The 57,671-nt window shown below is 39.4% G+C and carries 64 protein-coding genes and 2 pseudogenes (1 of these 66 running past the window's edge); 6 read left to right on the forward strand and 60 right to left on the reverse strand.

The genetic code is table 11. The features are described from left to right. The 9 genes and pseudogenes from NFR51_RS04475 to infA all read right to left on the reverse strand — a co-directional run. Positions 1-2,672: Rib/alpha-like domain-containing protein (locus tag NFR51_RS04475; protein ID WP_251712540.1), on the reverse strand; the 2,672-nt coding region annotated here is incomplete at its 3' end. 585 nt (positions 2,673-3,257) lie between these two features. Next, positions 3,258-4,556, reverse strand: a complete 1,299-nt coding sequence (locus tag NFR51_RS04480) for a hemolysin family protein (protein WP_251712597.1) — start codon at positions 4,554-4,556, stop codon at positions 3,258-3,260. Positions 4,557-4,998: 442 nt separating this feature from the next. Then, positions 4,999-5,205 (reverse strand): annotated as a pseudogene (locus NFR51_RS10835) (ATP-binding cassette domain-containing protein); the annotation flags it as partial. A gap of 889 nt (positions 5,206-6,094) precedes the next feature. After that, complete coding sequence (gene rplQ / locus NFR51_RS04485) at positions 6,095-6,475, reverse strand: 50S ribosomal protein L17 (RefSeq protein WP_003133776.1); 381 nt, start codon at positions 6,473-6,475, stop codon at positions 6,095-6,097. A 15-nt stretch (positions 6,476-6,490) separates the two neighbouring features. Further along, a complete protein-coding gene (locus tag NFR51_RS04490; protein ID WP_202231320.1) occupies positions 6,491-7,429 on the reverse strand; it encodes a DNA-directed RNA polymerase subunit alpha in 939 nt (312 codons plus the stop codon). 51 nt (positions 7,430-7,480) lie between these two features. Continuing rightward, complete coding sequence (gene rpsK / locus NFR51_RS04495; RefSeq protein ID WP_003133774.1) at positions 7,481-7,864, reverse strand: 30S ribosomal protein S11; 384 nt, start codon at positions 7,862-7,864, stop codon at positions 7,481-7,483. A 17-nt stretch (positions 7,865-7,881) separates the two neighbouring features. Continuing rightward, positions 7,882-8,247: a 30S ribosomal protein S13 gene (gene rpsM / locus NFR51_RS04500; RefSeq protein WP_251712541.1), complete on the reverse strand. Its 366-nt coding sequence runs from the start codon at positions 8,245-8,247 to the stop codon at positions 7,882-7,884. 17 nt (positions 8,248-8,264) lie between these two features. Next, entirely contained in the window at positions 8,265-8,381 is a 117-nt protein-coding gene (gene rpmJ, locus NFR51_RS04505) for a 50S ribosomal protein L36 (RefSeq protein ID WP_014024193.1), read from the reverse strand. 53 nt (positions 8,382-8,434) lie between these two features. Then, positions 8,435-8,653 (reverse strand): translation initiation factor IF-1, encoded by a 219-nt coding sequence (gene infA, locus NFR51_RS04510; RefSeq protein WP_003133772.1) that lies wholly within the window; start codon positions 8,651-8,653, stop codon positions 8,435-8,437. A gap of 204 nt (positions 8,654-8,857) precedes the next feature. On the opposite strand from infA, the gene NFR51_RS04515 reads away from it, so the two are divergent. Genes NFR51_RS04515 through NFR51_RS04525 form a run of 3 tightly spaced genes read left to right on the forward strand, consistent with a single transcriptional unit; the run spans position 8,858 to position 10,847 of the window. Further along, entirely contained in the window at positions 8,858-9,301 is a 444-nt protein-coding gene (locus tag NFR51_RS04515) for a zinc-dependent MarR family transcriptional regulator (protein ID WP_251712542.1), read from the forward strand. A gap of 20 nt (positions 9,302-9,321) precedes the next feature. Further along, the gene (locus NFR51_RS04520; RefSeq protein ID WP_251712543.1) at positions 9,322-10,038 is read left to right on the forward strand and encodes a metal ABC transporter ATP-binding protein; all 717 of its coding nucleotides are present in this window, start codon (positions 9,322-9,324) and stop codon (positions 10,036-10,038) included. Further along, positions 10,038-10,847: a metal ABC transporter permease gene (locus NFR51_RS04525; protein ID WP_251712544.1), complete on the forward strand. Its 810-nt coding sequence runs from the start codon at positions 10,038-10,040 to the stop codon at positions 10,845-10,847. Before NFR51_RS04520 ends, NFR51_RS04525 begins: the two co-directional genes overlap by 1 nt. 100 nt (positions 10,848-10,947) lie before the next feature. Here NFR51_RS04525 and NFR51_RS04530 read toward each other — a convergent pair whose 3' ends face one another. The 28 genes and pseudogenes from NFR51_RS04530 to rpsJ all read right to left on the reverse strand — a co-directional run bounded on the left by NFR51_RS04530 (position 10,948) and on the right by rpsJ (position 33,039). Beyond that, positions 10,948-12,603, reverse strand: a complete 1,656-nt coding sequence (locus NFR51_RS04530) for a hypothetical protein (RefSeq protein ID WP_251712545.1) — start codon at positions 12,601-12,603, stop codon at positions 10,948-10,950. A 256-nt stretch (positions 12,604-12,859) separates the two neighbouring features. Then, positions 12,860-13,507: an adenylate kinase gene (locus NFR51_RS04535; protein ID WP_251712546.1), complete on the reverse strand. Its 648-nt coding sequence runs from the start codon at positions 13,505-13,507 to the stop codon at positions 12,860-12,862. Positions 13,508-13,651: 144 nt separating this feature from the next. After that, positions 13,652-16,984 (reverse strand): internalin N-terminal domain-containing protein, encoded by a 3,333-nt coding sequence (locus NFR51_RS04540; RefSeq protein WP_251712547.1) that lies wholly within the window; start codon positions 16,982-16,984, stop codon positions 13,652-13,654. 151 nt (positions 16,985-17,135) lie between these two features. Next, the gene (gene secY / locus NFR51_RS04545) at positions 17,136-18,452 is read right to left on the reverse strand and encodes a preprotein translocase subunit SecY (RefSeq protein ID WP_251712548.1); all 1,317 of its coding nucleotides are present in this window, start codon (positions 18,450-18,452) and stop codon (positions 17,136-17,138) included. Positions 18,453-18,522: 70 nt separating this feature from the next. Then, a complete protein-coding gene (gene rplO, locus NFR51_RS04550) occupies positions 18,523-18,975 on the reverse strand; it encodes a 50S ribosomal protein L15 (RefSeq protein WP_202231541.1) in 453 nt (150 codons plus the stop codon). A 198-nt stretch (positions 18,976-19,173) separates the two neighbouring features. Next, a complete protein-coding gene (locus NFR51_RS04555; protein WP_251712549.1) occupies positions 19,174-20,223 on the reverse strand; it encodes a BMP family lipoprotein in 1,050 nt (349 codons plus the stop codon). 259 nt (positions 20,224-20,482) lie between these two features. Continuing rightward, a complete protein-coding gene (gene rpmD, locus NFR51_RS04560; RefSeq protein ID WP_003134512.1) occupies positions 20,483-20,665 on the reverse strand; it encodes a 50S ribosomal protein L30 in 183 nt (60 codons plus the stop codon). Positions 20,666-20,675: 10 nt separating this feature from the next. After that, entirely contained in the window at positions 20,676-21,170 is a 495-nt protein-coding gene (rpsE, locus tag NFR51_RS04565) for a 30S ribosomal protein S5 (protein ID WP_202231543.1), read from the reverse strand. Between the two features lie 20 nt (positions 21,171-21,190). Next, positions 21,191-21,538: a 50S ribosomal protein L18 gene (gene rplR / locus NFR51_RS04570; RefSeq protein ID WP_251712550.1), complete on the reverse strand. Its 348-nt coding sequence runs from the start codon at positions 21,536-21,538 to the stop codon at positions 21,191-21,193. A 142-nt stretch (positions 21,539-21,680) separates the two neighbouring features. Beyond that, positions 21,681-22,217, reverse strand: a complete 537-nt coding sequence (rplF, locus tag NFR51_RS04575; RefSeq protein WP_251712551.1) for a 50S ribosomal protein L6 — start codon at positions 22,215-22,217, stop codon at positions 21,681-21,683. Between the two features lie 88 nt (positions 22,218-22,305). Then, on the reverse strand, positions 22,306-22,704 hold the full coding sequence (gene rpsH, locus NFR51_RS04580; protein WP_202231546.1) for a 30S ribosomal protein S8: 399 nt from the start codon (positions 22,702-22,704) through the stop codon (positions 22,306-22,308). A gap of 534 nt (positions 22,705-23,238) precedes the next feature. Continuing rightward, positions 23,239-24,192: an L-lactate dehydrogenase gene (locus tag NFR51_RS04585; RefSeq protein WP_251712552.1), complete on the reverse strand. Its 954-nt coding sequence runs from the start codon at positions 24,190-24,192 to the stop codon at positions 23,239-23,241. Positions 24,193-24,428: 236 nt separating this feature from the next. Further along, positions 24,429-26,046 (reverse strand): annotated as a pseudogene (locus tag NFR51_RS04590) (Na/Pi cotransporter family protein). Positions 26,047-26,272: 226 nt separating this feature from the next. Then, a complete protein-coding gene (locus NFR51_RS04595) occupies positions 26,273-26,458 on the reverse strand; it encodes a type Z 30S ribosomal protein S14 (RefSeq protein ID WP_003129946.1) in 186 nt (61 codons plus the stop codon). A gap of 19 nt (positions 26,459-26,477) precedes the next feature. Beyond that, positions 26,478-27,020, reverse strand: a complete 543-nt coding sequence (rplE, locus tag NFR51_RS04600; protein WP_202229750.1) for a 50S ribosomal protein L5 — start codon at positions 27,018-27,020, stop codon at positions 26,478-26,480. Between the two features lie 19 nt (positions 27,021-27,039). Then, the gene (rplX, locus tag NFR51_RS04605) at positions 27,040-27,345 is read right to left on the reverse strand and encodes a 50S ribosomal protein L24 (RefSeq protein WP_251712553.1); all 306 of its coding nucleotides are present in this window, start codon (positions 27,343-27,345) and stop codon (positions 27,040-27,042) included. A 166-nt stretch (positions 27,346-27,511) separates the two neighbouring features. Then, complete coding sequence (gene rplN, locus NFR51_RS04610) at positions 27,512-27,880, reverse strand: 50S ribosomal protein L14 (protein WP_202229746.1); 369 nt, start codon at positions 27,878-27,880, stop codon at positions 27,512-27,514. 22 nt (positions 27,881-27,902) lie between these two features. Beyond that, complete coding sequence (gene rpsQ, locus NFR51_RS04615; protein WP_003133748.1) at positions 27,903-28,163, reverse strand: 30S ribosomal protein S17; 261 nt, start codon at positions 28,161-28,163, stop codon at positions 27,903-27,905. An 18-nt stretch (positions 28,164-28,181) separates the two neighbouring features. Further along, a complete protein-coding gene (rpmC, locus tag NFR51_RS04620; RefSeq protein ID WP_251712554.1) occupies positions 28,182-28,391 on the reverse strand; it encodes a 50S ribosomal protein L29 in 210 nt (69 codons plus the stop codon). Beyond that, positions 28,388-28,804, reverse strand: a complete 417-nt coding sequence (gene rplP, locus NFR51_RS04625; RefSeq protein WP_202229744.1) for a 50S ribosomal protein L16 — start codon at positions 28,802-28,804, stop codon at positions 28,388-28,390. Before rplP ends, rpmC begins: the two co-directional genes overlap by 4 nt. Positions 28,805-28,807: 3 nt before the next feature. After that, positions 28,808-29,461 carry a 30S ribosomal protein S3 gene (gene rpsC / locus NFR51_RS04630; RefSeq protein WP_202229742.1) on the reverse strand — a complete coding sequence of 218 codons (654 nt, stop codon included), beginning with the start codon at positions 29,459-29,461 and terminating at the stop codon, positions 28,808-28,810. Between the two features lie 12 nt (positions 29,462-29,473). Further along, positions 29,474-29,821, reverse strand: coding sequence for a 50S ribosomal protein L22 (rplV, locus tag NFR51_RS04635; protein ID WP_202229740.1), 348 nt, complete (start codon positions 29,819-29,821; stop codon positions 29,474-29,476). 15 nt (positions 29,822-29,836) lie between these two features. Next, the gene (gene rpsS, locus NFR51_RS04640) at positions 29,837-30,115 is read right to left on the reverse strand and encodes a 30S ribosomal protein S19 (RefSeq protein WP_003133742.1); all 279 of its coding nucleotides are present in this window, start codon (positions 30,113-30,115) and stop codon (positions 29,837-29,839) included. 183 nt (positions 30,116-30,298) lie between these two features. Further along, positions 30,299-31,132 (reverse strand): 50S ribosomal protein L2, encoded by an 834-nt coding sequence (gene rplB, locus NFR51_RS04645; RefSeq protein WP_202229738.1) that lies wholly within the window; start codon positions 31,130-31,132, stop codon positions 30,299-30,301. Between the two features lie 15 nt (positions 31,133-31,147). Then, entirely contained in the window at positions 31,148-31,444 is a 297-nt protein-coding gene (locus NFR51_RS04650) for a 50S ribosomal protein L23 (RefSeq protein WP_251712555.1), read from the reverse strand. Next, on the reverse strand, positions 31,444-32,070 hold the full coding sequence (rplD, locus tag NFR51_RS04655) for a 50S ribosomal protein L4 (protein WP_202229734.1): 627 nt from the start codon (positions 32,068-32,070) through the stop codon (positions 31,444-31,446). The genes NFR51_RS04650 and rplD overlap by 1 nt, the downstream gene beginning before the upstream one ends. 22 nt (positions 32,071-32,092) lie before the next feature. Further along, positions 32,093-32,716 (reverse strand): 50S ribosomal protein L3, encoded by a 624-nt coding sequence (gene rplC / locus NFR51_RS04660; protein ID WP_202229732.1) that lies wholly within the window; start codon positions 32,714-32,716, stop codon positions 32,093-32,095. A 14-nt stretch (positions 32,717-32,730) separates the two neighbouring features. After that, entirely contained in the window at positions 32,731-33,039 is a 309-nt protein-coding gene (gene rpsJ / locus NFR51_RS04665) for a 30S ribosomal protein S10 (RefSeq protein ID WP_003129973.1), read from the reverse strand. Positions 33,040-33,349: 310 nt separating this feature from the next. On the opposite strand from rpsJ, the gene mscL reads away from it, so the two are divergent. After that, positions 33,350-33,730 carry a large-conductance mechanosensitive channel protein MscL gene (mscL, locus tag NFR51_RS04670; RefSeq protein WP_251712556.1) on the forward strand — a complete coding sequence of 127 codons (381 nt, stop codon included), beginning with the start codon at positions 33,350-33,352 and terminating at the stop codon, positions 33,728-33,730. A gap of 46 nt (positions 33,731-33,776) precedes the next feature. Here the strand turns inward: mscL and NFR51_RS04675 are convergent, their stop codons facing one another. The 6 genes from NFR51_RS04675 to NFR51_RS04700 form a co-directional block, all read right to left on the reverse strand. Then, positions 33,777-35,087, reverse strand: a complete 1,311-nt coding sequence (locus NFR51_RS04675) for an MATE family efflux transporter (protein WP_277613151.1) — start codon at positions 35,085-35,087, stop codon at positions 33,777-33,779. Between the two features lie 14 nt (positions 35,088-35,101). Further along, entirely contained in the window at positions 35,102-35,647 is a 546-nt protein-coding gene (gene nusG / locus NFR51_RS04680) for a transcription termination/antitermination protein NusG (protein ID WP_277612219.1), read from the reverse strand. A 112-nt stretch (positions 35,648-35,759) separates the two neighbouring features. Further along, positions 35,760-35,957 (reverse strand): preprotein translocase subunit SecE, encoded by a 198-nt coding sequence (gene secE / locus NFR51_RS04685; RefSeq protein WP_202229724.1) that lies wholly within the window; start codon positions 35,955-35,957, stop codon positions 35,760-35,762. 5 nt (positions 35,958-35,962) lie between these two features. Continuing rightward, positions 35,963-36,112 (reverse strand): 50S ribosomal protein L33, encoded by a 150-nt coding sequence (rpmG, locus tag NFR51_RS04690; RefSeq protein WP_251712558.1) that lies wholly within the window; start codon positions 36,110-36,112, stop codon positions 35,963-35,965. A gap of 41 nt (positions 36,113-36,153) precedes the next feature. Further along, positions 36,154-37,989 carry an acyltransferase family protein gene (locus NFR51_RS04695; protein WP_338147369.1) on the reverse strand — a complete coding sequence of 612 codons (1,836 nt, stop codon included), beginning with the start codon at positions 37,987-37,989 and terminating at the stop codon, positions 36,154-36,156. Between the two features lie 165 nt (positions 37,990-38,154). Continuing rightward, entirely contained in the window at positions 38,155-40,449 is a 2,295-nt protein-coding gene (locus tag NFR51_RS04700; protein ID WP_251712560.1) for a PBP1A family penicillin-binding protein, read from the reverse strand. Between the two features lie 71 nt (positions 40,450-40,520). Between NFR51_RS04700 and NFR51_RS04705 the strand changes: the two genes are divergently transcribed. Beyond that, a complete protein-coding gene (locus NFR51_RS04705) occupies positions 40,521-41,402 on the forward strand; it encodes an RluA family pseudouridine synthase (protein ID WP_251712561.1) in 882 nt (293 codons plus the stop codon). Positions 41,403-41,472: 70 nt separating this feature from the next. Here NFR51_RS04705 and NFR51_RS04710 read toward each other — a convergent pair whose 3' ends face one another. From NFR51_RS04710 to guaB, 11 genes are all read right to left on the reverse strand, one after another. Then, positions 41,473-42,318 (reverse strand): metal ABC transporter solute-binding protein, Zn/Mn family, encoded by an 846-nt coding sequence (locus NFR51_RS04710; protein WP_251712562.1) that lies wholly within the window; start codon positions 42,316-42,318, stop codon positions 41,473-41,475. Positions 42,319-42,373: 55 nt separating this feature from the next. Next, positions 42,374-42,547, reverse strand: a complete 174-nt coding sequence (locus NFR51_RS04715; protein ID WP_251712563.1) for a hypothetical protein — start codon at positions 42,545-42,547, stop codon at positions 42,374-42,376. Positions 42,548-42,549: 2 nt separating this feature from the next. Continuing rightward, positions 42,550-42,978 carry a competence type IV pilus minor pilin ComGF gene (gene comGF, locus NFR51_RS04720; RefSeq protein WP_251712564.1) on the reverse strand — a complete coding sequence of 143 codons (429 nt, stop codon included), beginning with the start codon at positions 42,976-42,978 and terminating at the stop codon, positions 42,550-42,552. Continuing rightward, the gene (comGE, locus tag NFR51_RS04725; RefSeq protein ID WP_251712565.1) at positions 42,956-43,258 is read right to left on the reverse strand and encodes a competence type IV pilus minor pilin ComGE; all 303 of its coding nucleotides are present in this window, start codon (positions 43,256-43,258) and stop codon (positions 42,956-42,958) included. Before comGE ends, comGF begins: the two co-directional genes overlap by 23 nt. Then, on the reverse strand, positions 43,230-43,634 hold the full coding sequence (comGD, locus tag NFR51_RS04730; protein WP_251712566.1) for a competence type IV pilus minor pilin ComGD: 405 nt from the start codon (positions 43,632-43,634) through the stop codon (positions 43,230-43,232). The genes comGE and comGD overlap by 29 nt, the downstream gene beginning before the upstream one ends. Further along, complete coding sequence (gene comGC / locus NFR51_RS04735) at positions 43,621-43,938, reverse strand: competence type IV pilus major pilin ComGC (protein WP_251712567.1); 318 nt, start codon at positions 43,936-43,938, stop codon at positions 43,621-43,623. Before comGC ends, comGD begins: the two co-directional genes overlap by 14 nt. Before the next feature lie 7 nt (positions 43,939-43,945). Continuing rightward, positions 43,946-44,965: a competence type IV pilus assembly protein ComGB gene (comGB, locus tag NFR51_RS04740; protein WP_277613152.1), complete on the reverse strand. Its 1,020-nt coding sequence runs from the start codon at positions 44,963-44,965 to the stop codon at positions 43,946-43,948. Next, the gene (gene comGA, locus NFR51_RS04745) at positions 44,913-45,848 is read right to left on the reverse strand and encodes a competence type IV pilus ATPase ComGA (RefSeq protein WP_251712568.1); all 936 of its coding nucleotides are present in this window, start codon (positions 45,846-45,848) and stop codon (positions 44,913-44,915) included. The genes comGB and comGA overlap by 53 nt, the downstream gene beginning before the upstream one ends. Before the next feature lie 180 nt (positions 45,849-46,028). Then, positions 46,029-46,205 carry a 30S ribosomal protein S21 gene (gene rpsU / locus NFR51_RS04750; protein ID WP_003134539.1) on the reverse strand — a complete coding sequence of 59 codons (177 nt, stop codon included), beginning with the start codon at positions 46,203-46,205 and terminating at the stop codon, positions 46,029-46,031. A 220-nt stretch (positions 46,206-46,425) separates the two neighbouring features. Further along, the gene (locus NFR51_RS04755) at positions 46,426-48,102 is read right to left on the reverse strand and encodes an S-layer homology domain-containing protein (RefSeq protein ID WP_251712569.1); all 1,677 of its coding nucleotides are present in this window, start codon (positions 48,100-48,102) and stop codon (positions 46,426-46,428) included. A 295-nt stretch (positions 48,103-48,397) separates the two neighbouring features. After that, on the reverse strand, positions 48,398-49,879 hold the full coding sequence (gene guaB / locus NFR51_RS04760; protein ID WP_251712570.1) for an IMP dehydrogenase: 1,482 nt from the start codon (positions 49,877-49,879) through the stop codon (positions 48,398-48,400). 174 nt (positions 49,880-50,053) lie between these two features. Between guaB and NFR51_RS04765 the strand changes: the two genes are divergently transcribed. After that, the gene (locus NFR51_RS04765) at positions 50,054-51,652 is read left to right on the forward strand and encodes a GH25 family lysozyme (protein WP_251712571.1); all 1,599 of its coding nucleotides are present in this window, start codon (positions 50,054-50,056) and stop codon (positions 51,650-51,652) included. A 96-nt stretch (positions 51,653-51,748) separates the two neighbouring features. Here the strand turns inward: NFR51_RS04765 and NFR51_RS04770 are convergent, their stop codons facing one another. The 6 genes from NFR51_RS04770 to NFR51_RS04795 all read right to left on the reverse strand — a co-directional run. Beyond that, positions 51,749-53,116, reverse strand: a complete 1,368-nt coding sequence (locus tag NFR51_RS04770) for a DUF2142 domain-containing protein (RefSeq protein WP_251712572.1) — start codon at positions 53,114-53,116, stop codon at positions 51,749-51,751. A gap of 9 nt (positions 53,117-53,125) precedes the next feature. Beyond that, complete coding sequence (locus tag NFR51_RS04775; RefSeq protein ID WP_251712573.1) at positions 53,126-54,766, reverse strand: surface protein; 1,641 nt, start codon at positions 54,764-54,766, stop codon at positions 53,126-53,128. A gap of 108 nt (positions 54,767-54,874) precedes the next feature. Then, complete coding sequence (tagD, locus tag NFR51_RS04780) at positions 54,875-55,291, reverse strand: glycerol-3-phosphate cytidylyltransferase (protein WP_202229696.1); 417 nt, start codon at positions 55,289-55,291, stop codon at positions 54,875-54,877. A gap of 24 nt (positions 55,292-55,315) precedes the next feature. After that, positions 55,316-56,203, reverse strand: coding sequence for a glycosyltransferase family 2 protein (locus tag NFR51_RS04785; protein WP_251712574.1), 888 nt, complete (start codon positions 56,201-56,203; stop codon positions 55,316-55,318). A gap of 1 nt (position 56,204) precedes the next feature. Next, positions 56,205-57,206, reverse strand: a complete 1,002-nt coding sequence (locus tag NFR51_RS04790; protein WP_251712575.1) for a glycosyltransferase family 2 protein — start codon at positions 57,204-57,206, stop codon at positions 56,205-56,207. Then, on the reverse strand, positions 57,203-57,671 hold the 3' portion of the coding sequence (locus tag NFR51_RS04795; RefSeq protein ID WP_251712576.1) for a LicD family protein. It continues 362 nt past the right edge of the window; the window shows 469 of its 831 coding nt (coding positions 363-831); its start codon lies off the right edge, out of view; it ends in the stop codon at positions 57,203-57,205. Before NFR51_RS04795 ends, NFR51_RS04790 begins: the two co-directional genes overlap by 4 nt.

The following is a 57,671-nucleotide window of genomic DNA, read 5'->3' on the forward strand; positions in this document are numbered from 1 at the left end:
GGTGTTTCGTTCAAGCCTGTGTTAACGTCTTGACCTTTTGGTTCGTTCTTATCTGCATCTGTACGACCGTCTGTTACTACTACTTTAACAACCACATCGTCAGTTGAACCATCTGGATAGGTTACAACAGATGGAACTTCAAATGTACCTGCTGTTGTACCGTCTGGCAAAGTAACACCATCCTTAGGTTTAACTGTTGTTCCCTCTGGTGCTGTAGCTTCTTGACCATCCTTGGTATAAGTTACAGCGCCTTTAAGATCATCCTCAGTTGTTGGTTGACCTAATTCTTTATTGACTGTGCCGCCTGTTGCATCGTAAGTTTCTGCATAGTCTTTAGCTACATTAACAGTCGCATAAGTGTAATCTTTTGAACCATCTGGATAGGTTACAACTACTGGAGTAACATAAGTGCCTTTAGCTGGCAAAGCATCACCTTTAACTGTAACCGCACCAGTTGCTTCATCAACTGTAACTTTTGATGGGTCAAGCACGACTGCATCAGCTGGAAGTTTAGCTTTTTCTTTTTCCTCATCTGTTGTTGCAGTAGCGAATTTAGTACCTTCTGGTGCTGTAACTTCTGTACCATTAGGCTCTTTATCCATAAATTTAGGTGCTGCAACTTGAGCATCTTCACCAATAGCTCCTTCTACTGGTGTGTAAACTGGCACATAAGAATCTGCCACAGGAGTTGTTGCAAGCAATAAATCAAGTGCCAATGCATTATCCAAACTCTTTGTATTTGTACCTTGTTCGAAGACAGCTACTGTGAAGTTTGTTGGACCTGTAAGATCATTTGGAATTGTATAAGATGTTGAATCTGCTGGCGCAAATGTACCGTCAACTGTTGATACAATCGTTACTGGGTCACCAACAGCTACACCATCTCTGAACCACTGAACTTGATACTCACGTGATGGCAATAGTCCACCGATAGTCGCTTCAACCTTATCCCCTGCAAAGGCATTGTGATCACCACTTGCATCATAGTTCAAAGCATCAATCATTGGTTGTGGTGCCATGATAGCAAAGTTGATTGACTTAATGTTATAAGCTGGGTCAACCATTGTGAGGAATTTGTCAGCTGGATTTTGGAAAATGTTTGATGGGAAAGCATTGCTCCAAACATTGTAATTATCAATCAATGGTGTTACATACATATAATCTTGGTTGATATGACGATGTTTTTGACCAATTGTTCCGTTCCAAGCCATCAAGTTAGTGTGATTTACATCTGCATCACTTACCAACTTGCCATATTCTTCATCAGTGATTGTATGTGAGATGCTTGCACCACTGTTTTGTTTTGTGGCGCTGATACCGTAAAGCCCTCTAAATGGAATGTAGTACCAACCGTTTGCATCAACTGTTCCGACTACTGTCTCAGCGATATGTGAGCCAACACCGTTTGCTTCTTGGTAAGCTTTAATAATCTCAGCTTGAGCTTGACGCATGTCTTCTACTTGGTAGCCTTTATGCTCTTTCTTCCATGCATCCAACTGGCGTGTAACTTCGTCGTTCAAGTATGAAGCTACAATTTTTGTACCTGTTGCTTTGACATCATTACCGTCATTAATCCATTGGTTAGCTAAAGAACCAGCATAATCACCGTTTTCAAACCAAGCATAACCGCGAAGTGCACCATAAGCGCCTTGGTCAGCCCATTCACCGCTTGCATTAGGTGATTTTTCCCATTGGTCTTCTGGTTTCATCAACCATGTATCTTCTCCAACCTTATCTTGCAAGATAACTTGACCGTTAACGATACGGTTGACTCCAGCAGTGAAGTCCCATGATTCATTGTTACGGTTTGTACGTGTGTGGAAACCATAGATTCCATCACCTTGTTTAACAACATTGTACTTTGCAGGGTCAGGATTGTTGATCCAAGTTCTAATTGCGAACTTACCATCACCAGCCAACTGGAAGTTGTTGCCATTTTCTAATTCTGGATGATCCAAGTTGATGACAAATGTACCGTCAGCTTCAGTTGTTGTGTAGTAAATTTTAGAAACGTGTCCTTTACCGTTTACCCATTGTAAATACACTTTGACACCAGCCATTGGAACATCGCCGCTGCCAAAACCATTCATTGCTGTACCTGTTGTTTGTAGCCAAGCTTTACCAGCATAGCTCTTCTTAGCCCTTTGAACGCCTGGGCTATAGACAGCATTCTTTTCTAACTCCTCTTGTAAGCCTGCTGAAACTGGTGTGTTTGGATCACCTGGAGTGGCTTCAGTTGCAGCGCGAGCAACTCTTGCAGCTCTAAAAGCTGCTTTTGGAGTTGCAACAGGTGCTACGTCTTCCTTGTTGACTTCAGAAGTCTTATCTGCTTCTACTTCTGAAACATCTGCACTTCCAGTCACAGCAGCTTCATCATTTTCTTTTTCTACTGCCGCGTTAGTATCAGCAACTTCTTCATTAACAGGCTCAGCTTCTACTGCTGTAGTAGCTTCGTTGCTATTGCTTGCAGCAACTTCTGTCTCTGCAGAGCTTGCATTTTCTGACACTGCTCCTGCTTGAACTTGATTAGTTGTTGCAACAGTTGAATTTTCATCCGCACTAGCTTCTGGAGCTGAAACGCCTAATATAAACGTCCCTAAAAGTACCGACGCTACTCCAAAAGAATATTTACGAATTGAAAATCGCTGCTTATGCTTCGCTTTATAAAACATAAACTTTTCCTCCCTAAAATTGTAATTCTTTTTTCATAGACTAACAAAGTAGTCACATTATCATTTTCTCATTTTTTTCGTCATATGTAAAGTATATTTCCTCAATTATTTTAGTATTTAGGTAAATTTTTAGAATAAATACATAAAAAATAGAAAACTGTAACAACTTTTCTAAGGGAACGGAACTTCAGAGTGTTCTTCTGAAATACATGACTTAGTTCTCGCCCTTTCCAAAAAAGGATTCAAAATAAAAAAACGCGAACCACAACATTCTCATGCATCTGGTTAAGCGTTTTTTGCTTGTACACTTTGCTACATCACTCTTTCCAACTTTTAGTACTTATCTGATATAAGTTTTTCAAGCCACAGCCCAATAGCACAAAGGAGAGAAAGTAGGAGTAAGTCACTTAGTCAATGCAGTTTTAACACGCGCTCTGCACTTGCTCTTCTCTTACACAATTTGTTTACAAATTTATTAGGAATTATATCCTCTCTCCTATTTTTTATTGAATCACAGAAGGCATCAAGCAGCATCACATATAAAAAGCTCATTCTTATAAAATTCACTTCCACACCAACAAATGTTTAGTTTGATAGCACCCTAATCTGTAACTCACTTGGCGTAACCCTATCCATTTCAAGGATAGTAATTTCTAAATTCTTTATTCTCCGAACGCTTCCTACCTCTACTTCCTCTCTCTCTTCTAAGTAACTGTTACTTACATAGCCGCTAATCGTATTTACTGAAGGTAAGTCAGACAATTGAACATGAAAACGCTCTTCAATTTCAGATAAGGGGGTCTTCCCTTTCACATGGTACACATTTTCTTTCACCTCTACGATATTGTCTTCCTCATGATCCTGCTCATCCTGAATATCTCCTACAAGTTCTTCAAGGATATCTTCAATAGTCACTAAACCACTTGTCCCACCATATTCATCGGATAAAATAGCAAAGTGCTTGTGCTGAATTTGCATCTCTGAAAGCAGAACCTTGACCGGTATTGTATCGATAAAGACAATGGGTTCCTGTACAATCGTGTTGACACTCTGAGTAGGAGAAGATAAGTATTCTTTAATCAATGACTGAAGCGTAACATAGCCCAAGATATTATCTTTGGACTTCCGGATAACCGGAAAACGCGTGTGCCCTTTTTCAATCGCAAATTCCAAGGCTTCCTTTATCGATGTATCAGAAGATATAACTTCCATATCTAGACGTGAAACCATGATTTCTTTGGCTAATAAATCATCAAATTCAAAAACCTTGTTAAGGTATTCATATTCTTTTTCATTTATTTCACCCTTAACATAACTTTGGTTTGCAATCAAAAGCAATTCTTCTTCCGAATGCGTTTCTTCTCCCTCTGTTGCCAAACTAAGATTGAAAAGTTTTCCAACCGAACTTGCTGAAACATTCAGAAGCCAGACAAAAGGATAGGTCACCTTATAGAAATAATGCAGCGGTTTTACTACCGCTAAAACGACGGCCTCTGTTTTAGAAATACTGAGTGATTTTGGAATAAGCTCTCCAATAACAACATGGACAAAAGTAATTAGAAGAAAAGCTAAAACAATAGAGAAGCTCTCTGATATCGTTTTAGGAAAGGGCAGATATGCCATTACAGGAGAAAGCAAGGCATGCATCGTACTTTCCCCGACCCAACCGATAGCTAAAGAAGTCAAGGTAATTCCAAGTTGGCAAGCACTCAGATAAGAGTCCAAATGCTCAACAACAACTATAGCTAACTTAGCTTTCTTATTGCCTTCTGCTTCTAAGGTTTCTAGACGACTTTTTCGTATTTTGACCAAAGAAAACTCCGAAGCAACAAAAAAGGCTGTGAAGGCAATCATTAATATGATGATGATAATATTTATAGTCAATGTATCTCTCATTTCCTTTTTATATTTATGATAAATTATTTATCTTTCATTATAACAAATATTCGGTCGAATAAGAAACTACAGTTATATCTTCTATTCTATTGATATGTGGGAAAAGCAAAAAATCTGCTGGAAATAAAGCAGTTTATTCAAGTCTAAGGTGCTTGTAATTTCAAGGAGACACTAAATATTCTCCAAAAAAGTGATACATCACCGTGAATATTTCTTTGTAGAGTATATTGATTTATGTGTTCAAATGACTCATCAAATAATAAAACTTCTCCATCAATGATGAGTGTCGATACAAAAGCTAATTTTTGTTTGTTTCCTTAAGATAAATCTTTTATTAGATTATGCTCATATTGTAATAGTTCTACTTCTGATAATAGAGCCGTAATCTCCTCATATGTAACTTTAGTTTTAAATAACAATGATATATAAATCAAATATTCTTTAAGTTAAAAAAATTCATAGCCAATAAAATTTTCATTTCATTTATATAAACTATTTTATTGTTTCCCTTTACAATAAGCTTATTATTTATACTAATTCTATACACTTCTCCTAACATACTTCTAAATAATGTCGATTTTCCCACTCCATTTCTACCTGTTACAAAGAAAATACCAGACTTATTAATTTCAACTTCAGCTGATTTTAATTTCTATTTTTAAATTACTCATATCTCTCCTTATTTTATAAGTTTATTAGTTGTAAGATTCTACCTAAAATAATAAAAATAGAAATAATAATAAATCCGTAAGATAGCCATTTATATTTCAGATCTTTTGTTTTTTCATATGTCATTCTAAATTTTAATACTAAATGTATTGAATAAGTCAAAAGAAAAATTTCTAGTAAATAATTAAACATTTTCTAAGTCTCTCATTTTTTAAATCAATAGGTAATATTATAAGCATGGACTCAAAATTCATACACTACTTTACTCCACCTACTGTTGTACTATATCCAAAGGTACGGTTACTAACTTTTTATCCAATATTGGAAATATAAACCCTAATTTTCCTTCAATAACTCTTAGTAAAATAAATAACTGTAAGAAACAATCTTCGTAAAGTAAAAGTAATTGATATAGATTCCATAAACCATCCTTTTTTCATGAAAAACATATAGCTATTTTAACAATTTGATGCCTATTTGACTCCATCCACTGTGATTCTATCTGCAGAACAACCCGTTTGTTTACTTCTTCGCATTCTAACACAAATTCAATTCCTTTAATATTTTAATTTCGTGTATTTAAAGTGATTTTTTGCAAGATTGATAGCTAAGATTAAACCTCCTTTAAATTTTCTTATTTTTTACAAACAAAAGCGCCTCTTTATATGTGAAAGAGACGCCAAAGATTATCTAAAAAAGCAAAAAAAAAACATATTGAGTGAACTACCGAAACAAATGTCTCGGTAGACAGAGCTAGACTAAGCAATGCTACTCAACGTTTAAACGTTAACTCAAACACAGCGCCATCATCATAACACTCAATAAGTAATCTTATATATTATTTAATCCGAACCTTCTTAAACAAGTTCAATGATTGCCATAGGGGCAGCATCACCACGACGTGGTTCAACTTTCAAGATACGAGTGTAACCACCGTTACGGCCTTCGTAGCGTTTAGCAATATCGTCAAACAATTTTTGAAGTGCAGTTGGGAAAGTTTCAGTTTCTTCGTTGAAATCTTTAATAGCGATTTCGTTACGAACGTAAGCTGCTGCTTGACGACGCGCGTGCAAGTCACCACGTTTACCAAGAGTAATCATCTTTTCAACTGTTTTACGGATTTCTTTAGCACGAGCTTCAGTCGTAACGATTGTTTCGTTAATGATAAGATCAGTTGTCAAATCACGAAGCATAGCTTTACGTTGTGAAGATGTGCGTCCAAGTTTACGGTAACCCATTTTTTTCCTCCTGTATTATTTTCGTTTTTTGAGCTCCAAGCCCAAGTCAGTCAATTTAACTTTGACTTCTTCTACTGATTTGTGACCGAGGTTTTTGACTTTAATCATGTCAGCTTCACTCATTTCCACAATATCAGCTACGGTATTGATTCCAGCACGTTTCAAACCATTATAGGCACGAACTGAGAAGTCCATTTCTTCGATAATTTTATCGAGAACACGTTCTGTCTTAACTTCTTCTTTAGCTACGAGAGTTTCAGATTCTGAAGCTGCTTCTGACAAGTCAACAAACAGATTCAAGTGATCTGTCAAAATCTTCGCAGAGAGAGACAAAGCATCATCAGCAACGATTGTGCCGTTTGTAGTGATTTCCAAAGTCAACTTATCGTAAGATGCATCACCACCTACACGAGCTGGTTCTACTTGATAGTTAACTTTGCTAACTGGTGTGTAAATTGAGTCCACAGCAATTGTACCAATAGGTGCGCCTTCGACTTTGTTTTCGTCAGCAGGTACATATCCGTAACCCTTGTTTACTGTCATCACAGCACGCATAGAATGACCTTCTGCGATAGAGAAAAGATAATGGTCTTTATTGACAATTTCGATATCACTATCTGTCAAAATGTCACCTGCAGTTACTGTCATAGGTCCAGTAACGTCAAGCTCAATTTGTTTTTCATTTTCTACGTAAGATTTAATCGCAAGTCCTTTGATAGCAAGGATAATTTGCACCACATCTTCGCGGACACCAGGGATAGTTGCAAATTCGTGTTGAACACCTTCAATTTGAATTGAAGTCACAGCAGATCCAGGCAATGAAGACAAAAGAACGCGACGTAAAGAATTACCTAAAGTTGTACCATAACCACGTTCAAGCGGTTCTACTACAAACTTGCCGTAAAATTCTGTTTCGTCAAATTTAATAATTTTTGGTTTTTCAAACTCAATCATGTATAGTCTCCTCTAAAAGAAAAGTAAAGTGATTTTGCAACTCACTAGCGATTATACACGACGACGTTTTGGAGGACGTGCACCATTGTGAGGTACAGGAGTCACATCACTAATAGAAGTTACGTTAAGACCAGCAGCAGCGAGTGCACGGATTGCAGATTCACGACCTGAACCTGGACCTTTAACTGTAACAGATACTGTTTTCAACCCTTGTTCTTGAGCAGCTTTAGCAGCAGCTTCAGATGCCATTTGTGCAGCGAATGGTGTAGATTTTTTAGAACCTTTGAAACCAAGTGAACCTGCAGATGACCAAGCAAGAGCGTTACCATGAACGTCAGTAATCATAATGATAGTGTTGTTAAAAGTTGATTGAATGTGGGCGATACCAGTTTCAATATTCTTTTTCACACGACGTTTACGAGTAATTTTTGCCATTTTAACTCCTTTCTAGATTATTTTTTCTTACCAGCGATAGCTTTAGCAGGTCCCTTACGAGTACGTGCGTTGTTTTTTGTGTTTTGTCCACGTGTAGGGAGTCCACGACGGTGACGCATACCACGGTAGCTACCAATTTCCATCAAGCGTTTGATGTTGAGGTTTACTTCACGACGAAGATCTCCTTCGAGTTTCAAGCCGTCAAGTTCACGACGAATCGCATCTTCTTGATCAGATGTAAGATCTTTAGTACGTACATCTTCTGAGACACCTGCAGCAGCAAGCACTTTTTTAGCAGTTTGAACTCCAACACCGTAAACGTATGTCAATGAGATAACGATACGTTTTTCGTTTGGAATATCAACTCCAGCAAAACGAGCCATAATTTAATAGTTCCTTTCTATCCCTGACGTTGTTTATGTTTTGGATTTACAGGGCAAATTACCATAACACGACCGTTACGACGAATTACTTTACAGTATTCGCAGATTGGTTTAACTGATGGTCTTACTTTCATTGTGTCTTCCTTTCTATAGGTTACTGTGCTTTCGCACCCAATGAATGTCCAGGTTATTTAAAACGGTAGGTAATGCGTCCACGTGTCAAATCATATGGTGACATCTCCACTTGCACGCGGTCGCCAGGCAAGATACGGATATAATTCTTACGAATTTTTCCAGAAATCGTCGCCAAAACTTTATGACCATTTTCAAGTTCAACAGTGAACATCGCATTCGGCATAGTATCTACTACTTTACCTTCAATTTCGATAACATCATCTTTTGCCAAGCAAAAGTACCTCCTTAAAAATCCCCGAAAGATACAAGAGTATCTCAAAAGTCGGACTGATATATTATAGCATACCACATTACAAATGACAAGCCCCTTATTCGTTTTTTTCCTTTGTTTTTATAGCTCCTCTCATAACATTAACCGGTTGACATTCAATAAAATGCGTGTTATTATTGACCAGTAAATGAAGGGAGGAATAGTATGTCTATCAACTTAGAAAATCAAATCGATCATTTCTTGTCTCAGGTTATGCAGTTTGCCGAAAACAAGCACGAAATTCTTCTTGGAAAATGTCAGAGTGATGTCAAATTAACGTCAACTCAGGAGCATCTCCTCATGCTTCTCAGTGAGGCGCCAACCACCAATGCACGAATGGCTGAAACACTTTCAGTTTCTCCTGCTGCTATCACAAAAGCTCTCAAAAAGTTACAAGACATGGCACTCATTTTTCCCACGAAGAGCAAAACCGACGAACGGGTTGTTTTATGGAACTTGACGGAAAAGGCATTGCCTATTGCGCAAGAACATGCAGCTCATCATGCTGCAACCCTTGACAGTTATCATCAACTCACTCAAAAATATACAACTGATGAGCAAGAAGTCATTAAAGATTTCCTCAAGCAGCTGGCTGAAAAATTTAAGTAGTTTAGGAAGTAAGTAAAATTATGCCTTATATCGATGTTCAGAATGTAAGCTTTTATTATGACAACAATCCTGTATTAGAGGATGTGAGTTACTCGGTTAAAGCTGGAGAATTTGTCACCTTAACAGGAGAAAACGGTGCTGCTAAGTCAACGTTAATCAAGATTACTTTAGGAATTTTGAAGCCAAAGTCTGGTAAAGTGATTATTGCACGGCATGACAAGCAAAACAGGCGCCTAAGAATTGCCTATGTTCCTCAGCAGATTTCGAGTTTTAATGCTGGTTTCCCCTCAACAGTTCATGAGTTTGTTCGCTCTGGACGTTACCCACGCAAGGGTTGGTTTCGCAAGCTTAATGCCCACGACGAAGAACATGTGGAGGCTGCCCTTAAGGCTGTTGGGATGTGGAAATTCCGTCATAAAAAAATCGGCGAACTCTCTGGTGGGCAAAAACAGCGCATTATCATTGCACGTACCTTTGCTTCAGACCCCGATGTTTTTGTCCTCGATGAACCAACTGTTGGGATGGATGATGTAACTACAGATGCCTTTTATGAACTGATGGCCCACGCTGCGCACGAGCATGGAAAAAGTGTGCTTATGGTTACCCACGATCCTGACGCCGTCAAAAAATACATGGATCGCAACATTCATTTGGCCAGAGATAAGAACGGCAAGTTTGAATGTTTTGAAGTCCATGGCAATCCTAGCGCAAAAAGTGTAAAAGGAGGTGCATCTTAATGCTTGAAATCCTCTCTTATGACTTTATGCGTAATGCTTTTCTAGCCACAACAGCCATTGCCCTTTTCGCTCCCCTCCTTGGTGTGTTTTTGGTGCTTCGCCGTCAGTCCTTACTTTCTGACACACTTTCTCATGTTTCTCTCGCAGGTGTTGCTTTTGGTATATTATTGAGTTTAAATCCAACATGGACAACTTTAGTTGTGGTTATCATTGCTGCTATTTTTATGGAATTTCTTCGTACTGTTTATAAAAACTACCTTGAGTTAGCGACTGCTATTCTGATGTCTGCAGGTCTTGCTCTGGCTATGTTTATCATCAATGTTGCCGGAAGTAAGACCAGCATCAGTATTGACCAGTATCTTTTTGGGTCAATTGTCACCATCGCTACACCACAAGTGATTATGCTCTATATCATCGCGTTTATCGTATTGGCTGGCTTTATCTTTTTCTTGCGGCCACTTTATGTGATGACTTTCGATGAGGATACAGCCATGGTGGATGGACTTCCTGTGCGTGCCATGTCCGTAATCTTCAATGTCGTTACTGGTCTCGCTATTGCATTGATGATTCCTGCTTCTGGCGCACTGTTAGTATCTGCCATTATGGTCCTGCCAGCAAGTATCTCTATGCTTATTGGAAAATCCTTTAAAACTGTACTGCTTTGGTCCGTTATTATTGGTTTTATTGGGATGAACAGCGGTTTAGTCATTTCTTATTATTTTAATGCCCCTGCGAGTTCAGCCATTACCTTAATCTTTGTTTTCCTCTTCTTAGTCGTTTCTCTACTGAAACGTGTCTTAAAAAAATAAAGTTAAAATAAAAAATCACTCAACATAGCATTTGCCTAGATTGAGTGATTTTTTATTTTACAACTTTACTTAAACTTGTACGCCAAATGTATTTGGAGTTTTATTGACGAACGATGAGAGCAGGGCGAAGTGCACGTCCACTTGAAAAAGCCACATTATGGTATCCCCCAACTGAACCACGGGGATTAGGCGAACCTAGACCAGTTATTCCCCACTGACGTACTGTAGTATCTCCCCCAATACCACCACGCGTACGAAGCCACCAATTAAGGGTAATACCCTCTCCACGACTCTCTAGATTAGTAAAAGCACGCCCTGGACCTGATAAACGGACTATATCTGCTAAAGAAAGTGAAAAGGCACGGGGGTTACCACTTGTATCGACTCGACTCACGTCATTCGCAACTTCTGGGAAATCTTCTATATTGGTAGGTAACCAGCGTGTACCGTGTCCAGTCATCCATATAGCATCGCTATCTAGCATAACAGGCTCCGTTTCGGGGATAACTACAGGCTGAACCATAGCTCTAACTGTTGTATCAAGGGCATCATACCATTGATTGGTACGTGCTTCCTGATCAATCCAGGAAACGTGTGCAATACCTTCATTCCGAATAATCAAATGGTTCCCCCCACCTTGATTCTCCAAATAACGATACTGCTCCCCAGCCATAGTAAAGATAGTCCCCGGTACCATGATGCTAAAGTTGATTTGGTCGGGTTGGACATTATCATCTGGTCCCGGGTTCCCCCAGTTGTTATCGATAGAACCGTTCTGTACGGCTGTCAGGAAGTCTGACAAGTCATCATGATGTGTATAGTCTGGATCTGCAGCCAAGAAATCATTGATACGGTCAGGACTGATCAGTTGCCCGTCCACATGGATACCGTAATAATACTCACCCGGGATGTTGTCCGCCGCTGCGGTCATCTGAGCGGCATCCAAGAGGTAAGAAGTGGTCTCTCCTGCTTGGAGTTGATTCGCCCAGTAAGCCCAGCCTGTTTGGTGGTCGATCACCCAGAAGTTCCCGACTTTCAGGTTATTAGGCAGGGCTGCCCACTGGCTGATTGTCATTGGGGCACGTTCTTGTTGCAGGTTTTGAGCGGCATCATGAGTGACTTCTTCGCCCGGCCAAACTGGACCGCTGTTGTCAAAGCTGTCGCCAGAGGAGCAGTAGGCATCTGTACCGTCTCCGGGATGCGTGGCACCATCTGTGACACCGTCTGTGGCTGTACTTGTGACCCAGTCACGGGCATGTCCTGCAGAGGCGGTCATCAGGTCTGAATTGTCCCGGTTGAAGGTAGGCATGAACCACGGGGCATCTTGACCTGAGCGACTCCAACCAAAGGTCAGGTTGGCGTAGGTGTTGAAGGCAGCTGAGTCACCTACACGGGTGTTGAGGTTGGTCTCTGAGGGACGCATGACCGTCCAAGTGTTCACTTGGTCACGGATGGTACCGTTCACTATAGGGGTGAAGTCTGTATCTCCTGTGGCGCGTTTCTCCATGAACTCGGAGAGGCGGATACGGGCCATGAGGGGCACATTACCGTAGTTCTCCACGAAGACATCCTTGTTTTCGGTGTCTCGGTTGTAGTAGTCGTGGACACGGCCGCCGGGGATGTTTTCCCGGAGCCGGTCATTGATGGCCCGCTGGTTGAAGGCTTGGAAGGCGAAGGTGCCGCCTACCAAGAGCAATAAGAGGGACAGGAGCGCGAGGTTGCGCAGCCGCCGCTGGTTTTTCTTTTCTGGTGTCATAAACTCCTCCTTTGACGTAACCTGTACTTTTATATTTTCATTACATATACATTTCTAATGTTACGTTTACTTTCTGAGTCTATAGTATAAAAAAAAAAAAAGGTCAAATGAAATGAGTGTTTGATGAGAAAAGGGGGCTTGGTTTGGCTGGGGGCTTGCTTGGTTTTTTCTTCTGAATCAAGGAAAGCATGAGAAAAGAAGCCCCGACTGGAGCTTCTTTTCTTTATAGGATTAGCGGATTCACGGGTTTTATATCTCATCCAAGAACTGCTTGAATATCTTCTGTAACTTTTTCCATTGCCTGACCACCATCAATAGTTCTGACTAGGCCAAGTTCTGTATAATGCTTCAAGATAGGCGCGGATTCCTTGATATTTACCTCCAAACGGTTTTTAACCGTTTCTGGATTATCATCGGCACGCTGGTAAAGATCATGTCCACCACAAACGTCACAAGTTCCTTCAACCTTTGTCGGTTTAAACAGTTTGTGGTAAGTTGCACCACAGGTACGACAGATATAACGTCCGCTTAAGCGTTCGACCAAAATATCTGGATTGACTTCGATATTGATGACCGCATCAAGTTTAATGCCAAGCTCAACTAACATCTTGTCCAAAGCTTCCGCTTGGTCAAATGTACGTGGGTAACCATCAAGCAAGAAACCTGAGGCTTTGATGTCCTCTTGTGCTAAACGTTCTTTAACGATTCCGTTTGTTACTTCATCTGGAACTAGAGCTCCTTTGTCGATGTAAGATTTGGCAAGTTTGCCCATCTCTGTTTCGTTTTTCATCGCTGCACGGAACATGTCTCCAGTAGAGATGTGATTTACCCCGTAGTTTTTTACGATAAATTCTGCCTGTGTTCCTTTACCTGCACCTGGCAAGCCCATGATTAACAAGTTCATTTTCTTCTCCTGTTTTCTTATTACAAGTTTGCTAGAGGCACTAAAATCGCTTTTTCAGTCCTGAAAGCATCCTTTACACCTTAATATTTTATCGTATTTCTGGAGATAAATAAAGAAAAACCTTGCCTAAAGCAAGACTTTTCTTTATTTCATTTGTGATTTGCGCGTTTTTAGCCAAAGTACTACTGCAGCCAGAAGGCTGGTTCCCCCAAGAGCTAAGACAGGAAAGGCTATCTCCCCTAAGTCTGGAAGATTTTGTTCTTCCTTTGTCTCTACAGGACTTTCTTCCTGTGGTCCAGTTTTCTCTGTCTCAGAATCTTCTGGAATTTTTGTTTGAACAGCCTCAGAAATTTTTCCATCTGCATTTTTACTGACAGCCGAAATCATCTGTCCCGGCCTTACTTTTCCAGAAGGAATATCTGCCCTCCAAGTCCCATCAGCTTGGACGGTCGTTGTGGCAATGATATTCCCCTCAGGATCACGGATGAGAATAACTTCACCAGCAGCCCCTGTTCCTGTGACTACGTAGCCTTGGGAGGAATTTCCCGTCAGGTTATCAATAGTTGGTCGAGTCGGATCAACTTGTGGCAAGGAAGCCTGAGTGACAGTGCCAGAGAAGGAAAGCTCAACGCGTGAATTTCTGGTAAAATTTTCACTTTCCTCCCAGCGGAGCTTGTTATCTGCCAAAACTTGACTATAGCTGACAAAGGTTTGACTTGGACTCGCTTGGGTTCGTAAAGTCCCCTGCCCCTGAATCATGGACCATTTGCTCGCATCTACTGCTTTTTCATCAATGTTGAAGACATTCATCGGACTGTCCGTAAAAGTCAGAACAGCAGGATGGATAAGACTTTGATCCTCTGCCACAATACTTGTCAAGCCAGAGGCCAAACCAAGAAGGGGAGACAGAGCCCCTAGATTCGCAATCTGGTTATGGTTGAGCGTCAAAGTGTTCAGTCCTGAGAGATGTCCCAGATGCGAAACATCCGTAATATCATTCTGATTCAGAGTCAAGTGTTTGACCGAGTTGAAGTTAGGATGGTCGAAAATCTCCATAGCCTTGGCAATGCCAGCTGTTGCATTAATCGTCAAGTCTGTCATATTGGGCAAATGCATCAGAGTGGAAAAGTCTGTCACTGTCGCGTTAGTCAGTGTTAATTCTTGGAGGTTAGGGAGAGTGGCAAGACCTACATAATGTGCACCACCCCCAAGAACATTCGGTCCGTCCAGAAGCGCCACGCCGTCCAACGTCAAGTGCCTAGGATATTTATTGCCTGCTGCCTCAAGCCCTAACAAGGCCAGCTCCGCAGCAGAGGTATAATCGGTCACTGCAACCGGCGCTATTGGTGCAGGGCGATTCCGCCCTTCTGTTAATGCAGCTGCAATAGCTTCCTGAACCTTTAGGTCAGAAAAAATTTGGTTGATAGGAATATCAAACTCATTTGGAGTAACTGTTTGGATAACTTGACCCGAAAATTGACCGGATGCGACATTCTCAATATTTTGTGCCGTCCAGTTGGCAATCTGGTTTTCACCGATATAATCCCACAGGAGCTGATCAGCAATATGACTCCCTTCTGCTATCTGGTCCAAGACTAAGCTCGTCCGGTCATGAATCTCCTGTAGGTTATAAATACTAAAAGGGGTCGTTTCACGATGTCTGACATCCGCAAGATAAATGCGCTGATCTAAGGCTGAAAGAGTAAGTCCACTGATATTCCCCCCTCGAAAATGATAGAAGGCTCTTAAGTCATTGAGACGATTTTGATCAAGAAGAATCGTTCCCAAGTCTTGCAAACTGCCTGTAGGAACATTGGCAAAGAAAGTAAGGCTTCCTGTGTCCAAGTCGTTATCAGTTAAATCAAGTGTGACAAGATGACGCAGGAGTTTCAAGCCGTTAAGCCTGCTGATGTTTCGGCTTGAGGCATCCAAAGTTTCGATACTGTCTGCCTCACTTTGCGTCAATACATGTGCAACATCAAGGCCAAGCGTATCAGCTACTGCCTGAGCTAAACCAGCATCAGGAAAAAGCATATTGATAGGTCCTAGTTCGGGGTTGGGCTCACCTACTTCTCCCAAAGTTGGATAAACGGCTAAACCTGAGAAGACCCCTGAGCCTAAACCGGAGGGCATCGTCCACTCCAAGGTGTTGTCTCCGAGCGTTTGCCAAAGTACACGCAAGGGTGGCGTATCAAATACGATGCTACCGGCTCCCTGAACGATGTTTAATTGTTCAGATCCACTTGGTGCCACGTTGTTTTTGTTATAAATTCCGACTGTTTCATTGGGGGCTTGTCCGCGATTCGTTTCTACCTTACGCCAAGTCTGCCCAGTTGCTGAAAGGTCTACTAGACCGCTTAAAGTTTGGAGAGGTGCTAGACTGCGCAACATGTTGTTATTGATTTCAAGTGTCTTCAAGTTTGCAAGGGAGGTTAAGGGCGCAAGAGCATAGGGTGCAGTTGCCCCAATCTGGGGATCGGAAATAAGATTATTTGACAGATAAAGTGAGGCTAAGCTGCTTAAACCTGAAAGTTCTGCGAGTCCTGATTCCGTAATCATGTTGTTTCTCAAATAGAGTGTTGTAAGGTTTGACTTGGCAGACAGATTTCCTGCTTGTAACCCTGCATCATCAATTTTATTACGCCCCACAGAAAGGTAGGTCAGACTATTCATATCAGCAATGGGAGCCAAGCTTGAGATACCTGCATTCGCCAGTGTTAAACGCGTGAGTGCTGTAAAATGAGAGAGCGCAGCATTGACTGTCCCCCCTGCACCAAGTCCCGTATTTTCACTCAAGGTCAAGTCTGTTAAAACATCGCTAGGGAGATTTTGCAAGGGCGATAAGTCTACGATGCGGTTACTTGTCAGATTAAGGCTTCTCAACTCTTTGAGGGCCCCAATCGCTTCGATATTGACAATACGGTTGGTTACCAATGAAAGATTGCGTAACTGTGTCAACTTGGCTAGTGAAGTAATATCCGTAATTCGAGCACTTCCTAGATTTAAGCTCGTCAAACTAGAAGTTGCCAAGGCCTCAAGCGGGGCCAAACTGTTAGTGTCAGAAAGATTACCATTTGTAATCCCGAGGGTCGTCATCCGCGTGAGAAACTGTATCCCTTCCAGACTGTTAATTCCCTCAATCGGTGCACCAGCTGCAGGTTGCAAAGTAGTTATATTGTTCAAGTCAGCTTGAGTAACAAAGTCTGTAGGAGCTTTTTGCAAACGATTGGCAACAGCTGCTGCCAATCTAGCATCAGGGAAAATCGCATTAATCTGCTGACTCCCAAGTAATATATCTTTAGGGGCAATAGACTTTTGTTCTGCTTTTTGACTCAAAGCCTCATGAGAAAGAGGGAGTGTTTGCGCGAAAACTGGAGCCATATGTCCTGCAAATTGAGAGGTTAAAAGACTGACAATACCTAGGGAAATTGCCATCCGTTTGTTCTTTTTTTGTTTTTCTCTTTCTTTATCACTCATATTTCTCTCCTTTTTCTCATCAAAAACTCATTGTAGTTTTATTATATCATAAGGAAGTCAAAATAAAAAAATATACCAAGGCAAAATGAAAACCTTAGTATATTTTTGAGCTGTATGCATAGACAGCTTTGGTCACAATGTTAGACATTCACTAGCCCTCAATCGGATTATCCATAAATCCTTTATAGTTTTTCTTATAAAGGTAGCCCTCGAGCTGTTTAACTGCTTGAATCGCAACCTGAATCAAGATTAAGAGAGAGGTTCCTCCCAAGGCAACAATCTTTGGTAAGCCCCATATGTTTTGAGCTACGATCGGCAAAATCGAGATAAAGCCAAGGAAAAGGGCACCAACTGTGGCTAAGCGCATCAGCAAACTTGAAACATATTTTTCAGTTCCCTTACCTGGTCGAACAGATGGAATATATGACCCTTGTTTTTGCAGGTTTTCTGCCATCTTCTCCGGATTAACTTGTACAAATGAATAGAAGAAGGTAAAGAGAACAATCAGTAAACCATAAAACAGCATCCCTGTCCATGTGTTATAAGAAAGAGCAGATTGTAAGCTATTAAGCCAACCCACATTGTTCCCCTGAGCACGCTGCAAGAACTGCAAAATTGTTGCAGGAGCTGTTGTAATTGATCCTGCAAAGATAACTGGGATAACACCAGCTGGGTTGACACGAAGTGGCAAGTAAGAACTTGTTGGCGCACCCTGTGTCAACTTTGTATATTGAATAGGTACTTTACGTTCAGCTTGTTGTACAAAGGTTGTAAAGTAAATAATCAATGCAGACACAATGACCAGAATAGCCACCATAATCCATGATGTTGGAATTTGGCCTGGACGTACGTTTACAAACCATTCTGTGTAAACTTCATGCACGGCGCTTGGAATACCTGAAACAATCCCTGCAAAGATAATAACTGAGATACCTGAGCCAAATCCTTTTTCATTGATTTGTTCACCCATCCAAGTAACAACCATTGACCCCGTTGTCAAGATAACGCCGATCATCAGATAAGTTTGCCAGTTTGGATTTTGTACGATATTTGCTGAACTCATAGCTTGGAAACCTGCAGTGATACCGATGGACTGCGCCATAGCTAAAACTAGAGTAATATAGCGTGTCGCTTGATTAAGCTTACGGCGCCCAATTTCACCCTGTTTTGACCACTCTACAAACTTCGGCAAAATATCCATTTGCAAGAGCTGGACAATGATTGAAGCTGTGATATATGGTGATACCCCCATGGCAAACAACGAGTAGTTTTGCATGGCATTACCTGAAACCAAGTTCATCATGTTCAAGAACGGTAAGTCACTTAGGGCATTCAAGTTTTCAACGTTGATTCCCGGCACTGTAATATGTGCACCTAGTCGAAAGACAAAAAGAATAAAGATGGTAAAGATGATTCGCGCTCTCACATCTTTGATCTTGAAGGCTTCCTTTAGAGTTTTGAAAAACATAATTTCCCTCTAAACTTTCTTAAATATTAATCCTATAAAATAAGCGGTTGATTCTCAACCGCCAATTGAATTATTTTGCTTCAAGAGTTTCTACAGAACCACCAGCAGCTTCAATAGCAGCTTTTGCAGCAGCAGAAGCTTTCGCAACGTTAACCTTAAGGTTTTTAACTGTCAATTCGCCGTTAGCAAGAACTTTGATACCAGATTTAACATCTTTGATGATTTTAGCAGCTACAAGTGTTTCAGCTGTAACTTCTGCTCCGTCGCCAAGACGGTTCAAAGTATCGAGGTTTACGATTGCGTACTCTTTACGGTTTACGTTAGTGAAACCGCGTTTTGGAAGACGACGGAACAGTTCTGTTTGTCCACCTTCAAAACCAGGACGTACGCCACCACCTGAACGTGATTTTTGACCTTTTTGTCCACGACCAGATGTTTTACCGTTACCAGATGAAGTACCACGACCTACACGGTTGCGTACTTTACGGCTGCCTTCTGCAGCTTTCATTTCATGAAGTTTCATGTTTTCTCCTTATTTTGTACAATGCTGACGCCTTGCTCCACTCTAAGGAAGGATGAAGTTTGACTCGCCTGTACTTTTCTAATTTTTGGCTTCTAAACCTTTTCTATTTTACTAAATTTGCTCTGAAAATGCAAATTTTTCAAAAAAGAGGGCATTATTGGCCTAAAAAGCGTGAAAGCACGCATGTTATTTCTATAATTATTTCGCAGGAACAACAATTTTACCTGAAACAATGTCTGCTTTTGCTGATTCAACCGCCTTCCATACTTCATCAGAAGCGTTGTCTCGGGCAAGTGTTACACCACCATTGGATAAGTCATATTTGAGTTTTTCCCCACCCGGAAACTCACCTTTTGCTGTTCTGCTCGCGATATCCTTCACTGCATTTCCGACTTCTTTCACTGTAGAAACAAGGACAAAGTTTGAGGCTTTCCCGTCTTTAGAGGTGTAGTCCCCCAAGTATTCTTGGTCTTGGTCAACACCAATAACCCACACTTTCTCTGCTTCATTTTTTGTTTCATTCAGATTTTTGGCCTCAGTAAACAGTCCAGCACCTACACTACCGGCTGCTTGATAAATAACATCCGCCCCACTCGCATACATTGCTGAAGCTATTGTTTTTCCTTTACCTGCATCTGTAAAAGATTGTGCATACTGTACATCCACTTTGATATCTGGATTTACAGACTTAGCCCCTGCTGTAAATCCACTTTCAAAGGCTGCAAGAACGTCTGATTTAATACCGCCGATAAAACCTACATGATTTGTTTTGCTTGTCTTAGCTGCCGCAACACCTGCCAGATAAGCAGATTGCTGATCCGCAAAAGTGGCAGAAACAACATTGTCTTTACCTTCGATTACCGAATCAATAACAGCAAATTTTGTATCCGGATTGTTTTGTGCAGCTTGAGACGTTGCCTCTTGCAAAACAAAACCAATACTGAAAATTAAATCATAACCGCCTGAAACAGCCGAATTAAAGTTTGATGTAAATTCAGCTGGGGAATTGGACTGGAAATAGTTAATTCCCTTTCCTTTTGAAAGCCCATTATCTTTCCCCCAAGCTTGTAACCCTTCCCAAGCCGACTGGTTAAACGAACGGTCATCTACACCATCATTTCCTAAAACTAAAGCTGCTTTAAGACCAGCTTCTCCTTGCATTTTTTCTGCACGTCGTCCTCCACATCCTGCAAGTACGATTACTGCTGCAAAGACTACTGCTGCAAGTGTAAAAATACGTTTGTTCATTTTTTCTTCCTTTCATATTCCATGATACGCCAAATGATTAACTCGACCATTACTCAACAAAAAAGAGAGCTTTACAGAACAGGGAACTTAGCCCTGAAAGGCCTAATCTATTTGGCTGTTCATACCTCGGTACCCTACGACCATTGAGAATAATTATAACCTAAAATCCACTGTATATTTTTACTTTTTTATTTTTCCAGCTTGAAAATATTTACAATTTTTCACAAAAAAAGTCCAGATAATCTGAACTTTTTACTTATTATTTAACTTCTTCAATTGTTACCAAGTGTGAAATTGAATTTGCCATGCCGCGGAGTGCTGCATTGTCTTCTTTCACAACTGATGAACCAAGTTTACCAAGGCCAAGTGCAACAACAGTTTTACGTTGTGCAGGGATACGGCCGATTGGTGATTTTACCAATGTAATTTTGATTTGAGCCATGATATCCTCCTTATGCCAAATCGCTTACTGATTTGCCGCGGAGTTCCGCAACTTCTTCAGCGCGTTTCAATTGTTGCAAACCTTCAACTGTTGCACGAACAACGTTGATTGCTGTGTTTGAACCTAATGATTTAGATGTTACGTCAGCAACACCTGCGAGTTCGAGGACGGCACGAACGGCACCACCTGCAGCAACTCCAGAACCTTCTACAGCTGGTTTGATAAGGATCTTACCGCCGCCAAATACACCAAGTACTTCGTGAGGTACAGTAGTTCCTACCATAGGTACTGTAATGATGTTTTTCTTAGCTGCTTCGATAGCTTTACGGATTGCTTCTGGAACTTCTTGAGCTTTACCTGTACCGAAACCTACGCGACCATTGCGGTCACCAACTACAACAAGTGCAGCAAAGCGGAGACGGCGTCCACCTTTAACAACTTTAGTAACACGGTTGATTCCAACAACGCGTTCTTCGAATTCTTTAACTTCTTCGTTTCTAGCCATTTTAATGATTACCCCTTTCCTTAGAATTTCAATCCAGCTTCACGTGCAGCTTCTGCAAGTGCTTGGACACGTCCGTGATAGAGATAACCACCGCGGTCAAATACAACTGCTTCTATGCCTTTAGCTTTAGCAGCTTCAGCAACAAGTTTACCAACTTCAGCTGCTTGTTCTGTTTTAGTACCAGTCAACTTAAGTGATGATGCAGATGCAAGTGTTACCGCTGCTTCATCATCAATAACTTGCGCATAGATGTTTGTGTTTGAACGGAAAACGTTCAAACGTGGAGTTTCAGCAGTACCTGAGATTTTTCCGCGAACGCGAATATGGCGTTTTTGACGGAGTTTGTTTTTATCTGGTTTAGAAATCACAATTCTACCTCTTTTAATATTTTATATTTCGATAGTTTTTGCCATCGATTTTCTTGCAAAAAATGCAAGCGGGAAGTTTCTGCCTGAGCAGAATTTTGGCAAATGTATATTCACCAAATGACGGATTATAATCTCCAAGAGATTATTTACCAGTTTTACCTTCTTTGCGACGTACAAATTCGCCAACGTAACGAATACCTTTACCTTTATAAGGTTCTGGTGCACGACGGCTACGGATATAAGCTGCTGTCTGACCAACAACTTCTTTATCTGAGCCCAAAACGTTAATGTGTGTAGCGTCTGGAACTTCAAAAGTGATCCCCTCTGGAGCTTCAACTTCATCTGGATGAGATTTACCAACAGCCAATACAAGTTTTGAACCTTGAAGTTGTGCACGGTAACCTACCCCGATCATTTCGAGTTCTTTACGGAAACCTTCGCTTACACCAACAACCATGTTGTTGAAGTTTGCACGAGTAGTGCCGTGAATAGTTTTCATCTCTTTAGAGTCATCAGGACGTTTGAATGTTACTTCAGAGCCATTGATTTCCATCGTGATTGCTGTTGAAAACTCACGAGTCAATTCGCCTTTAGGACCTTTAACTGTTACTGTTGCGCCGTTTTGTTCAACTGTTACACCAGCTGGTAAAACAACGACTTTATTACCAATACGTGACATGTTTTTTTACCTTTTCTGTTAAATTATCAAGAGTATTTCTACTACCTGTTTTCACAATTATAATGTTTTTCTGCTTACCAGTAAAAGATTACCAGATGTAAGCAAGAACTTCACCACCAATGTTCTTAGAACGTGCAACCTTATCCGTCACAACGCCTTCAGAAGTTGAAATGATTGCTGTGCCAAGTCCGTTAAGAACACGTGGTACTTCATCAGATTTCACGTAAACACGAAGACCTGGTTTAGAGATACGTTTCAAGTTAGTGATAACTTTTTCGTTGTTTTTTCCGTATTTTAAGAACACACGGATAATACCTTGCTTGTTATCTTCAACATACTCAACGTCTTTCACATAACCTTCAGCTTTAAGGATTTCTGCGATTTCACGCTTGATTTTTGAAGCAGGTGCCTCAACAACTTCAAAACGACGCATGTTTCCGTTACGGATACGTGTAAGGAAGTCTGCAATTGGGTCTGTCATTACCATAATGTAATTTCTCCTTATTTGTAGTTTGGGTTTGTTCAATCCCACTTTCAAATTAATGAGGTCTTTTTTTAAAAGACCGAACCTATATACTTTATCAAAATATTTGTATCATGTCAATAGGTTCGGGTGTTTCTCCACGACAAACGCAGTAAATTTTTAAAAAAGGCTCCTGTTCTTTTGAACTGAGATGACGATTATGGACCATTTAGAGAATGGAGTTAACAGAAAAAAGACAGCAAGTGTAAGTAGCCAAACACGAGATAAGCCTTGTATTAACGCTTATATGCTTTGCAATGGTCAACAATGCCGAATTAGATATTTTCCGCCATTCCTCTTTTATAAGAGTTTTAAAATCATAAAACGCACAAGAAAAAACACTTAACCACATGCATAGGAATGCTGCTGGTGAGTGTTTTTCATTTTTCATCCAAGCTTCTTTGTTCTTTCTCTTGAAGATGGGAAGTTTGAATAAATCCTATAATATCTCAGCTTTTAAGTCAGAGAAACAAAGAATTACGAAAATCAAAACAAAATTCAATCCTTATTCTCTAGACTTTCAATAACATCGCGTAACTGTTTTACAGATTTTTTAAATGCTTGGCGTTCCTGAGGGTCAATATTTAACTCAATAATTTCTCTAACTCCTGTCTGATTTACAACTGAAGGTACACCGGTAAACACTCCTTCTTCTCCGTACTGGCCTTCAAGATAAGCAGATACGGGTAAAACAGCCTGCTCATTATTCAAAATAGCTTTTACAATTCTTGCTGCACTCATACCTATGCCATAGTAAGTTGCTTTTTTACGATCAATGATCTCATAAGCTGCATTTTTCACTTTATCTGATAAAATTTGTAAATCCGCAACTTCTAAACGATTATTTTGAACAATAAATTCTAATATTGGTTTACCACCAACAGTTGTGTGTGACCAAACTGCAACCTCTGAGTCGCCATGCTCTCCGATAATATAACCATGGATACTTCGAGGATCAATTTCAAGTTTTGTCGCAAGTTCCTTACGGAAACGCGTAGTGTCCAATGTTGTACCTGTACCTACTACTCTTGATGCTGGTAATCCTGAAGCTTTCCAAGCACAATAGGTTAACACATCTACAGGATTAGAGGCAATGACAAACACACCATCAAAGCCCGAATTCATCACCTCATGAACAATAGATTCCATAATTTTTGCATTTGTATCCACGAGTTCCAATCGCGTTTGACCAGGCTGTTGGTTGATCCCTGCAGTGATAACTACAACATTAGCATCCTTACATTCTTCATAACCTCCAGCTTTTACATTAATATTTTCTTGTCCCCATGAAATACCATCTAGAAGATCCAGTGCTTCTCCCTCTGCTTTTTCTTGGTTCACGTCTATAAGTACCAAATCATTGACAATCCCTTGATTAATCATCGAATAGGCAATACTTGTCCCAACAAATCCTGTGCCTATAACTACTACTTTTCTATTTGTGACTTTCATTCTTGTACTTCCTTTCACATTATCTTTATACTTATATATTAGCGCATAATTATCGATTTGTAAAATGAATTAATTTAATCAATAACATTAATTTTTTAAATTAAGCATTTTGTTCATCGGTGTATAAAAAGTGCCACTCATCTTCTACGATGAGGCGGTAAAAACTGTCTAAAATTTCTCAAATGACACCCCGTGGGCATTGTAGATGATAAAAAAAGAGCCTCCTTATGCTCTTTTCACTCTTTATATTCTAAAGTTACTGCTATATTTACTGCATCTGCACTGATACGACGGAGACTGTTAAAAATACGAATATCTTCAAAATCCGCCCTAAGTAAATCCCTATTAATTTGTGTAAGATTTAAGATTTCTTGATCCAGTCTCTCAATGTCTTGCACTAATTTTTTATCTTCTTGGTACAGTTTTTCCTTTAAAAACTCATAAATCTGTAAAAGCATCCTATCCACTAGCGGAACTATCGCTTCCATAACAAGATGAATAGCTAACTCTACCTCTTCCCTCTCACTATCATTTATAATCTCAGGTTGCTCATAGCGTTGCAGGGTAAGCGCAATATCTTTAGATTGTTCTTCTATTTGGCGCAAATAATTAATAACTTTATAACAGATTCCGACAGTTATAGCGAATTCCTCTTTCAACTTAACCGTATTTATATTGGTAAGTGTTCGGTTAATCTCCTTGACCAAATAATCGATTAAAGCTTCGTTAGACAGTAAATGGACTTCCTGTCTTTTTTTCCCTATTGTCTTATAATTTGTAGCTTCTTTAAAATCATCATGCACAAGTTCAAAGGCCCTTTGAATCTCCTTAATAATGTGCTCAACTTCAATCTCTGGGGAATAAATCAAGCGTCGATCGATAAATTTTAACTTAAGTTGAGGAGCCTCCTCCGAATCTGCCTTAATCATTTTTTCAGAGAGTTGAATTATATATTTAGACACCGGAAGCAATATGAACAGCGTGGCAACATTAAATACAATATGTGCATAAACCAACTGAAGCGCAATATTTTCTGAAGTACTCTGAATAAAAGAAACAAAGCCTAGAGGTAAAACCGTAAAAATTGTGAAAATCAAAGCGCCCACAACATTGAACAACACATGAACCATAGCTGCTTGTTGAGCTGTTTTATTGCCACGTATAGATGCCACTAAGGTCGTCACAACTGTCCCCACATTAAAGCCGTATAAAATAAAGATTGCTTGCTGGAGATCAACAACAACTCCTGCTGCTACCATGGTCAATAGAATACCAACTGAAGCAGTTGAACTTTGGATTAACGCCGTTACAATAAAGCCGACAACTAGGCCAATCAGTGGCATTTGAGTATGGACAAATAAATCTGCCATAAAGGCCGACTCTCGCAAGGGAACCATCGAAGAACTCATAAGGTTCAGACCTAGAAATAAAAGACCAAAGCCAAGCAAAATTAACCCCATATGATTAAAGGTTTTACGTTTAACAAAAAGAGTCGTTATTGTCCCGATAAAAATAACAAAAGGAACAATATCTTGGATATTGAATGTAAACAGTATACCCGTCAAAGTCGTTCCAGCATTAGCTCCCATAATCACGCCTGCGGCTTGACTAAGAGACATTAATGAGGAGTCGATAAATCCCAATACCATAACAGTTGTTGCTGTCGAACTCTGAATTATCGCCGTAATAATGAATCCAAAGAAAGCACCAAACCATTTATTACGTGTGAGTCGGCGTAAGATGTTTTTTTAGTTTTGAGCCTGCAACTAAGCTCAAACCCTCGCTCATCAAACTCATCCCATATAAAAAGAGCCCCAAGCCTCCTAATAAAAAAAAGATATCATAGATGGTCATATCCTATCCCTCATTTTCACTTTATCTTTTCAGATTCATTTTTTCTCATCTTAAGTATATCTTATTTTAATTTTATTCAGAAGTGATATTATAGCAGCCTATTTGTAAAAGAAAAAAACTTCCCACAAAGGGAAGAAATTTTTACACGTTAAAACTACAATTCCTCCTAGGAATTGTCTGGGCATAAGCAGAATTTCTAAGAAATGCCCCTTATATAAAATTCAAATTACCAAGATGCTTTCTTAACGCCTGGAAGTTGACCTTTATAAGCCAACTCACGAAGACAGATACGGCAAAGCTTAAATTTGCGGTAAACTGAATGCGGGCGTCCGCAGCGTTCGCAACGAGTGTAGGCTTGCGTTGAGAATTTTGCAGGGCGTTGGTTTTTAACAACCATAGATTTTTTAGCCATTAGTTATTCTCCTATCCTATTATTTAGCAAACGGCATGCCAAGTTTAGCAAGCAATTCACGCGATTCTTCGTCAGTATTCGCAGTTGTTACGATAACAACATCTAAACCACGTACTTTATCAACATCATCGTATGAGATTTCTGGGAAGATCAATTGTTCTTTCACACCAAGTGTGTAGTTTCCACGTCCATCAAATGCTTTATTTGATACACCATGGAAGTCACGTACACGTGGAAGAGAAACAGTTACGAGTTTGTCCAAAAATTCGTACATACGTTCGCCACGAAGCGTTACTTTCGCACCGATAGCTTGCCCTTCACGAAGACGGAAAGCCGCGATTGATTTTTTAGCTTTAGTAATCAATGGTTTTTGACCAGAGATTAAAGCCAATTCAGCAACGGCTTTGTCAAGGTTTTTTGAGTTGCTCACTGCATCCCCAACACCCATGTTAAGCACGATTTTTTCAACTTTTGGCACTGCCATGATTGAAGTATAACCGAATTTTTCAGTCAATGCTGGTACTACTTCGTTAGAGTATTTTTCTTTTAAACGATTAGCCATATTCTTTCTCCTTCCCGTCTTAGTCTAGGACTTCGCCTGATTTTTTGTTGAAACGAACTTTTTTGCCGTCAACTTCTTTATAACCAACACGACCAGCTACACCGTTTTTATCGAGCACTTGTACGTTAGAAACGTGGATAGGTGCTTCAATTTCAAGGATAGCGCCGTTTGGATTAACAGCGTCTGGTTTTTTGTGTTTCTTCACGATAGCAACACCTTCAACGATGACTTTGTTCACTTTTGGTAAAGCTTTGATCACTTTACCTGTTGTACCGCGGTCTTTACCTGCGATAACTTTTACAGTATCTCCAGTTTTTACAAACATTTGATATTCCTTTCTTACGCCCTATGGGCACCCTACAGCGTAGGGGACTATTTCTATCCAAGATAGAAGTGAATTTATAAATGCGAAATTAGATTTTTCTTGTTTTATTCGTTTTGACGTAAACATAGGGGACATTGTCCCCTTTATTTACGAACTCCTCTAGGTCTTAGAGAACTTCAGGTGCCAAAGAAACAATCTTCATATAACCAGCTTCACGAAGTTCGCGGGCAACTGGACCAAAGATACGTGTTCCTCTAGGTGTTTTATCGTCACGGATAATAACTGCTGCGTTTTCATCAAACTTGATGTAAGATCCGTCAGGACGTTTAGCACCAGATTTAGTACGAACGATAACAGCTTTAACAACTTCACCTTTTTTAACAGCTCCACCAGGGGCAGCTGATTTTACTGTAGCTACGATAACATCACCAATACCAGCGAATTTACGGCTTGAACCACCGAGTACACGGATAGTTAAGATTTCTTTGGCACCAGAGTTATCTGCAACTTTCAAACGGCTTTCTGTTTGAATCATGCTTTTTTCCTCCTAGTATAGCTTAGATAATTACAGCTTCTTCAACGATTTCGATCAAGCGGAAACGTTTGTCTTTTGAAAGTGGACGAGTTTCCATGATACGTACGATATCACCAGTTTTGGCAGTATTGTTTTCGTCATGAGCTTTGTATTTTTTAGAGTAGTTAATGCGTTTACCATAGACTGGGTGGTTACGTTTAGTTTCTACGACAACTGTGATAGTCTTATCCATTTTGTCTGAAACCACGCGGCCTTGATAAACTTTACGTTGATTACGTTCCATTTATGTATTTCTCCCGATCTATTTAGTCAATTCGCGTTGCACAGTTTTAACACGTGCAATTGTTTTCTTCACTTCGTCAAGTTTCGCTGTGTTTTCGAGACGACCAGCTGCAGCTTGGAAACGAAGTTCAAACAATTCTTTTTTCAATTCAGCTTCGCGTGCAGCCAATTCATCGACTGACAAAGCGCGGAGATCCTTGAGAAGTGATTTTGTTTCGTTCAATTTCATTCTGCGTCACCTCGTTTTACAAATTTAGTCTTGACTGGAAGTTTGTGAGAGGCAAGACGCAAAGCTTCGCGTGCTACTTCTTCACTTACACCAGCAATTTCAAACATGATTTTGCCACGTTTAACTGGTGATACCCAACCTTCAGGAGCACCTTTCCCTGAACCCATACGTACACCAATAGCTTTAGCTGTGTATGATTTGTGAGGGAAGATTTTAATCCAAACTTGACCGTTACGTTTCATGTAACGCGTCATAGCAATACGGGCTGCTTCAATCTGACGGTTAGTGATCCAGTGAGATGTAGTCGCTTGAAGACCATATTCACCGAATGCGATTTCTTTACCGCCTTTAGCTTCGCCACGCATTTTACCGCGGAATTCACGACGGTGTTTTACACGTTTTGGTACTAACATGGATTACTTTTCTCCTTTCGCAGATTTTTTAGTTGGGAGAACTTCACCACGGTAAATCCAAACTTTAACGCCAAGTTTACCATAAGTAGTGTCTGCTTCTTCCCAAGCGTAATCAATATCCGCACGCAATGTGTGGAGTGGAACTGTACCTTCAGAATATCCTTCTGCACGGGCGATGTCTGCACCGTTCAAACGACCAGATACTTGAGTTTTGATACCTTTAGCTCCTGCACGCATAGCGCGTTGGATAGCTTGTTTTTGAGCACGACGGAAAGCGATACGTGCTTCAAGTTGTTTAGCAATTCCTTCACCAACTAAGTGAGCATCCAAGTCAGGACGTTTAATCTCAACGATATTGATGTGAACTTGTTTACCAGTAAGCTTATTGAGTTCTGCACGAAGTGCATCAACATTGGCTCCAGATTTACCAATAACCATACCTGGTTTTGCAGTATGCAAAGTAACAATGACCTTGTTCACTGCACGTTCAGTTTCAATAAGTGAAACTGAAGCATCAGCAAGTTTTGTTTGGATAAGCTGGCGAATAGCCAAATCTTCGTGAAGGTAATCCGCATATTCTTTCTCAGCATACCATTTGGCATCCCAGTCGCGAATAACGCCAACACGCATACCAATTGGATGAATTTTTTGACCCACGATTTTACCTCCTTATTCTTTCTCAGCCACTACTACTGTAATGTGGCTAGTACGTTTGTTGATTGGTGAAGCTGAACCTTTCGCACGTGGACGGAAACGTTTCATTGTTGGTCCTTCGTTGACGAAAGTTTCGCTAACTACCAAGTTAGCTTTTTCAAGACCAAAGTTATTTTCTGCATTAGCAATAGCTGAGTTCATTACTTTAAGAACTTCTGCAGCACCTTTAGTCGGTGTAAATTTCAAGATTGCGATTGCATCCGCAACACGTTTACCACGAATCAAGTCTGTAGCCAGACGAGTTTTACGAGGTGAAACGCGAACTGTTCTTGCAGTTGCTTTAGCTGAAGTAATTTCTGCCATTTTGTTCTCCTCCTATTAACGTCTAGTTTTCTTGTCGTCAGCAGCGTGACCACGGTATGTACGCGTTGGTGCAAATTCACCTAATTTGTGTCCAACCATATCTTCTTGAACATAAACAGGAACGTGCTTGCGTCCATCGTAAACAGCAATTGTAAGTCCTACAAAATTAGGATAGATTGTAGAACGACGTGACCAAGTTTTAATCACAGATTTCTTTTCGGCGTTTTCTTGAGCTTCGACTTTTTTCATCAAATGCTCATCAGCGAAAGGCCCCTTCTTAAGACTACGACTCATATTTTTGAGTTCTCCTTTAAATTTGATACCACGCTGGCTGCCAGGGCCAGGTTGGCGGATAAAATATAGACATCTTCTCGACATCTTACTAAAGTTGACAAAATTTATCAATTTTAGCAAGACGCCGAGAAAGCGTCTCAGGACTATCTTCCCAACGCTTACAACTGTAAGCATATTGAAAAATTATTTATCGTTGATACGTTTAACAATAAGTTTGTTAGAACGTGCATTTTTGTTACGTGTTTTGAGACCAAGAGCTGGTTTGCCCCATGGTGTCATTGGTGACTTACGACCAACAGGTTGTTTACCTTCACCACCACCGTGTGGGTGATCATTCGGATTCATTACAGAACCACGAACTGTTGGACGAATACCACGCCAGCGTGTACGACCAGCCTTACCATAGTTGATCAAGTTGTGTTGTTCGTTACCAACTGTACCAACTGTAGCGCGACAAGTTGAAAGAATCATACGCATTTCGCCTGATTGAAGACGAACAAGTGTGTATTTACCTTCTGTACCAAGGACTTGTGCAGATGTACCAGCTGAACGTACGAGCTGTCCACCTTTACCTGGTTTCAACTCAATGTTGTGGATAAAAGTACCAACTGGAATATTGGCAAGTGGCAATGCATTACCAACTTTAATATCTGATTCAGGACCAGATACAACAGTCATGCCCACTTCAAGACCTTTAGGTGCAAGGATATATGACTTAATACCATTTTCGTATACGATAAGGGCGATGTTGGCTGAACGGTTTGGATCATACTCTATAGTAGCAACTTTAGCTTTTACATTATCAGTTGTACGTTTGAAGTCGACCAAGCGGTATTTACGTTTGTGTCCGCCACCATGGTGACGTACTGTAATGCGGCCAAGGTTATTACGACCAGCTTTTTTGCTAAGACTTACAAGCAAGCTCTTCTCAGGAGTACTTGTAGTGATTTCTGCAAAATCGCTACCAGTCATGTTACGACGACCGTTTGTGGTAGGTTTGTAAACTTTAATTCCCACGATTTTCCTCCTTTATTATTCTGCGTCTTCGCCGAAGAGATCAATAGATTTTGAACCTTCAGTCAAAGTGACAATTGCTTTTTTATAGCCAGGTTTGAAACCTGTATAACGACCCACACGTTTAGCTTTAGGCTTAACGCTGATTGTGTTTACAGATGCAACTTGAACACCTTCAAATGCCGCTTCAACAGCTTGTTTGATAAGGAGTTTGTGCGCGCGAGCATCTACTTCAAAAGTGTATTTCTTTTGATCCATTGCTTGCATAGAAGCTTCTGTAATAATTGGTTTACGGATTACATCATAAAGAGACATTATGCAAGAACCTCCTCAATTTGAGACAGAGCTGCTTGAGTAGCAAGAACTTTGTCAGTGTTTACAAGATCAAGTACGCTTACTGAGTTAGCAGTCGATACTTTCACGTTTTTAAGGTTACGCGCAGAGAGTTCTGCAAATTCGTTACCTTCATTAGGAAGAACAACAAGCACTTTGCGCTCAATAGAGAGAGCTTCAAGAACCTTAGCAAATTCGCTAGTTTTTGGTGCTGTAAAGTTCAATTCGTCAACAGCAACAAGTGTGTTGTCAATAACTTTTTGTGAGTATGCTGACTTGAGAGCCAACTGACGTACTTTTTGTGGAAGTTTGTAAGCATAGCTGCGTGGGTTAGGACCGAAGACAGTACCACCACCACGGAATTGTGGTGAGCGGATTGAACCTTGACGGGCACGTCCAGTTCCTTTTTGACGCCATGGTTTTTTACCGCCACCAGATACAAGTGAACGATTTTTATGAGCGTGTGTACCTTGACGGAGACTAGCACGTTGTGAAAGAACGACATCAAATAATACAGCTTCGTTTGGTTCGATACCAAACACTGCATCGTTAAGTGTTACTTCACCAGCTTGTGTGCCGTCTTGTTTAAATAATGATACCTTTGTCATTATAATCTATCTCCTTTCCTTATTATTTAGATTTGATCGCTGATTTGATAACGATCAATGATTTTTTAGCTCCAGGTACGTTACCTTTGATAAGGATAACGTTTTGTTCTGGAAGCACTTGAGCGATAACAAGGTTTTGTACAGTAACTTTCTTATTACCCATACGTCCAGCAAGGCGTTTGCCTTTAGGAACTCTGTTCGCTGCAACAGGACCCATTGAACCAGGACGACGGTGGTAACGTGAACCGTGAGCCATTGGACCACGTGATTGTCCCCAACGTTTGATTGGTCCTTGGAAACCTTTACCTTTAGAAATACCGGTAACATCAACGACATCTCCAGCTTCGAAAGTATCAACTTTAATTTCTGAGCCAACTTCTAAGCCTTCGATCCCTTTGAATTCACGAATGAAGCGCTTAGGAGCTGTGTTAGCTTTTGCTACATGACCTTTGGCAGGTTTGTTAGACAAAACTTCACGTTTGTCATCGAAACCAACTTGAACAGCTTCATAACCGTCTGTAGCGACAGTTTTTGTTTGAAGCACAACGTTCGGAGTTGCTTCGATTACAGTTACGGGAATTAATTCACCGTTTTCTGTGAAGATTTGAGTCATTCCCACTTTTTTCCCTAAGATTCCTTTTGACATGAGAATTACCTTTCTTATAATTTAATTTCGATGTTTACGCCACTTGGAAGATCAAGTTTCATCAATGAATCAACTGTTTTTTGTGTTGGTTCAATGATATCAATCAAACGTTTGTGTGTACGCATTTCAAACTGTTCGCGTGAGTCTTTGTATTTGTGAGTCGCGCGAATAACTGTGTAGACGCTACGGTCAGTTGGAAGTGGGATTGGACCACTTACTTCTGCGTTTGTACGTTTTGCAGTTTCTACAATTTTTTCAGCAGCAGCATCAAGGATACGATGTTCGTATGCTTTGAGGCGGATACGGATTTTTTTAGTTGCCATTTTTTCTCCTTCGTCTATTTGTTAATAGGCTAGCTCAGCGGGAAAACCGACACCGAAGTATGGCAATACTTTCGGGTGTGTCGCAACCTCTCGCTTCATCGCTAATACTGCAATTTTTACAGCACCTATCCATTCTATCAAAGCACTCCTGTCTTGTCAAGAGTATAAATAATTTTTTTGTAAATTATTTTCTTTCCGCTACATAGGTGGGCAAGTAATTTACCCGAATTAAATTTTGCGACAAAATAATTCACATCGCTTTAGAAATACTATATAATAACAATATATACATATAGCAATAGGAGAACTTATGATTAAAGAATTCAAAGAATTTATTTTACGTGGGAATGTCTTAGACTTAGCTGTCGGTGTTATTATTGGTGCAGCCTTTACAGCCATCGTTTCTTCTTTGGTTAACAATCTCATCAATCCTCTTATCGGACTCTTTGTTCAAGATGGTGCCCTAACTCAAATGTCTGTCAAAGTCGCTGGTGCAACCTTTGCATACGGTGCTTTCTTAAATGATGTGTTGAACTTTTTGATTACTGCCTTTATTGTCTTCATTATTGTTAAGGCAATCAACAAGCTCTTTCCTAAAAAAGCGGCCGAGGATACTCCTGTAGCCAACGAAGAACTGGATACATTACGCGAAATTCGTGACCTCTTAAAAGAAAAAGAACTTTCAAAATAATTTTATAAGATTTAAAAAGTCATCCAAAACTAAGCGGGATGACTTTTTAGATTTCGAGATAGTGCTGTATCGTTCTCTGAAAACGTAGTTTCAGAAAAACAAATCTGAAAAAGTTATCTGCAAGAACAGCAAACCATATCCCCTCCAGTCCAAATGCAAAAATTTGACTAAGAACGTACCCAAGCCCTACACGAATGACGAGCATTCCTATAATTGTTGTATACAAGGGAAGTTTTGCATTTCCTATTCCTTGAAAAGCCGCTGTATAAGTTGTCGTTCCCGTGACAAAAAATGTTGCTAAGAAGGAAAAAAGAATAACTGTGTGACTGGCTGCGAGAGCTGTTGTGTCTGAAGTAAAAAGTCGACTCAAGAACGAGGAACCTAAAACCAGAAATAAACCAATGGCAAACATCATACTGCTTGCCAGCCAATAAGTCCTTGTGATATAAGAGCGAATAGCTTTGATATTTTTGTGGCCAAACTCTTGAGCAACTAAAATTACGGTCACCGTGGCTAAACCAAAGGCAGGCATATAGTTAAACTGTGTAATACTCTCACCAATAGCATTACCTGCAAATACAGGATTGCCCAAGGCAATAATCAAAACCATAATTACGAGGTCTCCTACACGCATAGCCAAACGTTCTCCTGCAGCTGGGAGTGTCAAAAAAATCAATTCCTTGCTGATTTTTTCTTTGAAAAAATCTTTTGTCGGCTGTAAATTTTTCTCTTTCAATTTTTTCCATAAATAAAGGAGAGCCAAAGTTCTTGATGCCATCGTTCCCAAAGCTACTCCAACCACTCCCATATGAAGGACAAATATCAATATAGCCGAAAGAAGGAGATTGAGGAGATTGGCAAAAAAACTGGCATACATTGGTGTGCGGGTATCTCCATTTGCTCTGATAATTGCTCCAAAACTTGTCATCAGTGCTAAAAGGACAATTGTTCCACCAACTAAAAGCAAGTAAGTCTTACCTAAAGCAGCTACTTCTCCACGCCCACCAAAAAAATAAACCAAATCTTGCGCGAATATTACCGTTAATATCCCAATGAAACCGCCTAATAGCATGGTAAGCTTCATACCTGCGTTAAGCATTTGTCTCGTCATTTTTCGAGCTAGAACACTTGATAATATCGTGCCTAGAGCAATAAATATCGCCTGATAGACAGTAATAATGTTATTTGCCAGCGAGACTCCTGCTACAGCTGCAAGACCAAGTCGAGTAACTAAAAATGTATCGCTAAGCCCCATCAACATTTGTAAAAAGTTTTCGATAACAGCGGGAAGTGCAAATTTTAAGATTTCTTTTGTTGATTTCATATTTAGGGTAAATAAGAGCGCACCCTTAAAGATACGCTCTTATTTTTTTATCCTTTGACTTCTTCAATTTGATGCAAATCAAGTTCTACTGGTGTTTCACGTCCAAACATGTCCACCATAACTTTAATCTTGTCATCGCCTAAAACTTCAGTAATGGGTGCTTCAAATCCTGAGAAAGCACCGTCGATAATGCGCACACGCTTACCAACGAAGATATCAAAGTCAATTTCACGCACAACTTTACCCATACCAATAAGGATTTCTTGAATTTCTTCTTCAAAAAGCGGCGTCGGCTTTGAACGGTTACCGTGTGAGCCTACAAACCCTGTAACGTTCGGTGTATTACGGACGATAAACCAAGCCTCGTCTGTCATGTTCATTTCCACTAAAACATAACCTGGGAAGAGATTTTCTTCAACATCTTTCATTTTACCGTTCACTTCTGTGCGAACCGTTTCTGTTGGAATCTCAACGCGAAGAATTTTATCTGCCATATTATAAAGTTCTGCACGCTCAAGCAAATCTTCTTTAACTTTTTTTTCGTAACCAGAGTAAGTTTGGATAACAAACCAGCCTTGGTCAAAACTTGTCAATGTACTTTCGTCCATTTGAGCACCTCTTTTTTATTTATTTTCAAATTTGTAAGTTCATGGTCTGAACGGATTGTATAAGAAAAAGGCTCTCGCCTTTTCCTTCATTATATCACTAATTACGTACAAATGGAAGTAGGTACTGTACAGCACTTGTAATACCATTTTGCGTTACCCAGTCGAAAATCATCAAAAAGATGAGGAAGAAAACAGTATATTCAATAACCATGAAAAAATCAATAACAGACTGTTTACGTGTCGGCCACGTTGTTAACTTCATTTCTTTGACAACACTACCAATAAATTTAAACATTTACTTTATCTCGTTTCTTTATGCAAAGTATGTTTGCCACATCGTGAGCAAAACTTTTTGACTTCAATGCGTTTTTCTTTTGCTGTCTTTGACAGTTGGAGAGAGTAGTTTCTCGAGCCACAGACAGTGCATGCCAATCCCGCTTTTTTTAACATGCTATTATTTTAGCAGAACTCCGAAAAAAATTCAAATCTCTCTATTTTTTCGCCATACTTTCCAAAATCAAGCGTGTATAATTCATCGCGCCTTGATCTTTTGGATGAATACCGTCACTATAGAACCATGAACTTTGGTTTTCCGAAAGACCGTGCCAATCAATAATTGTCAAATTGGGATACTTTTTAGCCATCTCTTTTAGCTGATTATTATTACTCTTTTCCCAAGGACGGGGCATGAGATTATTAATCCAGTAAACAGGCTTATCACCAACTTCTTGCATAATCTTTTCCACATAATTCGTATTCCCAATAGTTAGTGTTCCATTTGTGCCTAAGCCAATCAAAATAGCATCTGCCTTTTGAACAGCCTCCTTATTTTCCGCTAAAATCGTCGCCCCTGAATCTACTTGCTCTCCTACAACAGCCTTAATCGTCATTCTTGGAAAGGCTTCTTGCAGATCTGTTGAACCTGCGACCATGACAGAATCTCCAACTGCAAAAATTTTCATTTCACTTGCTCTTTCTGCAACCACGGGATCAACACCGTATTTTTCAGCAATACTTTTGAGAGGGGCGCTAACACGCGCATTTGCAGCTTTCAAGTTAGCCTCTTCAAGTGCTTTTTGCTGTTCCATAATCTTAGCTTCTAAGACCTGTTGATCATGTGGAGACTTGGGAGAGGTTAAGATGATAAGCAAGGAAGCGCTTACTAAAATGACAACTGCAAGTGCTTTTTTGGGTAATGCTCGCCACCTCTCTCGCTGAATGTCTTCTGCCTTTGTTTTAATCCATGGCCATAATTTACTATAATCATAAGCCACAAGTGGGCTTTCAATAAAACGATAAGAGAGTTCAGACAAAGCAAAAACCAGCAACAACTGCCAGATAACATTGTACCAGCTTGTAGGATTAATAATTTTTGCAGCTGCTAGAGCAAATACGGGCAGCTGCCATAAATAAATGCCATAGGAACGAGAGCCGATATAATCAAAAATCCTATTCGAAAATATTCTGTTCGCTTTCAAACCTGGATGTACAACTAAGGCAATTAAAAGCATCGATAAGAGACTAACAAACCAGAGGCCGCCATAGTATGTAATTGGACTCTGCGCTGGCATAAAGATATACAAGAGCAAAGTAAGAGCAAGAACACCTAGTAATAGATTGCGGCCAAATGCTTGCCCTTTCTTGTTCAACTTAGCATGACTTTTGTTCAGTGGCCAGACGAAAGCCATACTCGCGCCCATGAAAAGACTAAAAACACGTGTATCTGTCCCATAGTAAACACGTGTTGGGTCTTGCCCAACCTTATACTGGGCAATCATCAAAATCAATGAGATTATAGCTAAAAAGTTAATCAATAAAAAACTATGTTTCTTATGGCGAATAAATTTCACTAAGAAAATGACTATCAGCGGCCAGAAAAGAAAGAATTGCCCTTCAATTGCGAGGTAATATATATGTTTAAAAGGTGATTCACCTGCCGAATCAGCAAAATAAGACGACCCTTGTTGGATCTGCCACCAGTTCTGGACCATAAAAACACTTGACAAGAAGTTTGACCGCAAACCTTTCATCTGATTGTTCTGGAAGAACAACAGATATGGAGAGACAATCAGAAAGACAACCAAAAGCATGGGATAAATACGCTTCATTCTTTTTTTCCAAAATTTAAGAGGGCTTATCTTTTTAGTCCCCTTAAACTCCCTTAGTAATGAGTCCGTCACCAAATAACCGGAGAGTACAAAGAAGAGAACAACTCCTAAAAAGCCACCCTGAATTTTTTCTGGATAGAGATGATAGAAAATGACAGCAAAAACCCCTAAGGTACGCAAGCCGTTGAAACCACTAACAAAACGTTTTTTTGCTTCCACCATTGTCCTCCTTCTAAAAAATAAATTTTAATTTCACTACTTATTTTACTCTGTTTAGACTAACTTTTGGCTCACATTTTTGTAAGAAAAAAAGCCGTGGCATGACTTTTTTCTAACTTATGCACTATCTCTATTTTACCACTTTTAATAATATTTTAGAACATTTTACCTATTGAAAAATCCAGTAATATTGTCCCAAATATTTTTAGCAGCATTTTTGGCATCATCAACTGTTTTTTGGAAATCAAATCCACCGCCTGAATCTGAGGAAGCACTGCTAGAAGCTTCACTTTTCGGTATATTCCCTGTCGTATTTTGCGCACTTTGCTCTTGATAAACAATCGCATCTTGCTGATCACGGAGTGCTGTCCAGGCTGGGGTAATAGGAGCAATGTTATGCATGGCATAGGCATTTTCAGCTGTGAACGCTGTCCCCGCCGTATAAGGTAACAGATAGCTTGCTATATTCCGGAAAATCACAGAGGGTTGTCCTTCAGACGTCCCCTGCAGTTGTTGTTGCTCATTTGTTTCATTTGGAAAGCCAATCCAAAGTGCAATCGCAATGTCTGGTGTGTACCCGACAACCCATTGGTCCGTTGTATTGTTGGTTCCCGTTTTACCCGCCATAGCATAACTAGCAGGAGCTGCATTCCAAGCCGAACCATTCGTAAATGTACCCAACATCATGGCATTCATCTTCTCCGCCACTTCCTTCGTCATAATACGCTTTTGCGTAACATTGGCTGTAGCAATTGTATCACCAGCTGCATTTTCAATTTTTGTAATCAGATGTGCACTGTTCATTACTCCATCATTGGCAAATGTTGCATAGGCCTGTGCCATTTCCAAAGGATTCGTTTCAACACCAGAGCCAAGAACTGTTGATAAAGTATCATTTTCGTTTTCCTTCTTAAGGTTCAAACCAAACTCCCGTCCCACAGCATTACCTTTTTCAGGCGTGATAGCCCGATAAGTGTTAATCGCTGGAATATTATAGGAATTCGCCAGAGCTTGATACATGGGAACAGTGCCTAGATATTCACCACTGTAATTCTGTGGTTTCCAGTTATTTGGCGGATAAGTTGTAGGTTTATCCTCTAAAATTTTGTCAATCGCCCAACCTGCCTGAACAGCGGGGAGATAAGCAATGAGAGGTTTGATAACTGATCCCGTAGAGCGTCTGGACTGTGTCGCATAGTTAAAGTCGAAAAAGCTGTTATGATTCTCAGACGTAACATTCCCGACAAGCGCTTCGACACCCCCAGTCTTTGGATTTATCGCAACAGCGCCTGACTGTGCATGTGTACCATCAGCGGCTTGGGGGAAAAGAGCAACATTATCATAAGTAACCTGCATCCCTGCCTGCTTATTCTGGTCTAAAGTCGTATAAATCTTGTAACCATCATTCATGATATCTTGAAGACTGAGACCATATTTACGTTGTGCTTCAGCGATTACAGCATTGAAGTAACTTGGATATTTGTAAGCTGATGACTGAGGAACATAGGTATCTTTAAGCTTGGATTTTAGATCAATCGAAGCATAACTGTCAGCCTCAGTTTGTGTTAGATAACCCGCGCTTACCATGTTTTGTAAGACAGTATTACGTCGCGGCGTTGCGTATTTTCCATCCTGATAAAGTGGGTTGTAAATTTCCGGTCCTTTAAGCATACCAGCGAGTGTTGCCGCATCATCTACTGTGACTTGGTTTGCAGAGACGCCAAAGTATTTCCTACTCGCATCTTCAATGCCCCAAACACCATTACCAAAATAAGCGTTATTCAAATACATTGCAAGAATCTCTTGCTTGTTGTAATGTTTATTAATTTCTAAAGCCAAGAAGAACTCACGTGCTTTACGGTCAATAGTTTGTTTCTGAGTAAGATAGGCATTTTTGGCCAGCTGTTGGGTAATTGTTGAACCACCCCCAAACCGTCCAAAAGTAAAGGTGGCTAAAGCAAAACGACTGAGGTTTACCCCATGATTTTCATAGAATGTGCGGTCTTCTGTCGCTACAACAGCATTTTTAATATTGTCACTAATTTGGTCAAACTTAACAGTTGTCCCCTTGCTGCCATAAAGAAGCCCAGCTTCATCCCCATTTTTATCTACAATTTGTGTTTGAGCATCAATTGATTTTTGCAAAATTGAAACATTGGCTGTCTTAGCCAAATAAAAAAGATAAGACCCAATTGCTAAAATCATGACCAACACAGCAATGATGGTGATCTTGGTTAAGTTATACTTCTTCCAAAAGCGTTTGACTGGACGTAAAAACTGCCTTATTTTCTCTGTATAAGGCGCTATGATTCTTAAATATTTTTTTATACCTCTCAGGTCTTCAAGCGGAACTTCCGCTTCTTTCATCGCCTTTTCTTCTATATTATTGTTTTTCTCTATACTTTTAGATGACGTCTTATTTTTAGCACGCCGGCTAAAACTTTGGTTTTTGTCTGACATGAATTTAAAAAATCCTTTGTTCTATGTTTTGCCTATTCTAACAAAAAAGGCTTTGTGTTACAATACTCTATATGAAATTTAGTTTAATTTTACCAAAAAAAATTAAAAAGCAAAGTGTTTCGCATCTATTAGAGTACACATGGTCAATGCCTCGCAAGCAAAGACATCTTTTGCGTATGAAAAAGCATCTTTTCATCAATGGACTGCTTGCAAGCTGGGAAGAAACTGTTGAACCAAGCGACGAAATAACACTTATTTTTGATCAAGAAGATTTTGCTTCTCTTACTGTTGAACCGGGAAATCCGGTGCTCGCAGATATCTTATATGAAGACGAACATCTTGTCATCGTCAATAAGCCCGAAGGTATGAAAACACACGGCAATAGTCCTCAAGAGTTGGCACTACAAAATCACGTTACAGCCTCTCTCAATGCCCCAGTATTTGTCGTACACCGTTTAGATAAAGAAACCTCTGGAGCCGTTCTCTTTGCTAAAAATCAATTTATCTTGCCCATTATTGGGAAAATGTTTGAAGAAAACGAAATTCACCGCTCCTATTATGCAGTCATCCAAGGTCATTTTAGCGAAAAAAGCTTAACTCTCCATAAAAATATAGGAAGAGACCGGCACAATCGCCAAAAATATGTAGTCAGTAAAAAAGGGAAAAAAGCCATCACTCATATAGAAACTCTGGACAAGAATAAGAAGCAATCTTTGGTACGCTGCACACTAGATACTGGGCGTACTCATCAAATACGCGTTCATCTCTCAAGTGAAGGGCACCCTATTATCGGGGATCCGCTCTATAATCCCCACTCAATAAAGAACCGGATGATGCTTCATGCTGAAAAAATAAGTTTTGTTCATCCATTATTTGAGGAACCAATCGAAATAGAAGCTCCAAGTGATACTTTCCTCTATGAAAAAAGTCCACTTTTTAAAAGTGGACTCTAGGAGTTTTATGAAAAGATTTTTTTAGGAAGAACCTTATTATAGTGAAAACTTCTTAAAATAAGCTTAAGTTCTATTTAATTGTCTCTTTCAAAGCTCTTAGATTTTCTTCCATAATTGTCAGGTAACTTTCGCCTGCTTTTTTTTGTTCATCTGTCAGTCCTTCAACTGGGTTAATAGGCAATAATCTAGCTCCCGCTTCTCTTGCTAGAGTTTCTGCAAGTTTACTGCTAGAATTCTCCTCTGAATAAACTGTATTTAAGTTGGATTTTCGCATCTCGTCTCTCAGTTTAATCAAAGTGGAACTTGAGGGCTCCATCTCTGGATCAAGTCCTGTGATAGCAACGGGTGTCAAGCCATAGTCACGTCCCAAATAGGCAAAAGCTTCATGCTGTGTAATAAACGTCTTGTTCTTAGCCGTTTTTAACTGATCAAAATCCTGATCAATTTTTTTCAACTTATCCATATAGCTGTCGGCATTTTTAGTGAAATCTTCCTTATATTCAGGGAATTTTTTAGACAATTCTTCCGCAATATAGCGTACTTCTAGAAGAGCAGACTTTGGACTAACCCATGTATGAGGGTCATCGCCAATCTTTTCTACAGGAGTACTGGCCTCTATTTTTATACCTTTGTTTTTCGCAGAAGATGCCCACTTTTCAAGATTTTTTGAATTGTAAACAATAGCATCTGCATTGGTCAAAGTAGTCATATCTTTGGCACTCGGCTCAAAATCATGCGCTTCTTGATTAGCAGGAACGATATTGACAATATCAACTTTATCGCCTACGATAGCTTTAGTGAACTCATACATTGGCTCAAAGGTTGTTACAATTTGCGGCTTGCTGTCTGCTGCTTTTTGACAGGCCGTCAAAAAGAGCAAAACAGGAATAAGTAATAAGAGAGTATATTTTTTCATAAAGCTAGTATAATATAAAGTTGAAATAATGTCAACCAGTTAAGTATTTTTTAGTTCAGTTTCCACTTTCTAAACGCTTATCAAGCTTTTCTCTTAGTTGAGTTTCTAAACGGTCACGTTGCAGCACTCTTTGTTTTTTAGCATTCACTGCTCCCTGTAAATAGTATTGTAAAAGTAAGCTAAATATAAGAGAAAGAGCAAGAGTATAAGCTAAAATACTCGCTTTCAATTTTACTCCTCTAAAAATCTGTATAAAAATGTACGACTGCCTCCTTTTTCAAAAAATAGAATAATTTTTATCTTCTGTCCTTTTTGACTTATCTCTGCTTTTTTCAAATGGTGGATTATAGGTTGATAACCTCTGCCAGCTGCATTTGTTTTTCGAAAATCTCCGCGTGAGGATAAACCAAATCGCAAAGGAACTTTTTTATTTACATAGAGATAGTTATCCTCTACTTTGTCTAATTTTGCTCCCTCAAGCTCACCTCGCATCAAGTTACAAAATAATTGCCAGTCTTGTGTATGATCCATTGTGGCTTGTTTCACTTCTTCATGAAAAAGCTTTGTCATACTTAAAAACAATAAGAAGGTCCCAGATAATACCAGTAAAGCAATAAGTGATTCCAAAAGTGTGAAGCTATAAAGCTTTCTTTTTTTCAAGAGTGATAAGTACCTTTCCAGATTCCCAGACAACGATTTTTGAAGGGCTTTCCTCAATAAAAACTTCTACATCATTTATTTTCAAACGTTCCTCTCCTATATCTACCGCCATAAGCGCCACATTTAGTGCCTCTATTTTCCTATTTTCTTCATATGTTTGTTTTTTGACTTGTATGACTTGATTCAAAACAAAAGTGACTAAAAAAATGAGTAAAGTCATAGCTACCATGCTCTCCAACAAAATATGAGCTTCAAGAGATTTTTTTCCTATATTTTCCACTTCCGATTTCTAATTGATAAGATACCGTTTTCCCCTGATAAGGCAGATAGAGGGATATTTTCTGTAAACTTGAATTTCCTGCATTTTTATCGAAAGTAATGGAGAAATCATTGATTTCCACTTCCTCTGGTACCTTTAATTCTTCCTCCTGACTACGCAAATAACCTTTTATAGACTGTAATGTCTGACTTTCTCGTTTTAGGCTCGCAAGATACTGTGTGTCCTTATACAAGCGCTCAAACTGTAAAACAAAAATCTCAGCACGTGCAACACGTATCCCTTGCCTTACAGAACCTGCAAAAACCATAATGACAAAGGAACATATGAAAAGAACCAGCAAGCTTTCTAAAAGAGTGAATCCCTTAATTCGGTACATGACGTTTGGCATTAGGATTTTTTGAATAATAGTCGTTATAGCTGTCAGCTTGCTTTTGCGTAATCAAACCAGAAGAAACAAGTTTTCCCAAACTTGGGCCCTCTTGCTTATCCAACTGGTAGAGCTCCGCTTGACTTTCAACAACTTTCACAACAGCAGTCTGACCTGTATTTTCTATATTTTTCTTTTCTCTAGCTAGGTTAGGAATGAATAGCAAAAGTAAAACGCTAATAATAAGCAAAACAACAAGCATTTCAATCAAAGTAAAAGCTTTTAGGGTTTTATTTTTCATCCTTATCTCCATATCTTTTTTACATTACAGATCCCATGTTATTGTATATGGGAAGTAGCATTGCGACATAAATTAAAATAATCAATACTGCGACAATCAGAAAAACCAGTGGTTGAATAAGCTGCATTGCTCTTTCTATTCTTTCAAAAAATCTTGACCAGCTTTCTTCAGAAAAAACCATCAGCTCCTGACCCAATTTTGACTTGAGTTCCCCATACTCAACAATCAATGAAAGTTCCTTTGTAAATATCGGATAAACCCTCAATGCTTCTTCAAACTTTTTCCCACTGTCCAATGAATAAAGAAGCTCTAAACCAAATTCTCTGAAAATACGACTTTTCTGCTCCTCCATGATAAAACAAATTTGACGTAAGTCCACTGCCTGAGCAAGCAAGTTGCCCCATTCTCTTGAAAAATAAGCGGTCAGATAAAGCTGTACAAAACTTCCTATGATGGGCAGTTTAACAAGTACTCTCATGTTTTCTAAAGCCGTCTTTTTCTTAAAATAAAGCTTGCAGATTAGGAAGAAAGCAACTGACATTAGTATGCTCGATAAAAAAAGGAGGGGTAAGTTTTGAATAATTTTAACGGCTAGACTCGTGTTTTCTTCCAGTTGGGGCAATAAATAGTTTTTCAGTCCCAACATAATAAAAGTCAAGAAAACGAGAAGAATTAAGGGATAAGTAGCAACTTGAATCAACTTTTTTCGAATGTTCAAAACGCGAGTCAGATTCTGTTCAACCAAACCTAACGTAAGTTCAATATTCCCATGTGATTCTGCCAAAGACAACTGTGTCACGACATCTCCAGAAAACTTGAGATCATCTAAAATACCTGAAAGGCTCTTTCCTCTCAATAAACCCTTTCTCATCTGAGAGGTAAATTGCTTTTCCGTCAAGCCAGAGCGCTCAAGAAAATCAATAATTTCTCCGATATGAAAGCCGCTCGTGAAAAGATTGTTCATCAACTGAATAAGTTTAATTTGTCTAACGAGGCTCAATTTTTTCCTGCGAAGCTGTAGCAGGTGAGATAAATCCATCTGTAACCAACTGATCAATCTGTGCATTCCAGAGTTCCGGCTGCCAATCTTCAAATTCTTTTTTCTCATAAACAAGCAGTCCTTTTCCTGCAATTAAGCGTTGATAAATTACCCTTTGAAGACTGGAACGCAACTCCCAATCCGTTAATCCCAGTTCTTTCAAGCGCGCAACTACGCCTGAGATGGAGCGTGCATGGACTGTCGAAAAAACAGTATAGCCTGTCAAACTTGCCCGTAAAACTGCTTTAGCCGTCTGACTGTCACGTATTTCTCCAACAATAAGCAAGTCAGGCCTGTGACGAAGGGAAAGCTTAATCAAAGCATCATAGTCATTTCCGATTACCTTATTCACTTGAAGCTGTAAGAACTCTTCCTCGACAAGCTCTACTGGATCTTCAATACAAATAACTTGTTGATTTTTAAAATACTGCCGCGCACATTCATACATCAAGCTGGTTTTACCTGAACCAACCGGTCCTGAGAAAAGATAAAGCCCCCTCCCACCGATCATATCTTCAAAGATATCATTATGCCAGAAATCTAATTGAACTTGTCCATGGTGCAAGAGACGTATAACCATGCTCTCCTGTCCTTCAAAATCACCAACGGTAGATAGACGCAAGCGCTGTTCCCTGCCGTCTAACACATAAGAACAAGAGCCTAACTGTGCTCGTCTACTTTCTCCGAGATTCATACCAGATACAAACTTCATATGCGCAATCAGGGCTTGCCCCTGCTCAAGGGATAGGTCTTGCTCAAATCTTCTTTCGGTCGCTGTACGAAAATAAAGTTGATAACTTCCCCGCACAGCCACTAAATAAAGATCGTGCACTTTTTCTTCTACTGCTTGATGTAAAATTTTTTTCGCCAAATCTTGTATCATTCTGTCTCCCCTTAGATAAACCACACTGATTAGTACGAAAAAACTCGTGCATTGTCACAATATTTTTGAAAAAAAAAGAACACAGCTTGCTGTGCTCCGCATTGCGTGTGTCCCTCCTGATGAACTAAAGTAAAGCGAAATGAAAAAAACCTGTTCAAAAGACAGGCTCAAAATTTTCAATTAGAATTTTTTACGTTTACGTGCAGCTTCTGACTTGCGTTTAGCTTTTACAGAAGGTTTTTCGTAGTGTTCACGTTTGCGGAGCTCTTGAAGAGTTCCAGCTTTTGTTACTGAACGTTTGAAACGGCGGAGAGCGTCGTCAAGCGATTCATTTTTACGAACGATAGTTTTTGACATTGATTTCACCCCATTTCATTTTCATATTTGCTCCCTAAAGAGCACCTTTAGCATTCTATCAAATTTTTCTTAGTTTGTCAAATTCTTTTACACTATGTTTATGTCGTAAATCTCCGTAGGCCAAAAATAATGACGGATTTCTTGAAAAAAGATAGAAAAAGCGGAGTTTACTCTCTTACGCAAGCTCAACACTGCTGGCTTATGCCTTTTTATATCTGACTTATCTGTATTCTTTTTCCAAGCGAATAGCTAAACCTGTATAATTTGTGAAATAATTATCAACGCCTAAAGAAATTGCTTTTTTAATATCCGCTTCACTACTCAAAGTCCAAGCACTCGCAGCTTTATTTTGTTTATGTACTTTATCAACATTATCCTTGTTCATGATGCTCCAAACCATACAAATCGTATGAGCCACCGATGAATTCAAGGCTTGTTCAAACTCTGCCTGAGTACCTACAAGGCGCATTTGGGGCATATTAGGAGCCACAACATCTACTTTCTTGAGAACCTCTTCCACAAAACTTTGAGATACAACATTATTTTCCAAAGCATTTTGACGAACCATATTCACAAAAGGGACGACCTGTGCAAGAGGGTCTGCAGCTTTAAGTTCGACAATATAATTCACCTTGTTCCCATATCTCTCAAATACGGACTGAAGAGTATGGATTGGTTCTCCATTAGCTACTCTAAGTTTTGAAATTTCAGAATCAGTCATCTCTGAATATAATTTATCCACTCCTGTCAAGCGTTTGGCTGATAAATCATGTGAAACATATAAAGTTTTATCTTTTGAAACCACAACATCTTGTTCAATGTTCTTTGAGCCTTGCTGTATTGCTAAGTCGTACGCCGCAAATGTGTGTTCTACACGTTCTGCACTTCCTCGATGTGAAATGACATATTTCCATGGATCAGCAACTGGCACATGAGGTTCTACTGTTGCAACTTTATTATAAAAGCGATAAATGAACGCTGCCATCTCCCCTCGTGTAATCGATGCATCCGGTCTAAATGTGGTTGGTGTATAACCTGTCGTGATTTCTTTAGAATATAACCAACCTATATCATTTTTAAACATACTGTTTTGAGCATCTTTAAAAGGTGAATCGTACTTCCCGTCCTTTGGCGTCTTTCCAGATTCTTTTGCCATTCTATGCAAAAAGGCTGCCATTTGTCCACGGGTTACATTTCCATTTGGATTGTAGTGTGGTATCGTGCCATTTGAAATATTTGCTGCTGTCAACCAAAGAATCTGATTTTTATACTGGTTGATATCCGTATAAACATTGAATGGAGGTGTATAGCCTGGAGCTCCAGCTAAACGGTGGAGAAATACGGCCATCTCACCCCGCGTAACGTAATAATCTGGTTTATATGTAGTTGGTGTGTAACCTGTGGTAATTCCAACACTATAATTCCAGTTGATATAATTTTTGTAAATAGAGTGAGAGATGTCCTTAAATGGAGAAGAACCTGGATTTTTTACTGCTAATGCTTTTAAGTTAACTGGAATCTTGGGTAGATTTTTCCCCCTATCTAAACTATACTCAGATTGTTCTTCGGCTTGTTGCTCTGGCTTAATTTCAGTTGCATTAACCTTTCTCTCAGTTTCACTACTGTTGTCTGAAACTTCTTCAGTATCTGAGCGAACAGTTCCTGCAACAGAACTGCTCGTGTCTTTACTGACTGGACTTTCATCCATATATTGGGGACCTTCACTCTCTGGTGCTTCTGATGAGCCACTATTATCAGCTCCCTCTATTCTATCTAAAGAACTATGAGTAGTGATTTCACTAGCTCCTGTAACGACACCTTGTAAAGAGGATAAAAACACTGTACCCAGCATTAAAAGCCTTTGATATTTTTTCAAGCCAAACTTCCTTTTTTTCATACTTTCTCCCACAAACTCTCTCATTCATTATCTAACTGCTAATTATTCATACTCATCCTAACATATTTTCTAAGATTCTGCTTCCCATTAGAAAGCAAAATACAAAAATTACTGTTCAGTGTCTTCTATCATTTTCCCCACAAGTCTAGTCATAAATTAATGACATTTTGACAGGCAAAAAAAGAGGAGAGATGTCTCTCCCCTCTTAAGCGTTGATATAAATTGTCTTTTATCATACGGAAATTCTTGAGAATTGCAGCCTTATATAGAAACAGACCAAAGTTGCTTTTATTAATTATTGTACTGAATAGTTAGGAGCCTCTTTGGTGATTTGCACGTCATGCGGATGTGACTCTTTCAATCCAGCACCTGACATCTCGATGAATTGTGCAGATTCATGCAAAGCAAGAATATTCTCTGCGCCAGTATAACCCATTCCTGATTTCAAGCCACCAACCATTTGGAAAATGATGTCTGTAGCTGTTCCTTTATAGGCAACACGGCCCTCAATGCCCTCTGGTACTAATTTATTTGCTTCATTGACAGCCCCTTGGAAGTAGCGGTCGCTTGAACCTTTCTTCATCGCCGCAAGCGAACCCATGCCACGATACGTTTTGAATTTACGTCCTTGGAAAATTTCAAATTCTCCCGGTGATTCATCTGTACCTGCCAGCATTGAACCAAGCATTACTGCATCTCCACCTGCTGCCAAAGCTTTCACAATGTCGCCTGAATATTTGATTCCACCATCAGCGATGATTGTTTTACCATATTCACGCGCAACTGCTGCTGCATCATAGATAGCAGTAATCTGTGGTACACCAACACCTGCTACAACACGTGTTGTACAGATAGAACCAGGGCCAATACCAACTTTAACGACATCAACACCTGCTTCAAAGAGCGCGCGTGCCCCCTCACCTGTGGCGATGTTTCCTGCAATCAAGGTACGATCTGGGAAGTGATCACGAATCTCTTTGATTTTACGTAAAACACCTGCAGAGTGACCATGCGCAGTATCAATAACAATGGCATCTGCTCCTGCTGCGAAAAGTGCTTCTGCACGGTCAAAAGTATCCGAAGTTACGCCAACTGCTGCAGCAACCAAGAGACGGCCTTGGCTATCTTTTGCTGCATTAGGAAACTCAATCACACGCTCAATATCCTTGATTGTAATTAGACCTGCAAGTTTGCCACTTTCATCAACCAATGGCAGTTTTTCAATCTTGTGCTTTTGAAGAACTTCTTCAGCTTCACGCAATGAAGTGCCCACAGGTGCTGTAATCAAGTTTTCAGAAGTCATAACATTTTTGATTTCTTGATTATAGTTTGAAACAAAGCGCAGGTCACGGTTTGTCAAGATTCCCACAAGTTTACGACTTTCTAATGTTTCAACGATCGGTACACCAGAAATACGGTAAGTGGCCATCAAGTTTTCAGCTTCTTCAATCTTATGCTCAGGCGTTAAGAAAAACGGATCGGTGATAACACCAGACTCTGAACGTTTTACTTTGTGTACTTCCTCTGCTTGATCAGCGATACTCATATTTTTATGAATAACACCAAGTCCACCTTGTCGCGCCATTGCAATCGCCATTTTACTGTCTGTCACAGTATCCATAGCAGCAGAGATAATCGGAATATTCAATGTCAAGTTCTTCGCTAATTTGGTACGCATGTCCACCTCATTTGGTAGCACATGTGATTCCGCTGGAATCAACAATACATCATCAAAAGTGTAACCTTTTTTCAAAAACTTTGTTTCCCAATTTGACATTAAATTTATCCTCCAAATATATATTTTTACTATTCTATCACTATATTTTAGGGATTTCAATGATTTTTTACTCATTTTAAAAAAATTTTTTTAAATAATTTTCATTGCTTTGTGCTTTTTGGTAGAATAAGTAGTGATAGAAAAACTAATAATTAATATAGTAATGAGGAAAAAATGATTAACATAAAAAAAGCAGCCGTTTTGACCGGAATATGTTTCAGCATTCTTGCTGCCCACTCAGTCAAGGCAGAAATTGCTGAAGTTCCAGTAGATAACCACCCAATGGGCTACTATGCCGAAGTACAAACAGCCGAAAATCCTATGGCAGCACCTCTTGATGCTCAAGGAAACTTGGCTGCGGTTGATGAAGATGGGCAAACCGTTAAAGAGGAACTCTCTGAGGAAACAGATATCCCTAAAAATGCAAGCCGTTTTCGTCGATCAGTTGCCAGAGAAAGTGAGCAAACAAATCTAAGAAATGCCCCTTCAGATCTTGTTTCCAATGATGCAAGTTTGCCGCGTAAAGATGCGGTTGATATCGCTTCTTGGCAATCTTGGATGACCCAAAGCGATTTCAACCAGTTAAAGGCGCAGGGCGTTAAAACAGTCATCGTCAAGCTGACCGAAAGTACAAATTATGTCAATCCTTATGCCAAATCACACATCCAAATGGCACAAAGGGCTGGACTTGTAATTGCCGTTTATCATTTCTCTCACTTTTCTGAGTCAGGCAGAACTGCTCAAGCTACAGTAAACAATACAGCTCGAGCAGAAGCAAATTTCTTTGCTTCAATCGCTAAACAGTATGGACTTCCAGCGAGCACTATCATGATTAACGATGCTGAGTATGTTCCAGCTGGCAGTGTCGGCAGTATGCCCTACTGGGATTGGACAATTGCCTCACAGAACTTTGCAGATCAGCTTAAAAAACAAGGCTTTGCTACCACACGTCATTACACTTCAAAAGCTTGGGCCGTTGATGGAACCGGTCAAATGGAGCCAAAAAAATTGGGGGCAAAAAATCTCTGGATTGCCCAGTATCTTTACGGAAAACCTAGTGCATCTAATCTCCAAAATACGCAGTTTGGTGCATGGCAATATACAAGCCAAATGTACTTTACAAACTTTAGTAAACGCAGCCCTTTAGATGTAAGCATTGATTATGCGAATATTTTTAGCAGCGGAGAGCTTCCAAGAATTTCAGTGAAATTTGCTCATCTTCCTGTTAAAAATCCAGGTTCTTCTCCATTTAAAGACATCTCTCACTCCATCTACAAAAATTATATCAACTGGAATTATAGTGTTGGAATTACCACAGGTTACACACCAACTACATATAATCCCGATGCAAATGTCACTCGCGGTGAGATGTCCGTATTTCTTCACCGTTTAGCTGGAGCTCCAGGCTATACACCTCCATTCAATGTTTATACGGATATCAACCAGTATAAAAATCAGATTCTTTGGTTGACAGCAGCAAATATTTCAAATGGCACGATACCACACTACAATCCAAATGGAAATGTAACCCGTGGACAAATGGCGGCCTTCTTGCATCGTACAGCCAAAGCTATGGGGAAAGCACCAGCTTCAGGAACTTATAACTCACCTTTCACAGACATAAATGGTAACATGTTCAAAAATGACATCAACTGGTTAAAATCAAAAGGAATCACAACAGGCTACACGCCTACTACCTTTAGACCTGATGCCAGCATTACTCGTGGAGAGATGGCAGCCTTTATCAATCGCTTTTACAACACTTTACGATAATAGAAAAAACGCTTAACCTGGCATGTTTTATGCATAGGGTTAAGCGTTTTTTGAACTTCTAGAATCCCAAAGGCAACTTTTGTTCTACTCTTCTTATTACAGATAATAGATACCAAACAAGGTAGCAAAAATTAAGATAAAGTTAGAAACAAAAGCAAGGCCGACAGTTAAATATAGGACGGAGCGTTTAGGCAATATTTTGAGTGGAAGAGCTGTATTGGCCAGCCCCAAAGCAAGCAAGGGAATAAATGGTGTAAAATACCTGCCTTGCTGCCCATAGATTGCCCCTGCAACGATGTTATTCGGTGCAGGGTTATAGCCCGCTCCCAAAAATGTCAAAAATCCATGATAAACGCCTAAAAAATTAGCGAGAAAAAGCCCTAAAGCTCCGAAACTTAATAATTTTGATTTTACAAACTTCTCCTCGGACAGCATAACAAGCACTAAGAGAATATACCATGCTCCGGCCACCCAATAAGGCATGTAATTGTAACCTGGATAAGGGGAGACAAGCAAGCCGATAAATATATTATTCGTTGAAAGACCCGGTGCTAAATTCACTGTGAAATTAATAATGATCCGGTAAGCTGAAAACAATAAACTAGGTTTAAGAGTAAAAACAGCAGCCAAAGCCAATAGCAGCAATGCCGTACCAGCAACACCCAAAATCACAAGCTTTCTGTGGTTCAAGTTAAGAAAATTACCTTTTCCTAGCTCTTGACGGCGTTGAAGAAATAGTACAAAAAGCACTAGTGGAAAAAGAGCCACTAAAATCTTTATATTTGTTTTTGTCCCTATCATAACAAAAACTGTCGTGGCAAGCATCGCAAGTGCATACTTCCAATTCATGCGCTTAGCTTCATAAACATTTATCGTAAGCATGAAAACCAGTAATGCTGCAATATAAGAAAGTGTATCATAAGATAAACTTGCTGTTGTAGCTACGATAACTGGTGTTAGGGAAAGCGCCATAAAAAGCAACTTTCCCCGTTTCAAGTACTTAATAATCATACAAATCGCAAAGCTAGAAACTAAACTAGAAACCAAGCGCCCAACGACAACCATGACACCAACAGATGGATAAATATGATAACCTAGCCATACGCCAAGGGCTGGGATTGCATGACCTAGAAAATTAAAGTTTAAGACAGGAGGGATGGAACTTGTTCTTGGAATTTTCTCTATCGGCATTCTTACAATTTGATTTTCAAAGTACTTTTCAAACCAATCGCCTCTCTGATAGGCAACTTCCTGAACATCCGTACCTGTTCCTATGGGTTCACCATAGGCAGACAAATCATTGCTGAGATGGACAATATTTGAGCTCACCGAATAATGCCATTGTCCATCCGGCTCACTAAACAAGGGCATTCCAATAGAGAGAACACTGCTGATTATCACCGCTACTACAAAATAAATTTTATGGAGATTTTTCTCAACCTTATCAAATTCTTTAGTTTTCATATAATCTCCTTACAAATATTTAATGACAGCAAAAACAGAAACAGCGCCTATAAGAATAAAAACAACAATGCTAATACTTATCTTTTTTAGCACATCTATTTTTCTTACAGGAGCATCAGTAATCAATAATGGGTGATATTCATTTTCTCCTGCTGAAAAATCTGGGATGCGCCCATTAAGTGTCGGAAGAGCTGTGTTGGATTTTGAAACAGTGCTTTCACTGATTAAAGTTCCATTCTTTGAAATTCGATGAGAATAATCCACATCAAAATAATGAATCTTATTGTTTGCCGTATAGTTTTGTGCGGGCTTAATCTGATATAGAAAATACTTTTCACCTTTACTCAAACCATATATTTGGATAAGGGAGCGATTGATGTCCCTGTTCTTGTCTAAGTCAAAGTTAAACCGAGTCGTAGCCAGAGGGATAGCGCCACTTCCAGATGCAATCGTGTATCTTCTTCCCCCCTTAATGACTTCGGCAACAGAAGAAAGATTGGTGTCTAAGTCTCCCACTTCTTTCCAAGAACCATCAGGTGAGTATATCTCTTTTGCTTCTCCTCTTTCGCGTCCCAAAACGTATTCTGCACCAGAAGCCAAAGATAGTTTTTCACCGTCAATCATAGCAAAATTAATACCCGAAGTAACCAAATCAGGAGTGGTCGCCAGTTGGATACCATTTCCATTTTGAGTTATCGTTGCCTGCAAAGTTAGATTAAGTTCAAGCGGGTTTGCCGCTGAAATCAGTGCTTTATTCATATGTGTCTTTACGACAACAACAATATCTTGATTCAATCCCTCACTAAAATCTACCGTTGCAGCAACAATGGGAGAGGGACCACTTGCAGTATTTTCATCAAAGGCAAGAATATTTGGAGTAATTTTCACCTCAGGATTTGAACTCTCTATGGAGTCCACAACGAGTTGAGAATTAGCAGGCAGGGACAATGTCACTGAATCTGTCGTGTGCAGTAGATTTCGGTTGATGACAAGATGATATTCCAGACTCTGATCCAATGAAACAACATACTGACCAAAAGTGGTTTTCTCCTCTGGAGTTACACTTTGCAAATTAAACTTCAAGTCTGGACTCGTATTCTCTAAATCAATGGAAAAAGTTTGATTGTTGTTCTGCACATCAATCAACTTGACATAGTTCGACTGAGCATCTAAAATGGCCGTTAATCCTGCAGACAAAGTTGTTTCTGCAATTCCTTTTTGATCGGTAAATTTATTTGTAAATTTGCCTGGTTGATAAAAAGCTACTGGAGACTCTGGTACATCTGGTGTTTCTAAGTTTAATTGCTCAATAATAGCTTTCCCATTAGAAACCAGGATACTGTTCATAATTTTTCTAGCATCTGTATCACTAAGTATAATTCCTGGACCAAACTTCAAACCATTATCAAAAAGAACTTCGTCTCCCTGAACTTTCATCCATTTTGGAGCACTTTGAAGAAAGGTCTTCCATGCTCCCCCCTCAAGAAAGCTTTGTGAAAATTCCCCTTTCTTGATTTGCTGCATAGCAACTTCAACATTCAAGGCACTAAAAGAAGTATTTATGACAGGTGTACCGTTATTGCTCACTTCAATTCTAGTCGATAATTTCTCTACTTGTGCAGCCTGTGCTTTTACTGGGGCAAATAGCATGTTCAAAAAAAGGAGGCCAAAAAACGTACAAAAAAGTATGTATGGCATCTTTCTTTTTAATATGGGTAGATTTTTTTCTAACATGAGCTCTCCATCTTTACCTACGAATTATTCTTCTTTTTCTTGATACATTTCCCAAAGGTCTTTTTTTATTTTAGAAGAAGATGTTTTTCCACGTGGAAAATACATTATTTTCAAATTTGGAAACTGTTCTTTAAGGTTATCAAATTTGCCCCGCCAGTCATCTCCCATGGCAAAAATATCGACATCGAACATATCAATATAGAGCGCTTTATCATCCCATGACTGTTCTGGCACAACCAAATCAACGTAGCGTATTGCTTCTAAGATATATTTTCTCGTATCATACTCCTGATAAGCTCGTTTTTGTTTTTCATTCCAGTTAAACTCATCCGTAGAAACCATAACAATCAAGCGATCACCAAGATTACGCGCATTTTTAAGCATATTGATATGACTCTCATGTATAATATCAAATGTTCCTGCAACTAAGACTGTTTTCATTCTTTTTCCTTTCAATTCCTATACTTAAAATTTATATTTAAGCTTCCAGTAGTGGTAAAACAACCAACCAAATGGGAGTAACGACTGAACAAGGGCTTTCTGACCACTTTCTTGAACAATCTCTTTTCTATTCTTATGCGCAACGTAGCCATAAGCAATGTACAGGAGAGCATTTCTTAAACGAACTTTTAGAGTAAATTCATCTGTCATCGCCATCTTTGCATTGAGCATGGCTCCAAGTGGATTATTGATGAGTAGCATTCTGCCAGAACTTGTATAGCCATCCTCAAGATATTCTGTGATATAGATAATCTTATTAATAAAGAGTGAGTCGCCCTTTTTAGCCATTTCTTTCCAAGCCACTCCTTCACTCATGAAGCGTTCGCTAGGGATATCTGGAAATGGACTTGATTTCATAATTTCAGCATCTATGATTTCTGCCTTATCTCCTTTTATCCCCATATTATACCTGACCTCATTGAAATTTTTAATGAGATAGTTCTCAGGAAACTCTTCCCCTATTACCTCTGTTTCACTGTAGCCTCGTAAAAGGCTAATTCCCATAAGCGCGTTTTCTTTTACAATATTCCATGAGCTAAGAATTGTTTCCACTGCATCAGAAGTCAGGTAGTCATCACTGTCTACAACAAATACAGCATCAGTAGTAACCGCTTTAGCTCCTGTATTTAGGGCCCTATGCTTTCCACCGTTTTCTTGCTTAATATAGACAATCTTTATCTTTTCTTCTTTGATAAATTCGTTGATTAGCTCTTCTGTATTATCACTGCTTCCATCATCGACTACTAACCATGTGAACTCCAGATTGGTCTGCCCTGTTAAACTTTCATAAAGCTTGGGTAAGACATATGCTCTATTGTATGTAGGGGTCAGAATTGTCAAACTATATCCCATGTCAAATTCCTTGTGTCCTGTATATTCTATTCATTTCTCTTCCTAAAAGGTGGACGACTACTTTGAATCCAAATATTTTATAAATGTATTTTATCTTTTTAACTGTGGGATGCCCATCAATATTTAAGATAAATTTATAGTGTTCCAAGTTTTTTATTATTTGGAGACTCGCCGTTTTATCTTGTTTCTGATATTCTTTGGCTTGCCCTAACAGAACTACATATGGATAGGCCAAATAAGATAAAAAAGCTTTTTTTATTTCTTTGTTTTCTATTTTTGAAGCTCTATCAAAATTAGCAACCAAAATTTCTTCTAAATCTTTCATACTTTGAAGAGAGACTCTTTTCGAAGTTTGACTCACTCCTGTTTTAATCCAAGTGTAAAAATAATAATTATACCAGTCGTAGCTTTGTGCAACAGCAATTAAATCTGCTGTAAAAGCTGTATCTTCATTTCTCATTCCTACTGGAAATTCCAAATGATGTTTTTTTATTAAATCATTTTTGATTACCTTTGTCCAAACAGCCCGAACCAGTTTGTTCCCTACGATTAATTCTTTCAAAGCGACTTCTGTAGGTTGTTTTAATACTCTATCTCTTGAAAAATTAGATTCTCCTGCATGATCGACATTACCCTCTCGTTCAATCGCAGAATCAAATATTAAAACATCAGCCTTGGATTCTAGAAGCTGGCTGTTTATAGCCGCCAAACCATCTTTAGTCGACCATAAATCATCATTATCCATAAACATAACATAGTCGCCAGTGGCTTCTTTTAAACCTGTGTTTCTAGACTTTGATGTCCCTCCATTTTCTTGATGAATGGTTCTCACTCTAGAATCAGCCTTTGATAGTTCATCACATATATTTCCAGAATTATCTGTTGAACCATCATCTATTAAAAGAATCTCTAAATCTTGATGCGTTTGCTGAGTAATGCTGGATACGCATTTTTCTATATACTTTTCCGAATTATAAACTGGGATAATAATGCTAAATTTCATGATTTATCCTTCCAAAACCATTTGTAATATTCATGATTTACTCTCTCATTTTCTGGGGGTAATTTCATATAATCGCCATACTGACGTGAGAGATAAGCATCATGATCTTTCAGTTTTCGAGAAATCAAGTGCTCAAATTTTACATCTTCATATTCTTCCCAGATTTTTTTAGGAAAAATTGCATTTTTATAACCAGTATACAGATATGAAACTAAATTGTTATCTGTATTATTGTATTTTTGCATAAAGAGGTCTAACTGTTCAGCTAAAGTCCGATATTTCCCGCGGTATTTGAGGTGTTGCGGCATCCACAAAATCAACTTCCCCCAAAAATATAGCTTTCTACTTGCACTGGCAAAGTCAACGCCATGAGGATTAGAAGCTGTTAATCGAACGGCTTTTTTCAAGAATTCTTTTTTGAAATGTTTTCGCTCTTCCTCATCATCGGGTAAAATATCCATTGGA

The organism is Lactococcus ileimucosae (genome assembly GCF_943193185.1).
GTDB lineage: Bacteria > Bacillota > Bacilli > Lactobacillales > Streptococcaceae > Lactococcus > Lactococcus ileimucosae.

Excerpts from the sequence above, each read along its gene's own strand:
- rplQ (WP_003133776.1), bottom strand. The coding sequence starts at position 6,475 with ATGGGTTACCGTAAACTTGGACGCACATCTTCACAACGTAAAGCTATG.
- NFR51_RS04490 (WP_202231320.1), bottom strand. The coding sequence starts at position 7,429 with ATGATTGAGTTTGAAAAACCAAAAATTATTAAATTTGACGAAACAGAA.
- rpsK (WP_003133774.1), bottom strand. The coding sequence starts at position 7,864 with ATGGCAAAAATTACTCGTAAACGTCGTGTGAAAAAGAATATTGAAACT.
- rpsM (WP_251712541.1), bottom strand. The coding sequence starts at position 8,247 with ATGGCTCGTTTTGCTGGAGTTGATATTCCAAACGAAAAACGTATCGTT.
- rpmJ (WP_014024193.1), bottom strand. The coding sequence starts at position 8,381 with ATGAAAGTAAGACCATCAGTTAAACCAATCTGCGAATACTGTAAAGTA.
- NFR51_RS04515 (WP_251712542.1), top strand. The coding sequence starts at position 8,858 with ATGTCTATCAACTTAGAAAATCAAATCGATCATTTCTTGTCTCAGGTT.
- NFR51_RS04520 (WP_251712543.1), top strand. The coding sequence starts at position 9,322 with ATGCCTTATATCGATGTTCAGAATGTAAGCTTTTATTATGACAACAAT.
- NFR51_RS04525 (WP_251712544.1), top strand. The coding sequence starts at position 10,038 with ATGCTTGAAATCCTCTCTTATGACTTTATGCGTAATGCTTTTCTAGCC.
- NFR51_RS04530 (WP_251712545.1), bottom strand. The coding sequence starts at position 12,603 with ATGACACCAGAAAAGAAAAACCAGCGGCGGCTGCGCAACCTCGCGCTC.
- NFR51_RS04535 (WP_251712546.1), bottom strand. The coding sequence starts at position 13,507 with ATGAACTTGTTAATCATGGGCTTGCCAGGTGCAGGTAAAGGAACACAG.
- NFR51_RS04540 (WP_251712547.1), bottom strand. The coding sequence starts at position 16,984 with ATGAGTGATAAAGAAAGAGAAAAACAAAAAAAGAACAAACGGATGGCA.
- secY (WP_251712548.1), bottom strand. The coding sequence starts at position 18,452 with ATGTTTTTCAAAACTCTAAAGGAAGCCTTCAAGATCAAAGATGTGAGA.
- rplO (WP_202231541.1), bottom strand. The coding sequence starts at position 18,975 with ATGAAACTTCATGAAATGAAAGCTGCAGAAGGCAGCCGTAAAGTACGC.
- NFR51_RS04555 (WP_251712549.1), bottom strand. The coding sequence starts at position 20,223 with ATGAACAAACGTATTTTTACACTTGCAGCAGTAGTCTTTGCAGCAGTA.
- rpmD (WP_003134512.1), bottom strand. The coding sequence starts at position 20,665 with ATGGCTCAAATCAAAATTACATTGGTAAAATCACCAATCGGCCGTATC.
- rpsE (WP_202231543.1), bottom strand. The coding sequence starts at position 21,170 with ATGGCTAGAAACGAAGAAGTTAAAGAATTCGAAGAACGCGTTGTTGGA.
- rplF (WP_251712551.1), bottom strand. The coding sequence starts at position 22,217 with ATGTCACGTATTGGTAATAAAGTCGTTGTTTTACCAGCTGGTGTAACA.
- rpsH (WP_202231546.1), bottom strand. The coding sequence starts at position 22,704 with ATGGTAATGACAGACCCAATTGCAGACTTCCTTACACGTATCCGTAAC.
- NFR51_RS04585 (WP_251712552.1), bottom strand. The coding sequence starts at position 24,192 with ATGAAAGTCACAAATAGAAAAGTAGTAGTTATAGGCACAGGATTTGTT.
- NFR51_RS04595 (WP_003129946.1), bottom strand. The coding sequence starts at position 26,458 with ATGGCTAAAAAATCTATGGTTGTTAAAAACCAACGCCCTGCAAAATTC.
- rplE (WP_202229750.1), bottom strand. The coding sequence starts at position 27,020 with ATGGCTAATCGTTTAAAAGAAAAATACTCTAACGAAGTAGTACCAGCA.
- rplX (WP_251712553.1), bottom strand. The coding sequence starts at position 27,345 with ATGTTTGTAAAAACTGGAGATACTGTAAAAGTTATCGCAGGTAAAGAC.
- rplN (WP_202229746.1), bottom strand. The coding sequence starts at position 27,880 with ATGATTCAAACAGAAAGCCGTTTGAAAGTTGCAGATAACTCTGGTGCC.
- rpsQ (WP_003133748.1), bottom strand. The coding sequence starts at position 28,163 with ATGGAACGTAATCAACGTAAAGTTTATCAAGGCCGCGTGGTTTCAGAC.
- rpmC (WP_251712554.1), bottom strand. The coding sequence starts at position 28,391 with ATGAAATTGAACGAAACAAAATCACTTCTCAAGGATCTCCGCGCTTTG.
- rplP (WP_202229744.1), bottom strand. The coding sequence starts at position 28,804 with ATGTTAGTACCAAAACGTGTAAAACACCGTCGTGAATTCCGCGGTAAA.
- rplV (WP_202229740.1), bottom strand. The coding sequence starts at position 29,821 with ATGGCAGAAATTACTTCAGCTAAAGCAACTGCAAGAACAGTTCGCGTT.
- rpsS (WP_003133742.1), bottom strand. The coding sequence starts at position 30,115 with ATGAGTCGTAGTCTTAAGAAGGGGCCTTTCGCTGATGAGCATTTGATG.
- NFR51_RS04650 (WP_251712555.1), bottom strand. The coding sequence starts at position 31,444 with ATGTCTCTTTATGATGTAATCCGTAAACCAATTATTACAGAAGCTTCT.
- rplD (WP_202229734.1), bottom strand. The coding sequence starts at position 32,070 with ATGACAAAGGTATCATTATTTAAACAAGACGGCACACAAGCTGGTGAA.
- rplC (WP_202229732.1), bottom strand. The coding sequence starts at position 32,716 with ATGTCAAAAGGAATCTTAGGGAAAAAAGTGGGAATGACTCAAATCTTC.
- rpsJ (WP_003129973.1), bottom strand. The coding sequence starts at position 33,039 with ATGGCAACTAAAAAAATCCGTATCCGCCTCAAAGCATACGAACATCGT.
- mscL (WP_251712556.1), top strand. The coding sequence starts at position 33,350 with ATGATTAAAGAATTCAAAGAATTTATTTTACGTGGGAATGTCTTAGAC.
- secE (WP_202229724.1), bottom strand. The coding sequence starts at position 35,957 with ATGTTTAAATTTATTGGTAGTGTTGTCAAAGAAATGAAGTTAACAACG.
- rpmG (WP_251712558.1), bottom strand. The coding sequence starts at position 36,112 with ATGTTAAAAAAAGCGGGATTGGCATGCACTGTCTGTGGCTCGAGAAAC.
- NFR51_RS04700 (WP_251712560.1), bottom strand. The coding sequence starts at position 40,449 with ATGTCAGACAAAAACCAAAGTTTTAGCCGGCGTGCTAAAAATAAGACG.
- NFR51_RS04705 (WP_251712561.1), top strand. The coding sequence starts at position 40,521 with ATGAAATTTAGTTTAATTTTACCAAAAAAAATTAAAAAGCAAAGTGTT.
- NFR51_RS04710 (WP_251712562.1), bottom strand. The coding sequence starts at position 42,318 with ATGAAAAAATATACTCTCTTATTACTTATTCCTGTTTTGCTCTTTTTG.
- comGD (WP_251712566.1), bottom strand. The coding sequence starts at position 43,634 with ATGTACCGAATTAAGGGATTCACTCTTTTAGAAAGCTTGCTGGTTCTT.
- comGC (WP_251712567.1), bottom strand. The coding sequence starts at position 43,938 with ATGGAGATAAGGATGAAAAATAAAACCCTAAAAGCTTTTACTTTGATT.
- comGB (WP_277613152.1), bottom strand. The coding sequence starts at position 44,965 with ATGGATTTATCTCACCTGCTACAGCTTCGCAGGAAAAAATTGAGCCTC.
- comGA (WP_251712568.1), bottom strand. The coding sequence starts at position 45,848 with ATGATACAAGATTTGGCGAAAAAAATTTTACATCAAGCAGTAGAAGAA.
- rpsU (WP_003134539.1), bottom strand. The coding sequence starts at position 46,205 with ATGTCAAAAACTATCGTTCGTAAAAATGAATCGCTTGACGACGCTCTC.
- NFR51_RS04755 (WP_251712569.1), bottom strand. The coding sequence starts at position 48,102 with ATGAAAAAAAGGAAGTTTGGCTTGAAAAAATATCAAAGGCTTTTAATG.
- guaB (WP_251712570.1), bottom strand. The coding sequence starts at position 49,879 with ATGTCAAATTGGGAAACAAAGTTTTTGAAAAAAGGTTACACTTTTGAT.
- NFR51_RS04765 (WP_251712571.1), top strand. The coding sequence starts at position 50,054 with ATGATTAACATAAAAAAAGCAGCCGTTTTGACCGGAATATGTTTCAGC.
- NFR51_RS04770 (WP_251712572.1), bottom strand. The coding sequence starts at position 53,116 with ATGAAAACTAAAGAATTTGATAAGGTTGAGAAAAATCTCCATAAAATT.
- NFR51_RS04775 (WP_251712573.1), bottom strand. The coding sequence starts at position 54,766 with ATGCTATTTGCCCCAGTAAAAGCACAGGCTGCACAAGTAGAGAAATTA.
- tagD (WP_202229696.1), bottom strand. The coding sequence starts at position 55,291 with ATGAAAACAGTCTTAGTTGCAGGAACATTTGATATTATACATGAGAGT.
- NFR51_RS04785 (WP_251712574.1), bottom strand. The coding sequence starts at position 56,203 with ATGGGATATAGTTTGACAATTCTGACCCCTACATACAATAGAGCATAT.
- NFR51_RS04790 (WP_251712575.1), bottom strand. The coding sequence starts at position 57,206 with ATGAAATTTAGCATTATTATCCCAGTTTATAATTCGGAAAAGTATATA.